At 62.1% G+C, this 41,147-nt stretch carries 32 protein-coding genes; 27 read left to right on the top strand and 5 right to left on the bottom strand.

Annotated elements, in window-relative coordinates:
• Positions 1 to 62: 62 nt before the first annotated feature.
• Genes rocD through HX839_RS00585 form a run of 3 tightly spaced genes read left to right on the top strand, consistent with a single transcriptional unit; the run spans position 63 to position 4,610 of the window.
• On the top strand, positions 63 to 1,256 hold the full coding sequence (gene rocD / locus HX839_RS00575) for an ornithine--oxo-acid transaminase (protein WP_087694138.1): 1,194 nt from the start codon (positions 63 to 65) through the stop codon (positions 1,254 to 1,256).
• Positions 1,253 to 3,904 carry an aconitate hydratase AcnA gene (gene acnA / locus HX839_RS00580; RefSeq protein ID WP_177035987.1) on the top strand — a complete coding sequence of 884 codons (2,652 nt, stop codon included), beginning with the start codon at positions 1,253 to 1,255 and terminating at the stop codon, positions 3,902 to 3,904. Before rocD ends, acnA begins: the two co-directional genes overlap by 4 nt.
• A complete protein-coding gene (locus HX839_RS00585) occupies positions 3,897 to 4,610 on the top strand; it encodes a transporter substrate-binding domain-containing protein (RefSeq protein WP_177066593.1) in 714 nt (237 codons plus the stop codon). Before acnA ends, HX839_RS00585 begins: the two co-directional genes overlap by 8 nt.
• Here HX839_RS00585 and HX839_RS00590 read toward each other — a convergent pair.
• Complete coding sequence (locus HX839_RS00590; protein ID WP_087694135.1) at positions 4,607 to 4,969, bottom strand: NUDIX hydrolase; 363 nt, start codon at positions 4,967 to 4,969, stop codon at positions 4,607 to 4,609. The two genes, HX839_RS00585 and HX839_RS00590, sit on opposite strands and share 4 nt — an antisense overlap.
• A 142-nt stretch (positions 4,970 to 5,111) precedes the next feature.
• Between HX839_RS00590 and HX839_RS00595 the strand changes: the two genes are divergently transcribed.
• Together HX839_RS00595 and HX839_RS00600 are read left to right on the top strand one after the other, a co-directional pair.
• Positions 5,112 to 6,092, top strand: a complete 981-nt coding sequence (locus HX839_RS00595; RefSeq protein WP_177066594.1) for a Gfo/Idh/MocA family protein — start codon at positions 5,112 to 5,114, stop codon at positions 6,090 to 6,092.
• A gap of 36 nt (positions 6,093 to 6,128) precedes the next feature.
• The gene (locus HX839_RS00600; protein WP_371315612.1) at positions 6,129 to 6,767 is read left to right on the top strand and encodes a ribonuclease; all 639 of its coding nucleotides are present in this window, start codon (positions 6,129 to 6,131) and stop codon (positions 6,765 to 6,767) included.
• A gap of 6 nt (positions 6,768 to 6,773) precedes the next feature.
• On the opposite strand, the gene HX839_RS00605 is transcribed toward HX839_RS00600, so the two are convergent.
• The 3 genes from HX839_RS00605 to HX839_RS00615 are packed head-to-tail and all read right to left on the bottom strand — an operon-like array spanning position 6,774 to position 10,063.
• Positions 6,774 to 7,616, bottom strand: coding sequence for a metal-dependent hydrolase (locus HX839_RS00605; protein WP_003214649.1), 843 nt, complete (start codon positions 7,614 to 7,616; stop codon positions 6,774 to 6,776).
• A 15-nt stretch (positions 7,617 to 7,631) separates the two neighbouring features.
• A complete protein-coding gene (locus HX839_RS00610) occupies positions 7,632 to 8,531 on the bottom strand; it encodes an SDR family oxidoreductase (protein ID WP_177066595.1) in 900 nt (299 codons plus the stop codon).
• Positions 8,528 to 10,063, bottom strand: coding sequence for an NAD(P)/FAD-dependent oxidoreductase (locus HX839_RS00615; protein WP_003214655.1), 1,536 nt, complete (start codon positions 10,061 to 10,063; stop codon positions 8,528 to 8,530). The genes HX839_RS00610 and HX839_RS00615 overlap by 4 nt, the downstream gene beginning before the upstream one ends.
• 303 nt (positions 10,064 to 10,366) lie before the next feature.
• Here HX839_RS00615 and HX839_RS00620 point away from each other — a divergent pair, with 303 nt between their 5' ends.
• The 10 genes from HX839_RS00620 to HX839_RS00665 all read left to right on the top strand — a co-directional run bounded on the left by HX839_RS00620 (position 10,367) and on the right by HX839_RS00665 (position 24,377).
• Positions 10,367 to 11,365, top strand: a complete 999-nt coding sequence (locus HX839_RS00620; protein WP_177008231.1) for an alpha/beta fold hydrolase — start codon at positions 10,367 to 10,369, stop codon at positions 11,363 to 11,365.
• Positions 11,366 to 11,683: 318 nt separating this feature from the next.
• Complete coding sequence (locus HX839_RS00625) at positions 11,684 to 12,964, top strand: alkane 1-monooxygenase (RefSeq protein ID WP_177066596.1); 1,281 nt, start codon at positions 11,684 to 11,686, stop codon at positions 12,962 to 12,964.
• 147 nt (positions 12,965 to 13,111) lie between these two features.
• On the top strand, positions 13,112 to 13,606 hold the full coding sequence (gene praA / locus HX839_RS00630) for an alkane oxidation protein activator PraA (RefSeq protein WP_177066597.1): 495 nt from the start codon (positions 13,112 to 13,114) through the stop codon (positions 13,604 to 13,606).
• A gap of 132 nt (positions 13,607 to 13,738) precedes the next feature.
• On the top strand, positions 13,739 to 14,224 hold the full coding sequence (praB, locus tag HX839_RS00635; protein WP_177022784.1) for an alkane oxidation protein activator PraB: 486 nt from the start codon (positions 13,739 to 13,741) through the stop codon (positions 14,222 to 14,224).
• A gap of 458 nt (positions 14,225 to 14,682) precedes the next feature.
• Positions 14,683 to 16,128, top strand: a complete 1,446-nt coding sequence (locus HX839_RS00640; RefSeq protein WP_177022785.1) for an outer membrane protein transport protein — start codon at positions 14,683 to 14,685, stop codon at positions 16,126 to 16,128.
• 284 nt (positions 16,129 to 16,412) lie between these two features.
• On the top strand, positions 16,413 to 18,950 hold the full coding sequence (locus HX839_RS00645) for an acyl-CoA dehydrogenase (RefSeq protein ID WP_177066598.1): 2,538 nt from the start codon (positions 16,413 to 16,415) through the stop codon (positions 18,948 to 18,950).
• 160 nt (positions 18,951 to 19,110) lie between these two features.
• Positions 19,111 to 20,454, top strand: a complete 1,344-nt coding sequence (locus HX839_RS00650; protein WP_177066599.1) for a 3-oxoacyl-ACP reductase — start codon at positions 19,111 to 19,113, stop codon at positions 20,452 to 20,454.
• Between the two features lie 2 nt (positions 20,455 to 20,456).
• A complete protein-coding gene (locus tag HX839_RS00655; protein ID WP_177022787.1) occupies positions 20,457 to 21,347 on the top strand; it encodes a MaoC/PaaZ C-terminal domain-containing protein in 891 nt (296 codons plus the stop codon).
• Entirely contained in the window at positions 21,344 to 22,642 is a 1,299-nt protein-coding gene (locus HX839_RS00660) for an acetyl-CoA C-acetyltransferase (protein WP_177066600.1), read from the top strand. Before HX839_RS00655 ends, HX839_RS00660 begins: the two co-directional genes overlap by 4 nt.
• A 31-nt stretch (positions 22,643 to 22,673) precedes the next feature.
• Positions 22,674 to 24,377, top strand: coding sequence for an AMP-binding protein (locus HX839_RS00665; protein WP_003214676.1), 1,704 nt, complete (start codon positions 22,674 to 22,676; stop codon positions 24,375 to 24,377).
• 255 nt (positions 24,378 to 24,632) lie between these two features.
• On the opposite strand, the gene HX839_RS00670 is transcribed toward HX839_RS00665, so the two are convergent.
• Positions 24,633 to 25,529: a MurR/RpiR family transcriptional regulator gene (locus HX839_RS00670; RefSeq protein ID WP_003214679.1), complete on the bottom strand. Its 897-nt coding sequence runs from the start codon at positions 25,527 to 25,529 to the stop codon at positions 24,633 to 24,635.
• A 303-nt stretch (positions 25,530 to 25,832) separates the two neighbouring features.
• On the opposite strand from HX839_RS00670, the gene iolC reads away from it, so the two are divergent.
• The 12 genes from iolC to HX839_RS00730 all read left to right on the top strand — a co-directional run bounded on the left by iolC (position 25,833) and on the right by HX839_RS00730 (position 41,134).
• Entirely contained in the window at positions 25,833 to 27,770 is a 1,938-nt protein-coding gene (gene iolC, locus HX839_RS00675) for a 5-dehydro-2-deoxygluconokinase (protein ID WP_134326828.1), read from the top strand.
• Positions 27,771 to 27,917: 147 nt separating this feature from the next.
• Positions 27,918 to 28,811, top strand: coding sequence for a myo-inosose-2 dehydratase (gene iolE / locus HX839_RS00680; protein ID WP_003214685.1), 894 nt, complete (start codon positions 27,918 to 27,920; stop codon positions 28,809 to 28,811).
• Positions 28,808 to 29,602, top strand: a complete 795-nt coding sequence (gene iolB, locus HX839_RS00685; protein ID WP_177008224.1) for a 5-deoxy-glucuronate isomerase — start codon at positions 28,808 to 28,810, stop codon at positions 29,600 to 29,602. Before iolE ends, iolB begins: the two co-directional genes overlap by 4 nt.
• Before the next feature lie 22 nt (positions 29,603 to 29,624).
• Positions 29,625 to 31,127, top strand: coding sequence for a CoA-acylating methylmalonate-semialdehyde dehydrogenase (locus HX839_RS00690; RefSeq protein ID WP_177066601.1), 1,503 nt, complete (start codon positions 29,625 to 29,627; stop codon positions 31,125 to 31,127).
• A gap of 29 nt (positions 31,128 to 31,156) precedes the next feature.
• Positions 31,157 to 31,972: a TIM barrel protein gene (locus HX839_RS00695; RefSeq protein ID WP_177050051.1), complete on the top strand. Its 816-nt coding sequence runs from the start codon at positions 31,157 to 31,159 to the stop codon at positions 31,970 to 31,972.
• Between the two features lie 10 nt (positions 31,973 to 31,982).
• Complete coding sequence (iolD, locus tag HX839_RS00700; protein ID WP_177066602.1) at positions 31,983 to 33,914, top strand: 3D-(3,5/4)-trihydroxycyclohexane-1,2-dione acylhydrolase (decyclizing); 1,932 nt, start codon at positions 31,983 to 31,985, stop codon at positions 33,912 to 33,914.
• A 19-nt stretch (positions 33,915 to 33,933) separates the two neighbouring features.
• Positions 33,934 to 34,944, top strand: a complete 1,011-nt coding sequence (locus tag HX839_RS00705) for a Gfo/Idh/MocA family protein (protein ID WP_008437157.1) — start codon at positions 33,934 to 33,936, stop codon at positions 34,942 to 34,944.
• A gap of 160 nt (positions 34,945 to 35,104) precedes the next feature.
• Positions 35,105 to 35,965, top strand: a complete 861-nt coding sequence (locus tag HX839_RS00710) for a sugar phosphate isomerase/epimerase family protein (RefSeq protein WP_003214697.1) — start codon at positions 35,105 to 35,107, stop codon at positions 35,963 to 35,965.
• Between the two features lie 113 nt (positions 35,966 to 36,078).
• Positions 36,079 to 37,119, top strand: a complete 1,041-nt coding sequence (locus HX839_RS00715; RefSeq protein WP_102369291.1) for a Gfo/Idh/MocA family oxidoreductase — start codon at positions 36,079 to 36,081, stop codon at positions 37,117 to 37,119.
• Positions 37,120 to 37,484: 365 nt separating this feature from the next.
• Positions 37,485 to 38,420 carry a sugar ABC transporter substrate-binding protein gene (locus HX839_RS00720; protein ID WP_003214701.1) on the top strand — a complete coding sequence of 312 codons (936 nt, stop codon included), beginning with the start codon at positions 37,485 to 37,487 and terminating at the stop codon, positions 38,418 to 38,420.
• 63 nt (positions 38,421 to 38,483) lie between these two features.
• Complete coding sequence (locus tag HX839_RS00725) at positions 38,484 to 40,037, top strand: sugar ABC transporter ATP-binding protein (protein ID WP_177066603.1); 1,554 nt, start codon at positions 38,484 to 38,486, stop codon at positions 40,035 to 40,037.
• 59 nt (positions 40,038 to 40,096) lie between these two features.
• Positions 40,097 to 41,134, top strand: a complete 1,038-nt coding sequence (locus HX839_RS00730; protein WP_003214704.1) for an ABC transporter permease — start codon at positions 40,097 to 40,099, stop codon at positions 41,132 to 41,134.
• Positions 41,135 to 41,147 lie beyond the last annotated feature (13 nt).

The following is a 41,147-nucleotide window of genomic DNA, read 5'->3' on the forward strand; positions in this document are numbered from 1 at the left end:
GCCCGCTCCCACATTGGGTCTTTGTTGTTCATTCATTATTTATTCGGCAGGACATCCCCACCATGCACCCCAACCCGGCAATCACCCTCGAAAACCAATTCTGCGCCCACAACTATTCCCCCTTGCCGGTGGTGATCGTCAAGGGCGAGGGCGTCTGGGCCATTGGCGATGATGACAAGCGCTACCTGGACATGATGTCGGCCTATTCCGCCGTCAGCCACGGCCATGTCCACCCGCGCATCCGCGCCGCCGCCGTGGCGCAGATCGACAAGATCAGCGTGGTGTCCCGGGCGTTCTACAGCGAACCCTTGGGCAACTTCCTCAAGACCTTGTGCCGCATCACGGGCTTCGACTCGGCCCTGCCGATGAACAGTGGCGCCGAAGCTGTGGAAACCGCGATCAAGGCGGCGCGACGCTGGGGCTACCGGATCAAGGGCATCCCGGCCAATCAGGCCAACATCGTGGTGGCCGACAACAATTTCCACGGCCGCACCTCGACCATCGTCGGCTTCTCGTCGGAGGCGGACTACAAGGCCGACTTCGGCCCATTCTGCAACGGTTTCACCGAGGCGCGCTTCGGTGACATCGAGAGTTTCCGCCAGGCCATTACCGCCGACACCTGCGCGGTGCTGATCGAGCCGATCCAGGGCGAGGCCGGCATTCGCGTGCCGCCCGCAGGTTTCCTGCGGGAACTGCGCCAGCTGTGCGACCAGACCAACACCTTGCTGATCCTCGATGAGATCCAGTCCGGCCTGGGCCGTACCGGCAAGTGGTTTGCCTTCCAGCACGAAGGCATTCGCCCCGATGCATTGATCCTCGGCAAAGCCCTGGGCGGCGGGATCATGCCGGTATCGGCGTTCGTCGCTGATCATTCGATCATGGACCTGTTCGACGCCGGCAGCCACGGCTCGACCTTCGGCGGCAACCCGTTGGCGGCGGCCATTGGCCTGGAAGCGTTGAAGGTGCTGGAAGAGGAGGGCTTGATCGATAACAGCGCGCAACTGGGCCACTACCTGGTGGAGCGCCTGAAGGCCATGCACTCGCCGGCCATCCGCGAGATTCGCGGGCGTGGCTTGTGGGTCGGCGTGGAACTGGACCGCGATGCGCGGCCCATCTGCGAAGCGCTGCTGGCCGAAGGGCTGCTGACCAAGGAAACCCACGAAAACGTACTGCGCATCGCACCGCCGTTGTCCATTACCCGCGAAGAACTGGACTGGGGCCTTGAGCGTATCGAGCGGGTATTCAAACAGCTATGAGTGAGTATCTCAGTCACCTCGACATCGACGGCCAGCGCTTTGCCTGGATCGACCTGCACCAGTTGCTGACCCCGGCGCAACTGCAGCGCCTGCCGTATTCCGTGCGCATCCTCCTGGAAAACATTGCCCGCTGCGCCCCGGCTTCGTTGCCACAGGTAGTGGCGCGGGCCATCGGCGAAGGGCCGGATTGCGAGGTGCCGTTCCAGCCCAACCGGCTGATGTTCCACGACACCACGTGCCTGCCGGCCCTGGCGGATTTCGCCGGCATGCGCGATGTGGTGGCCGAACTGGGCGGTGATCCCCGGGCGGTGAACCCCTCGATCCCGGCGGTGCTGACCATCGACCATTCGGTGATCGTCGAGCACTACGCCGAGGCGGGCGCGGTGGATGCCAACCTGGACATCGATTTTCGCCGCAACAGCGAGCGCTACCGTTTTATCAAGTGGGCCCAGGCCAGCCTGGATAACTTCAAGGTGATCCCGCCGGGCACCGGGATCATCCACCAGATGAACATGGAGTCCATCGCCCAGGTGGTGTGGGAAAGCGCGCCGCGCAACGGCCACGTGCTGTTGCACCCCGACTGCATGGTCGCCACCGACAGCCACACGCCGATGATCAATGCCATCGGCGTGCTGGGCTGGGGCGTTGGCGGGCTGGAAGGGCAGGCGGCGATGCTCGGCGAACCGGTGCCGATTCCTTATCCGCAGGTGGTGGGCATTCGCGTCACCAATGCGTTGCGCGACGGCGTGACGGCCACTGACCTGGCACTGACGGTGACTGAACTGCTGCGCCGGCGCAGCATGGTCGGCAAGTTTGTCGAGTTCACCGGACCGGGCCTGGCGTCCCTGAGTTGGGCGGCGCGGGGCACCGTGGCGAACATGGCGCCGGAATACGGTGCGACCGTGGTGTTTTTCCCGTTTGATGACGAGACGCTGGCGTACCTGACCCTGAGTGCGCGCCCGCAGGCCTTGATCAACAAGGTCTCGGCCTACATGTCGGCGCAATCTCTGTGGCGCCGGGACGACGATCCCGAGCCGGTGTTCGATGAGTTGATCGAGCTGGATCTGGCGCAGGTTGAACCGAGTGTCGCCGGCCCGCATCAGCCCCATCAGCGCCAGTCCCTGGCCCAGGCCGGGGCGTCGTTTCATCAGCATGTATGCGCGCAAAAGCAGGATTTCTTCGAGCCGTCATTCCAGGTGCCGATCACCCATGGCGCGGTGGTGATGTCGGCCATCACCAGTTGCACCAACACCGCCAACCCGGCGCAGATGATCCAGGCCGGGCTCTTCGCCCGTAACGCCCGCGCCCGTGGGCTGACGCGCAAACCGTGGGTCAAGACGTCGCTGTCGCCAGGCTCACGGGTGGTGGCCGATTACCTGGAAGCCGCCGGCTTGCTGGAGGATTTCGCCGCGCTGGGTTTCGACCTGGCGGGCTTTGGCTGCATGACCTGCATCGGTAATTCCGGCAGCCTCGAACGCCATGTCGAGACGTTCGCCGAGCAGGGCTTGAAAGGCGTGGTGGTGCTCTCGGGCAACCGCAATTTCGAAGGCCGGGTCAACCCGAAAGTCCCTGCCGGCTACCTTGCTTCGCCCGCGTTGTGCGTGGCCTATGCGATTGCCGGCAGCATCGACACCGACCTGTCGGCCCAGCCGCTGGCGATGGATGCCCACGGCCAGCCGGTGTTCCTGCATGAGTTGATGCCCAGCGAAGCCGAGGTGGCCGCGCAAGTGGCGGCGGTGGTGCGCCCGGCGCTGTTTCACCAGCGCCAGGCACTGCTGTGGCAAGGCACTCACCATTGGCAGGCGCTGGAAGCCGACGCCAGCGTGCAGTTTGCCTGGCACCCGGCCTCCACTTACCTGCGCCGCCCGCAGTACCTTGCCGGGGTAACGCCGGTGCCGGCCGCGTCCTTGGCCATCAGCAACGCCCGGGCTTTGGTGGTGCTGGGGGATAACGTCACCACCGACCATATCTCCCCGGCTGGCACGATTCCGGCCGACAGCCTGGCCGGGCACTGGCTGCGGGAGCGCGGTGAAGCGCTGGCGGACCTCAACCAGTATTCGACCCGGCGCAGCAACCACGAAGTGATGGTGCGCGGCGCGTTTACCAACCCGCGCCTGAACAATCTGCTGTCCTGCGACCAGCCCCCGCGCCAGGGTGTCTGGGCCTGGAATGCCGACCGCAGCGACTACCTGCCGCTGTACCTCGCCGCGCAGAGCTACGCCGGTACACCCACCGTGTTGTTCGCCGGGATCAACTACGGTGCCGGCTCCAGCCGCGACTGGGCAGCTAAAGTCCTGACCCTGCTGGGGATCAAGGTGGTGGTGGCCCGCAGTATCGAGCGAATCCATCGCAGTAACCTGATCGGCATGGGCGTGTTGCCGCTGGTGTTCGATGAAGGCGCATCGGTGCAGGACTTGAACCTCGACGGCAGTGAGTCCCTGAGCTTCCTCGGCCTGGACGCGTTGCAGGTCGGCGACAACCCGATCACCTTGCAGATTGACCGCGCCACCGGTGAGACCACGCGTACCCCCCTGACCTTGCGCCTCGACTCGTTGCAGGAGGTTGGTTACCTTGAACACGGCGGCGTCTTGCCCTTCGTCATTCGCAAGACCGTGCAAAGAACCGTTCAAGGAGCGCGTAATGATTGACCCGCAGGTACTGCAACAACTGGCCCCCGAGGGTGTGCTCAGGGCTGCCATCAACTTTGGCAACCCGGTGCTGGCCCAGCGCGGCGAGGACGGCCAGCCCCAGGGCGTGTCGGTGGCGCTGGCCAGGGCCCTGGCCGATGAGTTGGCGGTCGACCTTGAGTTGATCACTTTTGATGCGGCGGGCAAGGTCTTCGCCGCGCTGGGCGATGACCGCTGGCGCGTGGCATTCCTGGCCATCGAACCGGTGCGCGAGCAGGAAATCGCCTTCAGCGCGCCCTACGTGATCATCAAGGGTACGTACCTGGTGGCGGTGGATTCACCCCTGGGCAGCGTGTCCCAACTCGATGCTCCGGGCCAACGCATCGCTGTCGGCCAGGGTGCCGCGTATGACCTGTACCTGAGCCGCACAGTGCAGCATGCCGAACTGGTACGCGCGCCGACCTCGGCGGCTGCCGTGGACCTGTTTATCGAGCAAGGCCTGAACGCCGCGGCCGGGGTTCGGGATTACTTGCAAACCCGGCTGGATGAGCGCTGGCGCCTGCTGGAGGATGACTTCATGAGCATCAGCCAGGCGGTCGCAGTACCGGTAGCGCACGCAGCCGCTGCCGCGTTCGTCAAATCCTTTGTCGAACGGCAGAAAGCCAATGGTCTGGTAAGACAGGCGTTGTTGCGCAGCGGGCAAAGCCTGGAACTGGCGGCGCCTTAGAGACGGCGCAGGAAGGATTTGACGATTTGCTGGGTGGCCTGGGTGGTATCCAGGTCTTCCAGGCGTGTGTAGGGATGCCACTGGCATTCCTTGATTTCGCTCAGCGGCCGGGCTTCGTCGATATTCACCACCGACGCCTCGAACACATGGTGCAGGGTGTCGCTGGCCTTCAGCTCCTGCAATAACAGCAAACTGTCCACGTTCAGCCCGGTTTCCTCTTCCAGTTCTCGTGCGGCAGCACCTGCCGGGCGCTCATGGCGCTCGACCTTGCCGCCGGGCAATGCCCATTTCGATCGGGCTTTACGCACGAACAGGATGTGCCCGTCGTGCTCGCAAATCACCGTGGCCCTTATTTTCATCGTCTGTGCCCCCGCAGCTGGATGATTGTCATAAAAGTGTAATGCAATTGTCATGCTCAGTCTTTATCCGGCAGGGTGGAGAGGGGGCCGGAAAACACCGATACTGCCCCATCGAAAAAAAACTCACCTGAAGGAGATGCAGATGAACACCGTACGCTGGGGCATGATCGGCTGTGGCGATGTCACTGAACTCAAGAGTGGACCCGCCTTCTACAAAGCGCCAGGTTCTGCGCTGGTGGCCGTGATCGGGCGGCGCGAGGAGGCCGTGCGCGATTATGCGGCACGCCACGGCATTGCTCGTTTCTACACTGACGCCCAGGCGCTGATCGACGACCCGGAAGTAGACGCGGTCTACATCGCCACACCGCCCGACAGCCACCTCGAATACAGCCTGATGGTGGCCGCTGCCGGCAAGCATTGCTGCGTCGAGAAGCCCATGTCCCTGAATGCCGAGCAAAGCGCGCTGATGCAGCGCACCTTCGAACAGGCCGGGCTGCACCTGTTTGTCTCCTATTACCGGCGTTCCCTGCCACGCTTCCAGCAGGTGCGGGACTGGCTGCAGGACGGGCGCATCGGCGAATTGCGTCACCTGACCTGGACCCTGTGCAAGCCGCCTTCGGAAGACGATGCCAGCAGTGCCAACTGGCGCACCGACCCGGCGATTGCCGGCGGCGGGTATTTTGCCGACCTGGCCAGCCACGGTTTTGACCTGTTCCAGTACCTGGTCGGGGATATCGTCGAGGTGGCCGGGTTTACCGCGCGCCAGGCGGGGCGCTATGCCGCCGAAGATGCCGTCACCGCCTGCTGGACGTTCGCCTCGGGCGCGCTGGGCATGGGCTGCTGGAACTTTGTCGCCGACCGGCGCGAAGACCGGGTGGAGATGATCGGCAGCAAGGGCCGCATCACGTTTTCGGTGTTCGATGAGGCGCCGTTGCGGCTTGAGGGCGAGACCAGCGAGGTGCTGGAGGTGCCCAACCATGCACATATCCAGTGGCATCACGTGCTGGGGATGAATGCGCATATTCGCGGCGAGAGCAAACACCCGGCACTGGCGATCGAGGCGTTGAAGACCGACCGGGTCATGGACCGGGTGCTACAACGTAACCCCAACCTGGCGGTTTAGCGGTGCTTTAATTTTGTCTTTTTAAGGAATGAACGGATGAAAATGAAAGCAGCCTGGATTGTGCTTTGCCTGGCGTTGGCCGGGGCCGCGACGGCAGCGCCACGGGCCCAGGGGCAGGCCGGGGAGTTTGACTTTTATGTGTTGTCGCTGTCCTGGTCGCCGACCTTCTGCCTGACGCACCCGGACGACCAGCAGTGTTCGGGCAAGGGCTACGGGTTTGTCCTGCATGGGCTGTGGCCGCAGTACGCGAAGGGCGGCTGGCCGGCTTCGTGTGAGCCGCAGTCGCGCTTGTCGGATGCAGACTTCGCCCGGGGCAGGTCGCTGTTCCCGTCGCCCAAACTGCTCAGGCATGAATGGGCCAAGCACGGCACCTGCAGCGGCCTTGAGGCTTCGGCTTACCTGGACAAGACCGATGCAGCGCTCAGCGTGGTCAAGATCCCGCAGCAGCTTGAGCCCTTCAATGTCCGAAGCGGCCTGGGCGCGCGGGACATCGAAGCGCTGTTTCGCGAGAGCAACCCGGCCATGGGCAACCATGGCCTTGCGGTGATCTGCAAGGGTGCCGTGCTGACCGAGGTGCGGGTGTGCCTGACCAAGGACCTGGCGTTTGCCGGCTGCCCGCGCAGCGTCAAGAGCCAATGCCGGGATGGCGATATTCGGATCCCGACCCAGCGCTAAGCGGACTCAGGCGGGCCCATAACCTTTATGGGCCTGCTCGATCTCCTCCACCAGGCGGTCAATGCCCGCCAGGCGTGCCCGGTTGTCGTGGTCCCAGGGATGGAACCCGGGCTTGAAGTAATGCAACCAGGGCAGCGCCATGCGCGGGAACACGCCCTTGGGCCCGTACAGAAACTTGAGCATCCGCCAGAAGCCCTTCAAATGCCCGCCCGAACGCCGGTCGGCAAACAACAGGCGCAGGTGAAAGTCCAGGATCGTCAGCCAGAACAGCCCCGTGGTGATGAGCATGGTGGAAGTGCGCAGCAGATAACGCTTGGGCCCGGGCTTGATCACGCTGTTCCACACATCAAACGCCACCGCCTTGTGCTCGGTTTCTTCCAGGGCATGCCAGTACCACATCTGCTGGTAACCCTTGACCGAATCCCCGAACCGCGACGGGTCGCTGAGGAGGATTTCCGCGAGCATCGCGGTGTAGTGCTCCAAGGCAATGGTCACCGCCAGGTTGAAGGAGGCGGGCAGGTATTTCTTTTGCGCGTCGAGGATCATCTTCAGCCGACGGTCGAGGGTATTCGCCGGCAGCCCTGCGGCTTGCAGCAGGTCGTTGTAGGCCACGTGCTCGCGGCTGTGCATGGCTTCCTGGCCGATGAAGCCCTGGATTTCTTTCTTCAGCTCCGGGTCTTCGATGCGCTGGCGGTAGTGACGCACGCTGTCCATGAAGAACAGTTCGCCCTGGGGAAACAGCAACGACAGTGCGTTGAAAAAGTGGGTAATGAACGGGCCTTGTTCATGCCAGTCCTTGATGCGTTCGGCCGGCAGGGCAAAACGGAGGTCGCGGCGAATCGGCAGCATGGTCGGTACTCCAGTTCAGAGACGGTGCTCTTCGTTGGTTTCAAGGACGGGCGAGGGCGCATTGCGTTGCTTGGGCGCCATGCGTTTGCTGGCCAACACCACCAGTGCTTGATAGGCGGCAGGCAGGCAGCGCGCGAGCAGGTCCAGAAAATAGGCGTCGCGGCCAATCAGCACGCGGCGTTTGTTTTTGCGTACGCCATGCAGGATCACTTTGGCGGCCTGGTCGGCGTCGGTGATGAACAGCTTTTCGAAGTCGGCCCGGGCCTGCTGTTCGCTGTGAATCAGGAAGCCGGTCATGTTGGCGTCGATCCGGCTGCTGCGGCAGATGTCGGTGCGGATCCCGCCAGGGTGCACGCAGGTGGCCGAGACCCCGCTTTTCTGCAGGTCGAGTTCCTGGCGCAAGGACTCGGTAAAACCACGCACGGCGAACTTGGTGGCGTTGTAGCCGCTCATGCCCGGCTGGGCGAACAGGCCGAACACGCTGGAAGTGTTGACCACATGCCCATCGCCGCTGGCCTTGAGGTACGGCAAAAAGGCCTTGGTGCCGTACACCACGCCCCAGAAGTTGATCCCGACGATCCATTCCAGGTCGGTGTAGTCCACGCCTTCGACGGTGCTCGACAGCGCGACGCCGGCGTTGTTGAAGATCAGGTTGATCTGGCCATGTTCGGCGGCGCATCGGGCGGCCCAGTCTTCCACGGCCTGGCGCTCGGAAACGTCCAGCACCTGCGAGGTGACCAGCACCGGTGCAAGCACCTGGGCCTTGATCAGTGCGACGGTCTGCTCCAGGCCCTGGCTGTTTTTATCCGCCAGCGCCAGGTGGCAGCCTTCACGCGCCAACGCCAGGGCCAACGCGCGGCCCATGCCGGAAGCGGCGCCGGTAATGGCCGCCACGCGGCCGTTGAATGACTTCATGACAGGCTCCCTTCTGCGGTGGTGTGGGGCGTCGCGGCCGGGCGCGCGGTGGACGGTATCGGCACCAGGCTGGCGACGTAGTCCTTGAGGGCGAAATGCCGGGTGACCTGCTTGAAACGCCAGGTGGAGCCGGGCCACAGCGTGGTGTTCTTGCCGGTGCGTGGGTCCAGGTACCAGCTCTTGCAGCCGCCGGTGGACCAGATGGTGCCGTTGAGTTTTTCCTGCAGCCTGGCGTTGTAGGCCAGTTCCACCGCCGGCTTGACGTCCACCGTGGCGATGCGATGACGCTGCATTTGCTGCAGGGCATCGAGGATGTAGGTGACCTGGGCCTCGATCATCAGAATCATCGAGTTATGCCCCAGCCCGGTGTTGGGGCCGACGATCAGGAACAGGTTCGGATAACCCGGCACCGTGGTGCCCAGGTAGGCGTGGGCGCCGTCTTGCCAGGTGTCCATCAGGTCGATGCCGTGGCGCCCGATGATGCAGTTGCGGGGCAGCGGATCGGTGGCCTGGAAGCCGGTGCCGAAGATGAGGCAGTCAGCCGGGTGCTTGATGCCGTCGGCGGTGATCACTCCGTCGGCCTCGATGCGCAGCACGTTGTCGGTTACCACCTGCACATTGCTGCGGGACAGGGCCGGGTAGTAGTCGTTGGAGATCAGCACGCGCTTGCAGCCGATGGTGTAGTCCGGCGTCAGGGTCTTGCGCAGGGAAGGGCGGGCCACTTGTTTGTGCAGGTGGCGCACGGCGATTTTCTGCACCATTTTCATCAGGCGCGGGTGCAGGGCAAAGCCCACCACGCGACCTTCCAGTGCCCAATAGAACGCGCCGCGTACCAGGCGCTGGGTGAACGGCAGGTGCTTGAAGGCCCAGCGCTCGAAGCGTGAAATCGGCCGGTCGGGCTTGGGCATGATCCACGGCGGGGTGCGCTGGAACAGGTCCAGGTGGGCCACTTGCGGCGCAATCTGCGGCACGAACTGAATGGCACTGGCGCCGGTGCCGATCACCGCCACGCGCTTGCCCTTCAATGAATACTCGTGGTCCCACTGCTGGGAGTGGAAGCGCTTGCCCTTGAAGCTGTCCAGGCCCGGAATATCCGGCAGTGCCGGGCGCGACAGGCCGCCCATTCCCGACACCAGCACCCGCGCACTGACCTGGCGGCCATTGCTGAAGCTCAGGCTCCAGCGCTGTTGCGCCTCATCAAATACCGCCTTCTCCAGGCCCATGCCAAAGCGCAGGAACGGCGCCAGTTCGAAGCGCCGGGCGCACTGCTCCAGGTAGGCGCGAATCTCCGCCTGTGGCGCAAATTGCCGGGTCCAGTCCGGGTTGGGCGCAAAGGAAAACGAATAGACATGGGATTGCACGTCGCAGGCGCAACCGGGGTAGTGGTTGTCCCGCCAGGTGCCGCCGAGAGCATCGGCCTGTTCGGCAATAAAGAAGTCGTGGAACCCGGCTTCCTTGAGTTTGATCGCCATGCACAGCCCGGCAAATCCGGAACCGATGATGGCGATGTCGATGGTGTCATGGGCATTCATAGGCTGTCCCTCGTGGGCCGGTGGCGCCTTACGGGTGTCGACATCGGATGTGCTCCTTGTTTTTGTTTTGGCTTTTTAGATAGAACACCATTGCAAAGGAAAATTGAATTATTTATTTTAAAAAAGATTTTAAATAATCTACCTGAAAATATCGTCTAGGCTACGACCCAGTTCCTCATGTGCGACTTATCCGACGGACGAGAGCTTGTACGCACACAGTTAAGGTCCAGGGTGGACGATGGCTGAGGCCTTGACCAATACCGGTCGGGCCGCCAGCAACGCAGGGATGCAGAGGACCGAGCTATGGCTGTCGAGTGGGTTGTCGCTGCGGGTGTGTGTGTAGGGTTAAGCGTAGTGTTGTGGGCCTTCAGTGCCCGGATGACACGGCGTATAGAGGCTGCTGTTCCGATCAACGGGCGCTTTCTGGAGATCAACGGCGAGCGCTTTCATTATGTAGACGAGGGCAAGGGCCCACCGCTGGTGATGATCCACGGGCTGATGGGCAGCAGTCGCAACTTGACGTACGCCTTGTCTGCCCAATTGCGTGAGCACTTTCGAGTGATCACCTTGGATCGTCCGGGGTCGGGTTATTCCACCCGGCATGCCGGCACGGCCGCGGACCTGCCTGGCCAGGCCCGGCAAGTCGCCAGCTTTATCCAGACGCTGGACCTGGATAAGCCGCTGGTGCTGGGGCATTCCCTCGGCGGGGCGATCTCCCTGGCACTGGCACTGGACCATCCCCACGCGGTGTCCGGATTGATCCTGGTGGCGCCCCTGACCCATCCCCAGCGCCTGCTGCCGCTGGTGTTTATGTCGTTGGCGATACGCCCGGGATGGCTGCGACGCTTTATGTCGCACACCCTGACCATGCCGATCGGATTGCTGACCAAAGGCTCGGTGGTCAAGGGCGTGTTTGCCCCCGACCCGGCCCCGGAAGACTTCGCCACCCGTGGCGGCGGCTTGTTGGGCATGCGGCCCGAGAACTTCTATGCCGCCTCCACCGAGATCAACCTGGTCAATGATTTCCTGCCGGACATGGTCAAGCGCTACCCGCAGCTGACGTTGCCGATCGGGCTGATCTATGGCGCGCAGGACAAGGTGCTGGATTTCCGCAAACACGGGCAGGCCCTGGCCAGCCTGGTGCCGGGCCTGAAGCTGCAGCTGGTGGAAGGGCGCGGGCATATGTTGCCGATCACGGCCACCGAGCGTGTCGCGGCGGTGGTCGAGCAGATAGCCAAGCGCGTCCGGCCGCCGGAAAGCGCCACGGTGTTGCATCCGCCGTTTGCGTTGGCGAGTAAATAATTGTGCGACTGAACTCGCGGTTCGAACTCGTCAATGCTTGCCCTAGACACCTGACCAAACGGCTGAAAAAGAGACTGCCCGGTCACGTTCAAAAGGGTTCAAGAAACTAGTTGACGACCTAACGATTCCGCGCTATTTATTTAAAAAAATTATTTCAATGTCTAATTTGAAACAATTTTTGAAATGCCTAAGAGCGAATAAAATAATGAAAAAAACGCCTTTTATCGCATGGTTGAATTCTCGGGGCAGTCACCGCTCCGTGTACCTGTCCAGTGTTGATTTTTGCTCCCTGCCTACCTGCGTCGTGCGGAGGCTGCCATGAATCAGACCCTGGCTGCCCCGAACGTCTGGACCGACGGCAAGCGCCACCTGTGGTGGCTCGGCATCATGCCCCTGGCAACCCCAATTCTCTCTGGCGCCCTGGCCATCACTACCGGCGTGCAACAACTGTGGTGGGTCGGTGTGCTGGTGATCTTCGGCCTGATCCCGCTGATCGACGGCCTGCTGGGTGAAGACGTCAGCAACCCGCCCGAGTCCGCCGTCAGCAACCTCGAATCCCAAAGCTACTACCGCTGGATCGTCTACACCGGCGTGCTGTTTGTCATCTCATCCCTGGTGGTCACCGGGTGGCTGGCCGCAGGCGGTATCGACTGGATTATCAATGGCGGCCTGTTGCATGCCACCGCCACCCTGGCCCCGTCGAGCTGGCTGGCGAAAACCGCCGCGTTCATCACCGCGCGCACCGAGCTGCATGGCCAGGTGAGCTGGTTCACCTACCTGGGCATGGCAATGTCCACTGGCGCTGCCACCGGCATCGCCATCAACACCGCCCATGAGCTGGGGCACAAGCCGCGCCTGCTGGAAGTCGTGCTGGCCAAGATCACCCTGGCGCCGACCTTCTACGGGCACTTCTACACCGAACACAACCGTGGCCACCACGTGCGCGTCGCCACCCCGGAAGACCCGGCCAGTTCGCGGTTGGGGGAGAGCTTCTGGGCCTTCCTGCCGCGCTCGGTATGGTTCAGCGCACGCTCGGCGTGGAACCTGGAACGTGAACGCCTGCGCAAACTCGGCCTGCCGGCCTGGCACTGGAAAAACGCCGTACTCAGCGCCTGGATGTACAGCGTGGTGTTGTGGGGCGCGATGATTGCCTGGCTGGGCGCGGCAGTGATTCCATTCCTGATCATCCAGGGCATCTACGGTTTCTCGCTGCTGGAAGTGGTGAACTATGTCGAGCACTACGGCCTGAAACGCCAGAAGTTGCCCAACGGTCGTTATGAGCGTTGCTCGCCACGCCATTCCTGGAACAGTAATCGGATTGTCACCAATATCTTTCTGTTCCAACTGCAGCGGCACTCCGACCATCACGCCAACCCAACCAGAAGTTATCAGTCACTGCGTCATTTTGATGAATCGCCGCAACTCCCATACGGTTATGCCAGCATGATTGTCTGGGCGTATGTACCGTACTTGTGGCGACGACGCATGGATCACCGGGTACTTAATCATTACGCCGGGGATATTACCCTGACCAATCTTCAACCTTCACAGCGTTTGAAGTACCTGGAGAAGTACAGCAACACCACCAGACCCTTCTAACGAAAGCAGTCAGTTGTAGGGCGTACTCGGGATCTGTGTATCGCGCAGGTTTTCATCGCCCAGGCTTTACCGGTTTCGAGTACGGCTTAGTTGCTAGACAGTTGTTTGACCCGAACAAAAAATAAAATGAAGGGAAGGACGTACACCATGCAAAACCCTGCCAAGTTCACCACGCACATTGTATTGGCCGCGCTGGGCCTGATCGTTTACCACCAGGCCCAGGCCGCCCGTATCGAACCTGCCGGCAGCGCGTTTACTGCCCAGGGCCCCATCAGCTTTTCCAAAGGCGCGCTGATCAGCGCGGATTGCACCATCAAGGTCGCCGGCAAAGTGGCGGCGGATGGGTCGTCAGTAAATGTCGACAAAGTTGAGTTCGACGGCGGCCTCAAGTGCAGCCGGGTCGAAGCCATCAACTTGCCTTGGGTATTGGTGGCTAAAGATACCAGGAGCGGCTCCATGTCGAAGATCGCCGTGGATGTGCATGCCTTTGGCCTGGGCGGTAAATGCGGACCCTCTACCGCCGATGGCACTTGGGATAACGCCACGGGCAAGTTAGAAGCTGCCAATGTGCCTATTGGCGAGGACTGCACGATTAAAACGGTGTCGATCAAGATGCCCCCTACTTTCAAAGTTGTTGAATAACACCCCCGAATTTGTAGCGGTAATTGAATTGAAATTTGGCTGGAAAGGGAAGTTCTGCAGATTCACCGTGACCTCTCGATCATGGCCATTACCCCTGGCGAAATGACTCGCCATAACATGTGAGGAAAAACAATGAAAAGCTTGAAAACCCTCGTTTGTGCAACTTCTTTCGCAGTGTGCTTCGGCGCAGCTTCCATGGCCAGCGCGGCTTCCATCTCCCCGGATGGTCCGTTCTCGACCAACGCTGGCACCATCGTCGTGAAGTCGCCTTCGTCCTTCGGTGCAGCCGTGACCTGCGGCATCACCTTTACCGGCAACGTTAGCGGTGGCGTGGCCTCGATCAATGGCGCATCCCTGACCGGTGGCGGTCTGTGTGGCCTGCCAACGCTGACCAACCTGCCTTGGGTACTGACGGCTGCAACGGGTACCACCGGTAGCGTAACCAACGTCGGCTACAAGATCACCTCGATCCCGGCCACCAACTGCGGGCCAACCACCATCGCTGTTACCTGGACTCCAGGCACCAAAACGCTTTCGGCAGCCAATCAGGCGCTGACCGGCAACTGCACCGTGGTTTCGCTGAGTGTTGTTGCCCCAACGCTGACCGTTAACCCGTAAGCGCGACTCCGTAAAGGGCTGATCACCCCGTTGAAAGACCGGTGCCTCGTGTGAGGCACCGGTTGGATACGGTATTTATTGTCTGGGGAACATGACAATGCAAAGCCTTGTGAAAACAGCACGCCTGGGTTCGATGTCAGCGGCTCTGGGCGTTGCCTCATTCATTGCAGTTGCGGCGGGTTTCAGCCCGCCGGGTCCGTTCAGCGTAACCAAAGGCAGTGTTGTGTTGAAGCTGCCGTCGACGTTTCTACCCACGTGTTGAGCGCAACCAATCAAGCCATGAGTGGCTACTGCACTTTGGTGTCGTTGAACGCCACGCTGACCGGCTCGCTCACCACCCATTCCTGAATACCGATACACCGTTACACCGTTCCAGGACAGGCGTTCTTTGAAAGACGTTCTGTGGTTACACGACCCACCGGCAGGGGCCGGGTGTAAATAATAATAAGGAGTACCGCATGAACAATAAGAAACAACACGCTCACACGTTACTGGGACTGGCCCTGCTGGGGGGGCTGATGACCACGGGGCAAGTGCAGGCGGGTGGGTTCTCCACACCGACCTTCGGCGCGCCAGGATGGGGTCGTGCGTTTGGTGGTGGTTCACTGTTCAAAAATGACCCCAGTGCCGCGTACAACAACCCGGCAGCCATGGCCTTTATCGATTCAACCATCGCGCAGCAGACCGTTGACTATGCTCGGATCAAGATCAAATACACCGGCCAGGCCTATGACTACGCGGGCAACCCGGTGACCAATACGCCCGTACTGGATGACCTGGGCAATACGGGCGACCCGGTCCTCAACACTAACAATGGTGGGCAAGGCGGTTTCACCGCTTGGCTGCCGACGGGCTTTCTGGTGATTCCCATGGGCGACCGTTTCGCCTTTGGTCTGAGCCAAGTCGTGCCACAGGGTATGAAAACCACTTGGAACGAAGACTCCAAACTGCGGGATTTCGCGGTTGATACCAAAATCGAGACCATCGGTCTGACCGGTTCCCTGTCGTTCAAGGTCAATGATCAGTTCTCGGTCGGTGGTGGTGCCATCGTCCAGCGCAGTCAAGGGTTCGTCAGCCAGAACGTTGATTTGCTGGCCGCTGCGGATGTGTCTCCAGGACTTGGCGGCGCGGGTCTCCCCACGGGGCTGGGGCATTCCTTGATGCGCGTGAAAGTCGATAACATCTCTGTGGGCTGGTTTGGTGGCGTGGTTTGGAAGCCGACGCTGCAAGACACACTTGGCTTGAACTATCACGCCAAGATCAAAAACAAGATGACCGGCAAATACAACATCTATACAGATGCCGTCGGCCGTAACGCGATGACCAATCCGATCGGTCCGAACGGCGAAACTCTGGTTGAAATCGCCTACCCAGGTCTCAAGCTGTTCCCGGACGGTGCCCACGCCAGTACCCAACTGGATATCCCGGCTACCGCTTCGGTTGACTGGGTTCACCAGTTCAACGACCGCTGGACGTTGGGGGTGAGTGCTACCTGGACTGAATGGTCTTCCTTCCAGGACCTGACGCTCAAATCCCAGGGCACCACCATTGTTGCCATTCCCTACAACTACAAAAACGCCTGGATGACCTCGATTGGCGGCGACTACAAAGCCACCGACGAACTCACCCTGCGCGCCGGTGTGGCTTACGACCAGACACCTACCCGCAACTCTACCCGGGACCCGAGAATCCCGGACGGTGACCGTTACTTCCTGGCATTTGGTGCCGGTTATGACATCAAGGCTATTCCTGGCCTGTCGGTGGATGCCGCGTACTCGCACCAGTTCGTGCAGAAGGTCAACCTGAAGACCAAGAACGTTGATCGTCTCGGTGCGGCGCAGTTGGACGGCGAGGCTGAATCCTCGGGGGATGTGGTCAGCTTGTCGGCAACCTATAAGTTCTAAGGTTGTCGAGGGCAGTCGTGGAGAAGGGCAGCCAGCGCATCTTGCTGCCCGGCTCCACGCTGTCGTCTATTGATGGGTAGCCCTGGCGCCCGATGTCGAATCCTTGCGCTTAACCTGCAAGGCTGACCCCGTTCAGCCGCTATTTTTTTCGCCCAAGCATTAAATAAAAATTTCAAAACAAAATTTGAATTTATCTTTTCAAGTTTGTAGTGTGGCTTTACGTCACAGGTCATTCCGATCTGCCCGGGCGTTTGCCGTACCCTGAATTGAGTAGAGGTATCCCCATGGTTATCTGGTTATTGGCGGGACTCGCAGCAGCGATCGCCCTGGCGTATCGACAAGCCGCTGCCACCCTCTGGCTGGGTGCCGGCCTGGTCTGGCTGGCGGTCGGTTACCTGTTCAACGCAGTCGCCGGTTTCGGCGCCGGCGTGGTGGCGGTGCTGGTGCTGTTGCCCGCGCTGCTGCTGACGATCAAACCCTTGCGCCGCGCGCTGTTGACCAGCAAGGCCCTGGGCCTTTTTCGCGGCATCATGCCGGCAATGTCCGACACCGAGCGTGCTGCCATCGAGTCCGGCACCGTGTGGTGGGACGCCGAGCTGTTCAGCGGCAAACCGCGCTGGGAACGCCTGCTGCAAGCCGCACCCGCCAGCCTCAGCGCTGAAGAACAGGCCTTCCTCGACAACGAAGTGGAGACCCTGTGTGACATGTCCAACGACTGGGAAACCACCCAGGTCTGGCAAGACATGTCCCCCGAAGGCTGGCAGTACACCAAGGATGCCGGCTTCCTCGGCATGATCATTCCCAAGCAGTACGGCGGCAAAGGCTTCTCTCACTATGCGCATTCGCAAGTGGTGATGAAGCTCTCGACCCGCTGCTCGGCGGCGGCGATTTCGGTGATGGTACCCAACTCCCTGGGCCCGGCCGAACTGCTGCTGCATTACGGCACCGACGCCCAGCGCAACTACTACCTGCCACGCCTGGCACGGGGCGAAGACATCCCGTGCTTCGCCCTGACCAGCCCGTATGCCGGCTCCGACGCCGGCGCGATTCCAGACCTGGGCATCGTCTGCAAGGGCATGCACGAAGGCGAGGAAGTACTGGGTTTCCGTGTGACCTGGAACAAGCGCTACATCACCCTCGGCCCAATCGCCACCGTGCTCGGCCTGGCCTTCCGCGCCGAAGACCCGGACGGTCTGCTCGGCCAGCCGGGTTCCCTGGGCATCACCTGCGCGTTGATCCCCACCACCCATCCGGGGGTGAACAGCGGCCGGCGTCACTGGCCACTCAACGCGGTATTCCAGAACGGCCCGACCACCGGCAAGGATGTGTTTATCCCGCTGGAATGGGTGATCGGCGGCCGCGAGCAAGTCGGCAACGGCTGGCGCATGCTGATGGAATGCCTGGCGGCTGGCCGGGCGATTTCCCTGCCGTCGGCCAACGTCGGCCTGGGCAAGGTGGCTGTGCGCGGCACCACCGCTTATGCGGCGATGCGCAAGCAATTCGGCCTGCCCATCGGCAAGTTCGAAGGCGTGCAGGCGCCCCTGGCGCGCATGGCCGGGCATCTGTATGCCTGCGACGCGGTGCGCAAGGTCTCGGTAGCGTCATTGGATGCCGGTGAAAAACCCTCGGTGATCTCGGCCATCGCCAAGTATCACGTTACCGAGCGGGCACGCATCATCGTCAACGACGGCATGGACATCGTGGCCGGCAAGGGCATCTGCATGGGGCCCAACAACTTCCTCGCCCGGGCCTACCAGCAAAGCCCCATCGCCATCACGGTGGAAGGCGCGAACATCATGACTCGCTGCCTGATCATCTACGGCCAGGGCTTGATCCGCTGCCATCCGTATGTGTTCCGCGAGATGGAAGCGGCGCGCAATACGGACCGGCGCAAGGCCCTGGTGGATTTTGACAGCGCAATGTTCGGTCACCTGAGCTTCGTGCTGGCCAATACCGTGCGTGCCGCAGTGTATTCGCTGACGGGCGGACGGCTGATTTCCGTGCCGGGCAAGACCGATCCGGCGCTGGCGTCCTACTACCGCCAGGCCAATCGGCTGTCGGTGGTGTTGGCGTTGATCTCGGACATTTCCATGGGCGTGCTGGGCGGTGCCCTCAAGCGCAAGGAAAGCATCACCGGGCGGCTGGGAGACATTCTGTCCCAGCTGTACATCCTGTCCTGCGTGCTCAAGCGTTTTGAGGATGATGGCCGGCCACAGGCAGATTTGCCGCTGGTGCATTGGGCGGCCCAGGACGCGTTGCTGCGCGCCCATGAGGCCCTGGCCGAAGTGCTCGACAACTACCCGTCGAAAGCCGCGGCGGCGGTGGTGCGTGGCTTGACGTTCCCGTTCGGTATTCCACAGCGCAAACCGTCGGATCGCCTGTTGGCGCAAGTGGCGGAGCTGGTGCAGGTGCCGGGGGAAACCCGCGACCGCTTGCTGGGCAATTCCTACATTCCTCGGCCGGAAATCGACAAGCTGGCTTACGGCGAGCTGGCCTTGCGCCTGTTGCCGCAAGTGGAGCTGATCGAGGCGCGGCTCAAGGGGGCGATCAAGCAAGGCCTGATCGAGCCAATGCCGATTTCCAGTGCGGCGTTTACTCCGTGGCGAGTCAAGGCGCGGGCGCTGGACCTGATCAGCGAGGAAGACGACAGCTTGCTCGCGCGCTATGTGGAATATGGCGATCACGCGATCCAGGTGGACGACTTCCCGCAGGACTTCGGTTTGCTGGAAGCCTTGCAACAGCGCCAGCAGGCGCTGGAACAGGCCGCCAAACCGAGCGCAAGACGCCGCGCCAACCAAGGCGAAAACGCGCCGGTCAACTGACTGGAACTGGAGGAACACGACCCCTGTAGGAGCTGGCTTGCCTGCGATAGCGTTGGTTCAGTGCCAGATGTGTTGGCTGACACACCGAAATCGCAGGCAAGCCAGCTCCTACAAGGATCGGGTTTCCATGGCAACACCGTGTTTGTGAGTGAATTTATCCATGAGTGACAGCTACCTCTCTTTCGTCAATTCCCCCTGGGGAGCCTGGTTGGCCCGCACTGCCGGGCTGCCCCAACCCCTGGCATTGCAACGTCACCGCAGCGGCCAGCAAGGCCTGGCCAACCCGGTAATCGTCGCGGGGGTAGGGCGCCTGGGGGCGCAAATCCAGCGCATCTTCACCGCCACCGATACAGTGACCGCCACCGCTGCGACCCTCAAGGCACCCTCCACGGTCAAGGTCCAGGGCGCGGTGTTCGACGCCAGCGACATTGCCGACCTCAAGCAGTTGGACGAGCTCTACGAATTCTTCCACGCCAACGCCAGGCGCCTTGGGCAGCACGCCCGGGTGGTGGTGCTCGGCACCGCGCCGGAGTTGTGCAAGGACCTGCCCCAGGCCATTGGCCAGCGTGCCCTTGAGGGCCTGGTGCGTTCGTTGGCCAAGGAGTTGCGCCGGGCGACCACCGTGCAGTTGATCTACGTCGCACCGGGTGCCGAGGACGGGCTGGAAAGCAGCCTGCGGTTCTTCCTGTCGCGGCGCTCGGCCTATGTCTCGGGGCAGGTAGTGCGCCTCGAAAAAACCGTCGATAGCCCAACCGAAATCAACTGGGACAAACCCCTCGGCGGCCGCCGTGCCCTGGTCACCGGCGCCTCCCGTGGCATCGGCCTGGCAATCGCCCAGGTGCTGGCCCGCGATGGAGCCCATGTGGTCTGCGTGGATGTGCCCCAGGCCCAGGATTCGCTGCAACAGGCGGCCGGCAGTGTCGCAGGCACCGCACTGGCGCTGGACATCACCGCCACCGATGCCGCGCAGCAGTTGCACGCCCATGTCAGCCAACACGGTGCATTCGACGTGGTGGTGCACAACGCCGGGATTACCCGCGACAAGACCATCGCCAAGATGACTGAGACCGCGTGGCGCAGCGTACTGGCGGTCAACCTGGAAGCACCGTTGCACCTGAGCACGGCGCTGCTGGAAAGCCAGGGCCTGAATCCGGGCGGGCGGATCGTGTGTGTCTCATCGATTTCCGGTATCGCCGGCAACCTCGGGCAAAGCAACTACGCCACCTCCAAGGCCGGGGTGATCGGCCTGGTACAAGGCCTGGCCCCGCAGGCGGCGGCGCAGCAAGTGACGGTGAATGCCGTGGCACCGGGCTTTATCGAAACCCAGATGACCGCGAAGATCCCGCTGATGATTCGCGAAGCGGGGCGGCGGATGAACTCGATGTCCCAGGGCGGGCAACCCATCGACGTGGCAGAAACCATCGCCTGGCTGGCGCATCCGGCATCCGGCGGGGTCAATGGCCAGGTGGTGCGGGTCTGCGGCCAAAGCCTGTTGGGAGCCTGAGCATGGACTATGTGACGCAGATTATTGACCCGCCGCCCTCGCGCTCGCGGCTGTTGCTGGACGGGGTATTGGGGCTGCGCAAACCGAAGCTGGAAGGCGAGCCGACGTTGCCGAAAGAACGCCTGGTGCGTTCGGCCGTCGAGCTGTCTGCCCAAGGGATCGCGGCTTACGGTCGGGCCTGTGGTTTCCGCCATGAGCAAGGCGTGCCGCTGTCCTATCCCCATGTGCTGGCGTTCCCCTTGCACCTGATGCTGCTGACCCGGCCGAGTTTCCCGTACCCGGCAAGCGGCATGGTGCATTTGGCCAATCGCATCCGCCAGCATCGACGGCTGGAGGCGGGCCAGGCCTTGCGCCTGGAGGTGTATTGCGAACGCTGGGTCGCCCATCCGAAAGGCCAGGCGCTGAGCATCGCCACCCGTGGCTACAGCGCGGGCGCCCTGATATGGGAGAGCGACAGCCTGTACCTGCGCCGTGACGTAAACGCGCCGGTTGGCGAGCCGTGGGACGACGCGTTGCCCTTGCAGGAAGAAGGTTTGCTGCGCACTCAACGCTGGGTGCTGCCGGCGGATCTGGGGCGGCGTTTCGCCAGGGTCTCGGGGGATTTCAACCCCATTCATACCTCGGTGATCGGCGCCCGATTGTTCGGTTTTCGCCGGGCCATCGCCCACGGCATGTGGACCCTTGGCCGCGCCCTGGCCGCCCAGCAACCCCCCGGCGGACTGGACCAGGCCGAGGCCCATTGCGACTTCAAGCTGCCGATCTTCCTGCCCGGCCAGGTCGCCTTGTGGAACGTTCCGCCAACCGGCCCGCGCCGTGAGTTTGAAGTGCGTAATTTCGCCGGTGACAAACCCCATATGCGTGGGCTGTTTATCTGGAATGAGACCGATCGATGAGTGACTACAGTTTCAACCCGGCCCCGACGAGCCGCGTGGCGATTATCGGCGGCAACCGTATCCCGTTCGCCCGCTCCAATACGGTGTACGCCCATGACAGCAACCAGGATCTGCTGGTCGCCGCCCTGCAAGGCCTGGTGGACCGCTACAACCTTCACGGCCTGCGCCTGGGCGAGTTTGCCGCGGGTGCGGTGATCAAGCACTCCCGGGATTTCAACCTGGCCCGGGAAAGCCTGCTGTCTACCACACTGTCTCCCGAAACCCCGGCCTACGACCTGCAACAAGCCTGCGGCACCGGCCTGGAAGCGGCGTTGCTGGTGGCGAACAAGATCGCCCTTGGGCAGATCGAAGTGGGCGTTGCCGGTGGTTCCGACACCACCTCCGACGCGCCCATCGGCATCAACGAGTCCCTGCGTCGCACCTTGCTTTCAGCCAACCGCGCCAAGGGCACCGGCGCCAGGTTGAAGGCCTTGGTGGGGGTGCGCCCGTCGATGTTTTTCAAGCCGCTGCTGCCGCGCAATGGCGAGCCGCGCACCGGCTTGTCCATGGGTGAACACTGCGAGGAAATGGCCAAGCGCTGGCAGATCAAGCGCCTGGCCCAGGACGAGTTGACCCTCACCAGCCACCAGCGGCTGGATGCGGCGTACAAGCAGGGTTTCTTCGATGATTTGATCAGCCCGTATCGCGGCCTGGCCCGGGACAACAACCTGCGGGCCGACGCCAGCCTGGAGAAACTTGCCGGCTTGTCCCCGGCCTACGACCGCCAGAACGGCACGCTCACCGCCGGCAACTCCACGCCCCTGACTGACGGCGCGTCGGTGGTGCTGCTGGCCAGCGAGGAATGGGCCGCCGAACGCGGCTTGCCCGTATTGGCGTACCTGCGAACCGGTGAAACCGCTGCGGTGAATTTCGTCGACGGCACCGAAGGCCTGCTGATGGCGCCGGCCTACGCCGTGCCACGCATGCTCAAGCGCGAGGGCCTGACGTTCGCCGACTTCGATCTGTTCGAGATCCACGAAGCCTTCGCCGCCCAGGTGCTGTGCACCCTCAAGGCCTGGGAAGATCCGGATTACTGCCGCGACCGCCTGGGTCTCGACGCGCCGCTGGGCAGCATCGACCGCAGCAAAATGAACGTCAACGGCGGCTCCCTCGGCTGCGGCCACCCCTTCGCCGCCACCGGTGGCCGGCAACTCGCGGCACTGGCCAAGGCGATCCACCAGCGTGGCGGCGGCCGCGGCCTGATTTCGATCTGCGCGGCGGGTGGGTTGGGCATTACCGCTATCGTCGAAAAGTAGTTCCCACCATAAAAACAACAAGGAGACTGCCATGAACGCTGTAAGCCTGGAACAGACCGAACGCCTCTGGTTGAACGCTTACCTGCCCGGCGTACCGGCAGACATCGACGCCGGCATCGAGGATTACCCGTCGTTGCGCGAGGTGTTCCTGGAGCACCTGCACAAATTCCGCGACCGCGTGGCCTACGTCAGCATCGGCACCGAAATGACCTACGCCGACTGGGAGGTGCAGGGCATCGCCTTTGCTGCGTGGCTGCAAGCCCAGGGTGTGAAGAAGGGCGACCGGGTGGCGCTGATGATGCCCAACTGCTTGCAGTACCCGATCTGCCTGCTGGGCACGATCCTCGCGGGTGCGGTGGTGGTCAACGTCAACCCGCTGTACACCGCCCGGGAGCTGCAGCATTTGCTCAAGGACAGTGGCGCAGAGACCCTGGTGATCTTCGAAAACTTCGCCCACACCCTGGAGAAGGTGGTGGCCGCCAGTACCGTCAAACGTGTGGTGATCGCGGCCATCGGTGACCTGCTCGGCACCTTCAAGGGCGCGGCGATGAACTTCATCCTGCGCAGCGTGCAGAAGCAGGTGCCGCGTTTCAACCTGCCAGGAGCCGTGCGCTTCAACCAGGTGCTGAAGCAGGGACGCGGCCAGACCCATCTCGCCGTGCCGATGAACCGCGAAGACCTGGCCTTCCTGCAATACACCGGCGGCACTACCGGCGATGCCAAGGGCGTCATGCTCAGCCACCGCAACATCATCGCCAACCTGTTGCAGGCCAAGGCGTGGGTCGGTGATCAGCTCGATCAGAACCAGCAGGAAACCAACGTCACCCTGCTGCCGCTGTACCACATCTTTTCCCTGACGGTGAACTGCCTGATGTTCATGTGCCTGGGCGGGCGCAACATCCTGATCGCCAACCCACGGGATGTGAAGCGGGTGCAGATGATCCTGCGCAAGGAGCGTTTCAACGGGATTGCCGGGGTGAATACGCTGTTCAACGGCCTGCTGGAAAACAAGGAATTCTGCGCCCGGGATTTTTCCGATTTGCGCATGGTGATCGCCGGCGGCATGGCCACCCATACCGCTGTGGCCAAGCGCTGGAAGGAAGTCACCGGCTTGCCGATCATCGAAGGCTACGGCCTCACTGAATGTTCGCCGGTGGTGAGCATCAGCCCCATCGACATCTCACGCATGCGCGAGATGGAATTCACCGGCAGTATCGGCGTGCCGTTGCCGTCGACCTGGGTGCGGTTCATTCGTGAGGACGGTGAGTTGGCGGAACTGGGCGAGCAGGGCGAACTGCAAGTACGCGGCCCGCAGGTGATGCAGGGTTACTGGAAACGCCCGGCGGAAACCGCCGAGGTGCTGGATGCCGAAGGGTGGCTGTCTACCGGGGACATCGGGGTGATGAATGAGCAGGGCTTCATCCGCCTGGTGGACCGCAAGAAAGACATGATCCTGGTGTCCGGGTTCAACGTGTACCCCAACGAGATCGAAGACGTGGTGGCGTTGCATCCGGGCGTGGCGGAAGTGGCGGCGATCGGGGTTGAGGATGGGGTGACCGGCGAGAGGGTCAAAATCATCGTGGTGCGCAAGGACCCAAGTTTGACCCAGGAGCAGATTCTGGCGCATTGCCGGGAATATTTGACGGGGTACAAGGTGCCGCGGTTTGTCGAGTTTCGTACTGAAGAGTTGCCCAAGACGACGGTGGGCAAGGTGTTGCGCCGGGCGCTGCGCTAAGCCTGAGTGAACGCGGTCAAAAATGTGGGAGCGGGCTTGCCTGCGATGGCGGTGGATCAGTACCAGATGAGCTGGCTGACACACCGCCATCGCAGGCAAGCCAGCTCCCACATTGGATATCTGATGGCTGAAAATTATTAGTCAGTACGATCGTTCCCACGCTCTGCGTGGGAACGCCTCTTGTGACGCTCTGCGTCACGCTTTGGACGCGGAGCGTCCGGGGCTGCATTCCCACGCGGAGCGTGGGAACGATCGTCAGTCGTCGAATCCCACCTGCTCATGAATCTCATCGACCTTCAACTCCAGCCGATACGCCACGGCAATGAACAACGCCTGGCACAGGCACAGCGTCGCACTCAGTGACCTGAACGCAAACGACGAGCCTTCATTCACCAGCAACACCGTGCTCGCCCGCTTGGCCAGGGGCGACAGGTTGCTGTCGGTAATGATCAGGGTCTTGGCCTGATGGTGCTGGGCAATCCGCAGGCAGTGCTGGGTTTCCTTGCCGTACGGCGTAAAGCTGATGGCAATCACCAGGTCGTTGGCCCGCACACTGCGCATCTGCTCGCGATAGCTGCCGCCCAACCCCGAGACCAGATGGATGCGCTTGTTGGTGTGCTGCAGGTTGTACACCAGGTAGTCCGCCACGGCGAACGAGCGGCGCACGCCCACCACGTAGATATTGTCGGCATTCACCACCAGGTCCACGGCCTTGTCGAAGGCTGCGTCATCCAGTTCCAGCCCCAGGCGCTCGATCCCGGAGAGGGTGGCATTCACGCACTCACGCGCCAGGTCGCCGCCGCTGGCTTTCTGCGACTTGTTGGCGATCATGCTGCGGATGCGTTGCTGGTAGTTCTGCACCGGCGTGGTCTTGTGGGTGTAGGCCTCGCGGAACAGCGCCTGCATTTCACTGAAACCACTGAACCCGAAACGCTGGGAAAACCGCACGATGGCCGACGGGTGCACTTCGCATTCACGGGCGATGTCGCTGATGCGGTCGACCATGATCCGGTCGCTCTGCTGGCTCATGTAGCTGGCGATGCGCTTGAGCTGGCGCGGCAGGCTCTCGTATTCATCGGTGATCAGCTGCAACAACCGCTCGGCGTTCAGCGGCGGGCTGGCGAGTGCGTCTTCCGGGGCGCTCTGGGACATAGGGAATCCTTCTGGCTTGTTCTTATAGGGCGCGTCGAGGCGCCCCTGACAATAAGTCGATGTGCGCAAGTCTACAGGGTAGGCGCAAAAAAATACCTCGGCATCCCGCCCCACGGTGCAGCTGAAACGATGCACTGCGGCTGGAACATACCGATGATGGCGTATTGGAAAATATATTCCACAAAAAATATTTATAGAATAAATATTGATTGGCGTCACCAGACGTTCTAGTCTGCTTGCACCAAGAGCGTATGCCGCCACCGCGACGGCACACGCAGGCTGATAAAAATAACAGGAGCCAGCATGGGCCAGACTCGTTTTGCCAGTGGGCGTCAATTGGATCTGATTTGCCTGGGACGCCTGGGCGTCGACCTTTACGCACAACAAGTGGGTGCACGGCTGGAGGATGTCTCGAGCTTCGCCAAGTACCTCGGCGGTTCCTCCGCCAACATCGCGTTCGGCACCGCGCGGCTGGGGCTCAAGTCGGCGATGTTGAGCCGGGTAGGGGACGACCACATGGGGCGTTTCCTGCTGGAGTCCCTGGCCCGCGAAGGCTGTGACGTCAGCGGCATCAAGGTCGACCCGGAACGCCTCACAGCCCTGGTGCTGCTGGGCCTCAAGGACCGCGAAACCTTCCCGCTGGTGTTCTACCGCGAGAACTGCGCCGACATGGCCCTGCGCGCCGAAGACATCAGTGAAGCGTTCATTGCTTCCAGCAAGGCGCTGCTGATCACCGGTACCCACTTCTCCACCGACGGCGTGTACAAGGCCAGCATCCAGGCCCTGGACTACGCCGAGAAGCACAACGTCAAACGCGTGCTCGACATCGACTACCGCCCGGTGCTCTGGGGCCTGGCCGGCAAGGCCGATGGCGAAACCCGGTTTGTGGCCGACCAGAATGTCAGCCAGCACGTGCAGAAAATCCTCCCGCGTTTTGACCTGATCGTCGGCACCGAAGAAGAATTCCTGATTGCCGGTGGCAGTGAAGATTTGCTCACGGCATTGCGCACGGTGCGTGGCCTGACCTCGGCCACCCTGGTGGTCAAGCTTGGCCCCCAGGGCTGCACGGTGATCCACGGCGATATCCCGGCCCGCCTTGAAGACGGCGCGATCTACCCCGGGGTACGGGTGGAAGTACTCAACGTGCTGGGCGCCGGCGATGCCTTCATGTCCGGCTTCCTCAGCGGCTGGCTTGAAGACGCCAGCGACGAGCGCTGCAGCCAGTTGGCGAATGCCTGCGGCGGCCTGGTGGTGTCGCGCCATGCCTGCGCGCCGGCCATGCCGACCCGCGCCGAACTCGATTACCTGTTCAACAGCCCGGTGCCGATTACCCGCCCGGACCAGGACGCGGTGCTGCAACGCCTGCACCAGGTCAGCGTGCCGCGTAAGGTCTGGAAGCAGCTGTTTGTATTTGCCTTCGACCACCGCTGGCAGTTGGTGGAACTGGCACAAAAGGGCGGCCAGGACCTGGCGCGCATCAGCGCCCTGAAGCAACTGTTCATCCAGGCCGTGGAACGGGTTGAAAGCAAACTGGCGGAGCAGGGCGTCGAGGCTGACGTCGGGATTCTGGCCGACCAACGCTTCGGCCAGGACGCGCTGAACGCCGCCAGCGGTCGCGGCTGGTGGATCGCCCGCCCGGTGGAAGTCCAGAACTCACGGCCGCTGGCCTTTGAACACGGGCGCTCGGTGGGCAGCAACCTGATTGCCTGGCCCCGGGAGCAGATCATCAAGTGCCTGGTGCAATTTCACCCCGATGACGAGCCATTGCTGCGCCTGGAACAGGAAGCGCAACTCAAGGCCCTGTATCAGGCGTCCCTGGTCAGCGGCCATGAGCTGCTGCTGGAAGTCGTGCCCCCCAAGGATCACCCGTCCACTTATCCCGACGTGCTCTATCGCAGCCTCAAGCGCCTTTACAACCTGGGCATCTACCCGGCGTGGTGGAAGATCGAGGCGCAGTCGGCCGCAGACTGGAAAAAGCTCGACGAGCTGATCCAGGAGCGCGATCCCTACTGCCGGGGCGTGGTGCTGCTGGGCCTGAACGCTTCCGCCGAGTGCCTGGCCGATGGCTTCCAGCAAGCCAGCCAAAGCCAGACCTGCCGCGGGTTCGCCGTGGGTCGCACGATCTTCCAGGAACCGAGCCGAGCCTGGCTGGCGGGGGAGATTGACGATCAAGCCTTGATTGAGCAGGTGCAGTGCATCTTTGAGCAATTGATTAAGGCTTGGCGCAGTTCTCGAAGCTAAACACGCAATCAAATGTGGGAGCTGGCTTGCCTGCGATGGCATCACCTCGGTACACCTGTTAGACCGAGTCGCGCGCATCCCAGGCAAGCCCGCTCCCACATAAAGCAGATCTCAGGCAACTCTGAAAAAACAATAATAGGTGCAGCCATGCCCGCTATCCGAATTGGCATCAACCCGATCTCCTGGAGCAACGACGACCTGCCGGCCCTGGGCGGTGAAACGCCGTTGAGCACGGCCCTCAGCGAAGGCAAGGACATCGGCTACGAAGGCTTTGAACTCAACGGCAAATTCCCCAAGGACGCCAAAGGCGTCGGCGATGTATTGCGCCCCTACGACCTGGCGCTGGTCTCCGGCTGGTACTCCAGTCGCCTGGCCCGGCGCTCGGTGGCGGAAGAAATCGAAGCCATCGCCAGCCACGTCGAACTGCTGCGTGAAAACGGCGCCAACGTGTTGGTGTATGGAGAAGTCGCCGATTCGATCCAGGGTTCGCCGGTGCGCCTGATCGAACGCCCGCGCTTCCACAGCGAACAGGCCTGGCAGGAATACGCCGACAAACTCACCGAACTGGCGCGCTTCACCCTGTCCCAGGGCGTGCGCCTGGCGTACCACCACCATATGGGCGCCTACGTCGAATCCCCGGAAGACATCGACCAACTGATGCGCCGCACCGGCCCGGAAGTCGGCCTGCTGTTTGATTCGGGCCACTGCTACATGGGTGGCGGCGAGCCTATCGAGGTGCTGCGCAAACACATCGCCCGCATCTGCCACGTGCACTTCAAGGATGTGCGCAAGCCGGTGGTGCAACTGGCACGCAACCAGATGTGGAGCTTCCCGGATTGCATCGTCAACGGCACCTTCACCGTGCCCGGCGACGGCGATATCGACTTCGCCGCGCTGCTGGACGTGCTGCTGGCTGCCAATTACCAGGGTTGGCTGGTAGTGGAGGCCGAGCAGGATCCTGCCGTGGCGCCGAGCTACATCTATGCGAAGAAGGGTTACGACACCCTGCGCGCACTGTTGAGCGAGAGGACTGGACAATGAGCCTGTTGGTCAAAAGCAGCAAACGCGGGCAAACCCTGGTGGCGCTGGAAGAAGGGCGCCTGGAATACGTGGGCTTCGCCGCCTACCGCCTGAGCCTGGGTGAAACCTTGCCAGTCACCGCCGGCGACAAGGAACTGTGCCTGGTGCTGCTCAGCGGCCGGGTGACTATCCAGGGCGAAGGCTTCAACTGGGAAAACCTCGGTGATCGCCACTCGGTGTTCGAAGACAAGTCGCCATTCGCCGCTTATTTGCCGCCAGGCACCGACGCCCAGGTCACCGCGCTGAGCGACGTGCAAATTGCCGTCTGCGCCGCTCCCGGCTCGACTGACGCAGGTCTGGCACCCCGTCTGATTCGCCCCGAGCAATGCAAGCGCAGCGTACGCGGCAAGGGCGCCAACACCCGCTACGTGTGCGACATCCTGCCCGACAGCGAGCCTGCCCATTCGCTGCTGGTGGTGGAAGTGCGCACGCCGTCCGGTCACTCGTCGAGCTACCCGCCCCACAAGCACGACACCGACGATCTGCCGCACCAGAGCTTTCTCGAAGAAACCTACTACCACCAGATCAACCCGCCCCAGGGCTTTGTGTTCCAGCGGGTCTACACCGACGACCGCAGCATCGACCAGGCCATGGCCGTGGAAAACAGCGACCTGGTGGTGGTGCCCAAGGGGTATCACCCGGTCAGCGTGCCGTATGGCTACGAGTCTTACTACCTGAACGTGATGGCCGGCCCCAAGCGCGCCTGGCATTTCCATAACGACCCGCAGCACAGCTGGCTGCTGGATCTTTAAGCACTTTCGACGGAGAACAATAATGAGCAACGCCCCGGTAATCGGCCATTACATCAACGGCCAAGTGCACGACAGCGCCAGTGAGCGTTTCAGCAATGTGTTCAACCCGGCCACCGGCGAAGTCCAGGCCCGCGTCGGGCTGGCCAGCCAGAAGACCGTCGATGAGGCCGTGGCGTCGGCGCTGAAAGCCTTCCCGGCGTGGTCCGAGCAATCGTCCCTGCGCCGTTCGCGGGTGCTGTTCAAGTTCAAGGAATTGCTCGACCAGCACCACGATGAGCTGGCTGAAATCATCAGCCGCGAACACGGCAAAGTGTTCTCCGACGCCAAGGGCGAAGTCACCCGTGGTATCGAGATCGTCGAGTTCGCCTGCGGTGCGCCAAACCTGTTGAAAACCGATTTCAGCGACAACATCGGCGGCGGCATCGACAACTGGAACCTGCGTCAGCCACTGGGCGTGTGCGCCGGCATCACCCCGTTCAACTTCCCGGTGATGGTGCCGCTGTGGATGATCCCGCTGGCGCTGGCCACCGGTAACTGCTTCATCCTCAAGCCGTCGGAGCGCGACCCGTCCGCCAGTTTGCTGATGGCCCGCCTGCTGACCGAAGCCGGTCTGCCCGACGGTGTGTTCAACGTGGTGCAGGGTGACAAGAGCGCGGTAGACGGCCTGTTGCAGCACCCGGATATCGAGGCGATTTCGTTCGTCGGTTCCACCCCGATTGCCGAGTACATCCACCAGCAGGCCACCCAGCGCGGCAAGCGTGTGCAGGCATTGGGCGGGGCGAAGAACCATATGATCGTGATGCCCGACGCCGACCTGGATCAGGCGGCTGACGCCTTGATCGGCGCGGCTTACGGCTCGGCCGGCGAGCGCTGCATGGCGATCTCGATTGCCGTGGTGGTGGGCGATGTCGGCGACAGGCTGATCGAAAAACTGCTGCCGCGTATCGACCGGTTGAAGGTCGGCAACGGTATGCAAAAAGACAGCGAGATGGGCCCGCTGGTTACCGCCGAACACAAGGCCAAGGTCGAAGGGTTTATCGACCAGGGCGTGGCCCAGGGCGCGAAGCTGATCGTCGACGGTCGTGGCTTCAAGGTGCCGGGCGCGGAGGGTGGTTTCTTCGTCGGTGCGACCTTGTTCGATAACGTCACCACCGAAATGAGCATCTACCAGCAAGAGATTTTCGGGCCGGTGCTGGGCATCGTGCGGGTGGCGGATTTTGCCAGCGCCGTGGCCTTGATCAACGCCCATGAGTTCGGCAACGGCGTGTCGTGCTTTACCAGCGACGGCGGCATTGCCCGTGCCTTTGCCCGCACCATCAAGGTCGGGATGGTCGGCATCAACGTGCCGATTCCGGTGCCGATGGCCTGGCATTCGTTCGGTGGCTGGAAGCGCTCGCTGTTCGGCGACCACCACGCCTATGGCGAAGAAGGCATTCGTTTCTACAGCCGCTACAAGAGCGTCATGCAACGCTGGCCCGACAGCATCGCCAAGGGCCCTGAATTCAGCATGCCAACTGCCAAGTAAAATTTTTTCGAGTGTGGAGCACAACAATAATGAAGTCGCCTCTACGTTTTGCCCTGAACCGCATGGTCGCCCCCAGCCTTTCCCTGCCCGATTTTATCCAGCTGGCGGTGACCCTGAAATGCGACGCCATCGAGATCCGCAACGACCTCAAGGGCATCGAGATTGAAGACGGCACCCCTGCCAGCCGCGTGCGCGAATTGTGCGCGGTGCATGGCATCACGGTGCTGTCGATCAACGCGCTGTACCCCTTCGATGTGTGGAATGACGAACGCCGTGCCCAGGCCATCAAGCTGGCTGCCTATGCCCGCGAATGCGGCGCGCAGGCGTTGGTGATGTGCCCGTTGAACGACCGCGCCGACTCGCGCAACGAAGCCCAGCGCGCGGCCGGTTTGCGCACCGCCTTGAGTGAACTGGCGCCGATCCTGCGGGAATACGGGATTCTCGGTTTTGTCGAACCCCTGGGGTTTGAAGAATGCTCCCTGCGCCGCAAGCGCGTGGCAGTGGATGCGATCAAGGCCATCGGCGGTCTGGATGTGTTTCGCGTGGTGCACGACACCTTCCACCACCACCTGGCCAGTGAACATGAGTTCTTCCCCGAACTGACTGGGCTGGTGCATATCTCCGGTGTGGAAGATGCCGACGCACCGCTGAACTCGATCCGCGACGGCCACCGTGTGCTGGTGGGCGAGGGCGATATCCTGGGCAATGCCGCGCAGATCGACACGCTGCTCAGCACCGGCTACAGCGGCCACCTGTCGTTCGAACCGTTCGCCGAAAGCGTGCACGGCCTGGCCGATATCAAGCAGGCATTGGGGGCGAGCATCGCCCACCTGCAGAAACGATAAGGAGCACCCCATGACCACAACCCGATTGACCATGGCCCAGGCCCTGGTGAAGTTTCTGGATAACCAGTACATCGAAGTCGACGGTGTGCAGAGCAAGTTTGTCGCCGGCATCTTCACGATTTTTGGCCACGGCAATGTGCTGGGCCTGGGCCAGGCCCTGGAGCAGGACAGCGGCGACCTGGTGGTGCATCAGGGCCGCAACGAACAGGGCATGGCCCACGCGGCGATTGGTTTTGCCAAGCAGCACTTGCGCCGCAAGATCTACGCGTGCTCCTCCTCGGTGGGGCCGGGTGCGGCGAATATGTTGACCGCCGCGGCGACCGCGACCGCCAACCGGATTCCGTTGCTGCTGTTGCCCGGTGATGTCTACGCCAGTCGCCAGCCCGATCCGGTACTGCAACAAATCGAACAGTTCCACGACTTGAGCATCAGCACCAACGACGCGTTTCGTGCGGTCAGCAAATACTGGGACCGCATCAACCGCCCGGAACAGCTGATGACGGCGGCGATCCACGCCATGCGCGTGCTCACCGACCCGGCGGAAACCGGCGCCGTGACCCTGGCCCTGCCGCAGGATGTACAGGGCGAAGCCTGGGATTACCCGGATTACTTCCTGCAAAAACGCGTGCACCGTATCGACCGTCGCCCGGCGACCGAAGCGATGCTGGGGGATGCCGTGGCGGCGTTCAAGGGCAAGCGCAAACCGCTGATCGTGTGTGGCGGCGGGGTCAAATACTCCGGGGCGAATGCCGCGCTGCAAGCCTTTGCCGAACGCTTCGACATTCCTTTCGCGGAAACCCAGGCGGGCAAGAGTGCGGTGGTTTCAAGCCATCCACTGAACCTCGGCGGTCTTGGTGAAACCGGCTGCCTGGCGGCGAACCTGCTGGCACCCGAGGCGGATCTGATCATTGGTATCGGCACGCGCTATACCGATTTCACCACGTCGTCGAAGTCACTGTTCAAGCATCCTGAGGTGCAGTTTCTCAACCTGAATATCAGCCCGTGCGACGCACTGAAACTCGATGGCGTGCAGTTGCTGGCGGATGCCAAGGTTGGCCTGGAAGCACTGGCTGAAGCCTTGGGCGACTACCGTTCCAGCTGGGGGGATCAGCCACGGGATGCCAAGGCGCAATTGGACGTCGAAGTCGACCGGATCTACCAGGCGGAATACCAGACTGAAAACTTCGTCCCTGAAATCAACGACCACATGGACCCGGCGGTGCTGCGTGAGTTTATCGAGCTGACCGGTTCCTGCCTGACCCAAAGCCGCGTACTCGGTGTGCTCAACGACACCCTGGCCGACGACGCAATCATCGTCGCCGCCGCCGGCAGCCTGCCCGGTGACTTGCAGCGCAGCTGGCGCAGCAAGGGCGTCAACACTTACCACGTCGAATACGGTTATTCGTGCATGGGCTACGAGGTCAACGCCGCATTGGGCGTGAAGCTGGCCGAGCCCGAGCGCGAGGTGTACGCACTGGTGGGCGACGGCTCGTACATGATGCTGCACTCGGAGCTGGCCACCTCGATCCAGGAGCGGCGCAAGATCAACGTGGTGCTGCTGGACAACATGACCTTCGGCTGCATCAACAATTTGCAGATGGAACACGGCATGGACAGCTTCGGCACCGAGTTCCGCTTCCGCAATCCCGAGACCGGCAAGCTCGACGGCGGTTTTGTGCCGGTGGACTTCGCCATGAGTGCGGCGGCCTATGGTTGCAAGACCTACAAGGTCAACACCGTGGAGCAGTTGCAGGCGGCGCTGGCCGATGCGCGCACGCAAACCGTGTCGACGCTGATTGATATCAAGGTCCTGCCGAAAACCATGATCCACAAATACCTGTCGTGGTGGCGCGTCGGTGTGGCGCAGGTGTCCACCAGCGCGCGCACCGATGCGGTGGCCAAACAACTCAATGAACGCCTGGCCAAGGCCCGGCAGTACTAATAACAAGAGGAGTGTTTTCATGTCTTTGAAGTTGGGTGTTATCGGTACTGGCGCCATTGGCCAGGATCACATTCGTCGCTGCAGCCAGACCTTGCTCAACAGCCAGGTGGTGGCCGTGACCGACATCAACCTTGAGCAGGCGGCCAAGGTCGTCGCTGACCTGAAACTCACCGCCGAGGTGTACCCGGACGGCCACGCGCTGATCAATTCGCCGCAGGTCGAGGCGATCCTGGTGACCTCATGGGGCCCGAGCCACGAAGAATTTGTGTTGGCGGCGATTGCGGCCGGCAAACCCGTGTTCTGCGAGAAGCCGCTGGCGGTGACTGCCGAAGGCTGCCGCAAGATCGTCGAGGCCGAAGTGGCCCACGGCAAGCGCCTGGTGCAGGTGGGTTTCATGCGTCCGTATGACCAAGGCTATCGCGCCTTGAAAGCCGTGATCGACAGCGGCCAGATCGGCGAGCCGCTGATGCTGCACTGTGCCCACCGCAACCCGAGGGTGGGTGAGAACTACAAGACCGACATGGCGATCACCGACACCCTGATCCACGAGCTGGATGTGTTGCGCTGGTTGCTGGCCGATGACTACGTGTCGGTGCAGGTGGTGTTCCCGCGTAAATCGAGCAAGGCGCTGGCGCACTTGCGTGACCCGCAGATCGTGCTGCTGGAAACCGCCAAGGGCACGCGCATCGATGTGGAAGTGTTTGTGAACTGCCAGTACGGCTACGACATCCAGTGCGAAGTGGTGGGGGAGACTGGCATTGCGAAATTGCCGGAGCCGTCCCAGGTGCAGATGCGCAGCGGGGCCAAGCTGTCGAACGCGATCCTTATGGATTGGAAAGACCGGTTCATCGCGGCGTATGACGTTGAGCTGCAGGCGTTTATCGACGGTGTAAGGGCAGGGCAAGTGGGGGGGCCGTCGGCGTGGGATGGTTTTGCCGCGGCGGTGGCGGCGGATGCGTGCATTGAGGCGCAGAACAGTGGGCAGATTGTGAAAGTGGGCCTGCCACCGCGTCCGCATTTCTACGGCTAACCACAATCCTCACTGATGTAACGCAGTCAGTGTGGGAGCGGGCTTGCTCGCGAATGCGGCCTTTCAGTCAACATTTGCATCGACTGACCCACCGCATTCGCGAGCAAGCCCGCTCCCACATTTGACCGAGTTCCTACCTCAAATTCGGGAGATCTCAAGCATGCGCATCGCATTAGACCCCTACATGTACCGCCACCTGCCCCTCGGCCAAATGGTCGACAAGGCCGCCGAGCTCGGCTACCAGCACATCGAACTCTCGCCCCGGGAAGACTTCCTGCCGTTCTACAAGGCCCCCCGGGTCGACCGCGCGCGCATCAAGGAATTTCGCAAGGCCCTGAGCGACGCCGGCGTGCAACTCTCATCCCTGCTGCCCATGTACCACTGGGCCGCCGCCGACGAAGGCCTGCGGGTTGCCGCCGTGCGCAACTGGAAGCGTGCGATCCAGATCGCCGTGGAAATGGACTGCGAGCTGGTCAACACCGAATTCACCGGCCAGTCCGACAACCCGTTGGTGTGCGAAAACCAGTTCATGCGCTCCATGGACGAGCTGATGCCGGAGTTCGAGCGCGAAGGCATCAAGCTGGATATCCAGGCGCATCCGTACGACTTCTGCGAGCGCAACAACGAGTCGGTGGACATCATTCGCGGCCTCGACCGCGACTGGATCAACTACCTCTACGCCGCGCCGCACACCTTCTTCTATGACGACGGCAAGGGCGATATCGCCTCGATGCTCAAGTACGCAGGCTCCAAGCTCAGCCACTTGATCATTGCCGACACTTACAACCACCGCGCTTCGTCCAACCTGCGCTACATCGTCAACCCGCCGGGCGTCACCGCCACCGTGCACCAGCACCTGGACATCGGCCAGGGCGAGGTCAACTGGGAGGCGTTTTTCGGCACTCTGCGGGAAATCAAGTTCGACGGCATTGCCACGGTGTCGGTGTTTGCCTGGGAAGACCGGCCGGATGAGTCCAACCGGATGATGCTGGAGCGGGTGACCCGCGAGTTGTGCTGTTAGACCGTTGTGGCTTGCCCTGTGGCGAGGGAGCTTGCTGCCCCGAAAAGCTTGCGACTGCTACGCAGTCGAGCGGGAGCAAGCTCCCTCGCCACAATTAACCAAGGAGTATTTGTATGCGAATCGGACTGGTTGGATACGGCAAAGGCGGCCGTGTATTTCATGCACCCCTGATAGCCAGCCTGCCGGGGGCGACCTTTGTCGGCGTGGTGACGCGGTCACCCGAACGTCGCCAGCAACTGGCGACGGATCACCCCGGAGTGAAGGCCTTCGACAGTATCGGGCAGATCACCGAGGCCGGTGTCGACGTGCTGGTGATCTCCACCACCCTCAAGGGCCGTCCGGCCCTGGTGCTGGAGGCCATTGAGCACGGTGTGGCGGTGGTCAGCGACAAACCCTTTGCCAGCAATGCCGAACAGGCCCAGGCCTTGATCACCGCCGCCGAGCGCCAGGGCGTGCTGCTCAGCGTCTACCAGAACCGGCGCTGGGATTCGGACTTCCTGACCCTGCGCAAGCTGATCGACGCCGGAGCCCTGGGCTCCGTCACCCGCTTTGAATCCCGGGTGGAGCGCTACAACCCGGGCTCGGTGGGCAATGCCAGCGGCGGCGGCTTCCTGCGGGACTTGGGCAGCCACTTGGTGGACCAGGCCATGCAACTGTTCGGCCCGGTGGACCGGGTGTTCGCGCAGTTGCACTACACCGCCGATGAGCGGAGCGTGGACCACGGCTTCTTTGTATCGCTGACCCACGCCAACGGGGTGATTTCACACCTGTGGGGCAGCGCCCTGCAAAACAGCCAGGCCCCGCGGTTTCGGGTGAATGGCACGGCCGGTTGCTACACCATCGAAGGGCTGGACGGCCAGGAAGAGGCGCTGCTGGCCGGCAAGACCCCGAAAACCGAAGGCGAGCACTGGGGCGCTGAAGAACATCGACGCTGGGGCTGGTTCGAGCAGGGGCCGGATCGTGAGCGGGTGCCGTCGGAAAAGGGCCGTTGGAATCAGTTCTACAGTCAGCTGCAAAGCGCGGTGGAAGGCCACGGCGAGTTGCCGGTGAACGTCCTGGATGCGCTGGCAACCACCCGCGTACTGGACGCCGCGCGCCTGAGTTCAGAGCGCCAGCAGGTAGTGGAAATGGCGGCTATGGAGCCTCATGGATGAAAAATAGAATAAAATTCTAAAACAGGTTGATATGGAAATTATTTTCCAATAAAGTCATTCCAGGTTGCATAAAGTACGTTCGGACTCGATTCGGGCGACTCGACAAAAACAAGATCAAAACAACCAGGTACCGTCAGATGAAAATCTTCAACGCTGTACTGCGAGTTTTACGTCCTGCCCTCCAGCCACGCGGTCTGCCCCGCGCCCGGCCGTTTTACTTTTCCCTCCTGAATGTCCTGTGCGTCGAAAGCAAGGGTTCCCTGGTGTGCTGCATTCCGGGGGCGCCGATCGTTCGACTGCCGACCGCTTCGCTCTGAAAAACGCAACGTCCACAAAACCAACAAGAAATTGGAGACAGACCGTTCATGAAGACCCCGATCCGTTTTACCGCGCTGGCCCTGTCCATGATGCTCGCCAGTGGTTTCGCCACGGCGGCCGATATCAAGGTGGGCGTGAGCATGTCGGCGTTCGATGACACCTTCCTGACTTACCTGCGCGAGGACATGGACAAGCAAGCCAAGTCCTACCCCAAGGGTGACGGCGTGCAGCTGCAGTTCGAAGACGCCCGCGCCGATGTGGTCAAGCAACTGAGCCAGGTCGAGAACTTTATCAGCCAGAAAGTCGACGCCATCATCGTCAACCCGGTCGACACGGCGTCTACCGCCAATATCAGTAAAGCGGCCCTCGCAGCGGGCATTCCGCTGGTGTACGTCAACCGTCGTCCCGACCAGACGGATCTGCCCAAAGGCATCGTGGCCGTGACCTCCAATGACGTCGAGGCGGGTCGCCTGCAAATGCAGTACATCGCCGAAAAGCTCGGCGGCAAGGGCAAGATCGTGATCCTGCTGGGTGACCTGGCGAACAACTCCACCACCAACCGCACCAAGGGGGTGAAGGAAGTCCTGGCCAAATACCCAGGCATCACCATCGAGCAGGAACAGACCGGCATCTGGCTGCGTGACAAGGGCATGACCCTGGTCAACGACTGGCTGACCCAAGGCCGTGAATTCAACGCGGTGCTGGCCAACAACGACGAGATGGCCATCGGTGCGTCCATGGCGTTGAAGTCGGCGGGCACCAAGCCGGGCACCGTGTTGATCGCCGGGGTGGATGGCACACCGGACGGTTTGAACGCGATTACCAAGGGCGACATGGCCGCGTCGGCGTTCCAGGATGCCAATGGCCAGGCCGTGGGTTCGGTGGAAGCGGCGCGCAAGATGGCCAGGCACGAGCCGGTCGAGCAGAACGTGGTGATCCCGTTCAAGCTGATCACGCCGGACAACGTCAAAGACTTCAAGTAGCCCTTAATAACAACAATAAACCGGCAGGGCAGCCACGGCGGCCCTGCTGACGGAGTACCCGATATGTTTGCTCAAGCGACTGCTTCCCAGCCTCCCGGTATCCAGCCCTTGGTACTGGAAGAACCCTATCTGCTGGAGATCTCCAACATCAGCAAAGGCTTTCCCGGCGTCGTGGCCCTGGCCGATGTGCAGCTGCGGGTGCGCCCCGGCTCGGTGCTGGCGCTGATGGGCGAGAACGGTGCGGGCAAGTCGACACTGATGAAGATCATCGCCGGCATCTATCAGCCCGACGCCGGTGAAATCCGCTTGCGTGGCAAGCCGATCAAATTCGAAACACCGCTGGCGGCGCAGAAGGCCGGGATCGCGATGATCCACCAGGAACTCAACCTGATGCCGCACATGAGCATCGCCGAGAACATCTGGATCGGCCGCGAACAGCTCAACGGCCTGCACATGGTCAACCATCGGGAAATGCACCGCTGCACCGCCGAACTGCTGGCGCGGCTGCGGATCAATCTCGACCCGGAGGAACACGTCGGTAACCTGAGCATTGCCGAGCGGCAGATGGTCGAGATTGCCAAGGCGGTGTCCTATGACTCCGTCATCCTGATCATGGATGAACCGACCTCCGCCATTACCGACAAGGAAGTGGCCCACCTGTTTTCGATCATTGCCGACCTCAAGTCCCAGGGCAAAGGCATCATCTACATCACCCATAAAATGAACGAAGTATTCGCCATCGCCGATGAAGTGGCGGTGTTCCGCGATGGCGCCTATATCGGCCTGCAGCGGGCCGACAGCATGGACAGCGACAGCCTGATCTCGATGATGGTGGGGCGTGAGCTGAGCCAGCTGTTCCCGGTGCGCGACAAGCCCATCGGCAATCTGCTGCTGTCGGTGCGCGACCTGCGCCTGGATGGGGTATTCCAGGGCGTGTCGTTCGACCTGCACGCCGGCGAAATTCTCGGTATCGCCGGGCTGATGGGCTCCGGGCGGACCAATGTGGCCGAAACCATTTTCGGCATCACCCCAAGCTCCGGCGGCGAGATCCAGTTGGACGGCAAGACCGTGCGCATCACCGACCCGCATATGGCCATCGAGAAGGGCTTCGCGCTGCTGACCGAAGACCGCAAGCTCAGCGGCCTGTTCCCCTGCCTATCGGTACTGGAAAACATGGAGATGGCTGTGCTGCCGCATTACTCCGGCAATGGCTTTATCCAGCAAAAAGCCCTGCGTGCCCTGTGCGAAGACATGTGCACCAAGCTGCGGGTGAAAACCCCGTCGCTGGAGCAATGCATCGACACCTTGTCCGGTGGCAACCAGCAAAAAGCCCTGTTGGCCCGCTGGCTGATGACCAACCCACGGCTGCTGATCCTCGACGAACCCACTCGCGGTATCGACGTGGGCGCCAAGGCCGAGATCTACCGGCTGATTTCCTACCTGGCCAGCGAAGGCATGGCGGTGATCATGATTTCCTCGGAGCTGCCCGAGGTGCTGGGCATGAGCGACCGGGTGATGGTGATGCACGAAGGCGACCTGATGGGCACCCTGGACCGCGCGGATGCGACCCAGGAAAAAGTCATGCAACTGGCTTCCGGTATGACGGCGGTCCACTAACGAACAGACGGCGCCGGCCCGTTGTGGCCGGCGCAACGCGATAAAAAAGGTGAGTGGTTATGAACGCGATACTGGAAAGCAAACCCGAGGAAAAGAAGCCCGCTGCGGCGCCGGTCAAGCACCGTCGACGCATGCCCACCGAGCTGAGCATCCTGCTGGTGCTGATTGGCATCGGCCTGGTGTTTGAGTTGTTCGGCTGGATCGTGCGCGACCAGAGCTTCCTGATGAACTCCCAGCGCCTTGTATTGATGATCCTGCAAGTGTCGATCATCGGCCTGCTGGCGATTGGCGTGACCCAGGTGATCATCACCACCGGTATCGATTTGTCCTCGGGCTCGGTGCTGGCGTTGTCGGCGATGATCGCCGCCAGCCTGGCGCAGACTTCCGACTTTTCCCGTGCGGTGTTTCCGTCATTGACTGACCTGCCGGTGTGGATACCGGTGGCGATGGGCCTGGGCGTGGGGCTGCTGGCGGGGGCGATCAACGGCAGTATCATTGCGGTCACCGGGATTCCACCGTTTATTGCGACCCTCGGCATGATGGTCTCGGCCCGTGGCCTGGCGCGTTACTACACCGAAGGCCAGCCGGTGAGCATGCTCTCGGACTCCTACACGGCCATCGGCCACGGCGCGATGCCGGTGGTGATCTTCCTGGTGGTGGCGGTGATCTTCCATATCGCCCTGCGCTACACCAAGTACGGCAAGTACACCTACGCCATCGGCGGCAACATGCAGGCGGCGCGCACCTCGGGCATCAACGTCAAGCGCCACCTGATCATCGTCTACAGCATCGCCGGCCTGCTGGCAGGCCTGGCCGGTGTAGTGGCGTCGGCACGGGCGGCCACCGGGCAGGCGGGCATGGGCATGTCCTATGAGCTGGACGCGATTGCCGCTGCGGTGATCGGCGGTACCAGCCTGGCGGGCGGGGTAGGGCGCATCACCGGCACCGTCATCGGCGCGTTGATTCTCGGCGTGATGGCCAGCGGGTTTACCTTCGTCGGCGTGGATGCCTACATCCAGGACATCATCAAGGGCCTGATCATCGTGGTGGCGGTGGTGATCGACCAGTATCGCAACAAGCGCAAACTCAAGCGCTGACACGGTCCTCAAG

Source organism: Pseudomonas sp. I8001 (genome assembly GCF_013385345.1).
Classification (GTDB): domain Bacteria; phylum Pseudomonadota; class Gammaproteobacteria; order Pseudomonadales; family Pseudomonadaceae; genus Aquipseudomonas.

Excerpts from the sequence above, each read along its gene's own strand:
- rocD (WP_087694138.1), top strand. The coding sequence starts at position 63 with ATGCACCCCAACCCGGCAATCACCCTCGAAAACCAATTCTGCGCCCAC.
- acnA (WP_177035987.1), top strand. The coding sequence starts at position 1,253 with ATGAGTGAGTATCTCAGTCACCTCGACATCGACGGCCAGCGCTTTGCC.
- HX839_RS00585 (WP_177066593.1), top strand. The coding sequence starts at position 3,897 with ATGATTGACCCGCAGGTACTGCAACAACTGGCCCCCGAGGGTGTGCTC.
- HX839_RS00590 (WP_087694135.1), bottom strand. The coding sequence starts at position 4,969 with ATGAAAATAAGGGCCACGGTGATTTGCGAGCACGACGGGCACATCCTG.
- HX839_RS00595 (WP_177066594.1), top strand. The coding sequence starts at position 5,112 with ATGAACACCGTACGCTGGGGCATGATCGGCTGTGGCGATGTCACTGAA.
- HX839_RS00600 (WP_371315612.1), top strand. The coding sequence starts at position 6,129 with ATGAAAATGAAAGCAGCCTGGATTGTGCTTTGCCTGGCGTTGGCCGGG.
- HX839_RS00605 (WP_003214649.1), bottom strand. The coding sequence starts at position 7,616 with ATGCTGCCGATTCGCCGCGACCTCCGTTTTGCCCTGCCGGCCGAACGC.
- HX839_RS00610 (WP_177066595.1), bottom strand. The coding sequence starts at position 8,531 with ATGAAGTCATTCAACGGCCGCGTGGCGGCCATTACCGGCGCCGCTTCC.
- HX839_RS00615 (WP_003214655.1), bottom strand. The coding sequence starts at position 10,063 with ATGAATGCCCATGACACCATCGACATCGCCATCATCGGTTCCGGATTT.
- HX839_RS00620 (WP_177008231.1), top strand. The coding sequence starts at position 10,367 with ATGGCTGTCGAGTGGGTTGTCGCTGCGGGTGTGTGTGTAGGGTTAAGC.
- HX839_RS00625 (WP_177066596.1), top strand. The coding sequence starts at position 11,684 with ATGAATCAGACCCTGGCTGCCCCGAACGTCTGGACCGACGGCAAGCGC.
- praA (WP_177066597.1), top strand. The coding sequence starts at position 13,112 with ATGCAAAACCCTGCCAAGTTCACCACGCACATTGTATTGGCCGCGCTG.
- praB (WP_177022784.1), top strand. The coding sequence starts at position 13,739 with ATGAAAAGCTTGAAAACCCTCGTTTGTGCAACTTCTTTCGCAGTGTGC.
- HX839_RS00640 (WP_177022785.1), top strand. The coding sequence starts at position 14,683 with ATGAACAATAAGAAACAACACGCTCACACGTTACTGGGACTGGCCCTG.
- HX839_RS00645 (WP_177066598.1), top strand. The coding sequence starts at position 16,413 with ATGGTTATCTGGTTATTGGCGGGACTCGCAGCAGCGATCGCCCTGGCG.
- HX839_RS00650 (WP_177066599.1), top strand. The coding sequence starts at position 19,111 with ATGAGTGACAGCTACCTCTCTTTCGTCAATTCCCCCTGGGGAGCCTGG.
- HX839_RS00655 (WP_177022787.1), top strand. The coding sequence starts at position 20,457 with ATGGACTATGTGACGCAGATTATTGACCCGCCGCCCTCGCGCTCGCGG.
- HX839_RS00660 (WP_177066600.1), top strand. The coding sequence starts at position 21,344 with ATGAGTGACTACAGTTTCAACCCGGCCCCGACGAGCCGCGTGGCGATT.
- HX839_RS00665 (WP_003214676.1), top strand. The coding sequence starts at position 22,674 with ATGAACGCTGTAAGCCTGGAACAGACCGAACGCCTCTGGTTGAACGCT.
- HX839_RS00670 (WP_003214679.1), bottom strand. The coding sequence starts at position 25,529 with ATGTCCCAGAGCGCCCCGGAAGACGCACTCGCCAGCCCGCCGCTGAAC.
- iolC (WP_134326828.1), top strand. The coding sequence starts at position 25,833 with ATGGGCCAGACTCGTTTTGCCAGTGGGCGTCAATTGGATCTGATTTGC.
- iolE (WP_003214685.1), top strand. The coding sequence starts at position 27,918 with ATGCCCGCTATCCGAATTGGCATCAACCCGATCTCCTGGAGCAACGAC.
- iolB (WP_177008224.1), top strand. The coding sequence starts at position 28,808 with ATGAGCCTGTTGGTCAAAAGCAGCAAACGCGGGCAAACCCTGGTGGCG.
- HX839_RS00690 (WP_177066601.1), top strand. The coding sequence starts at position 29,625 with ATGAGCAACGCCCCGGTAATCGGCCATTACATCAACGGCCAAGTGCAC.
- HX839_RS00695 (WP_177050051.1), top strand. The coding sequence starts at position 31,157 with ATGAAGTCGCCTCTACGTTTTGCCCTGAACCGCATGGTCGCCCCCAGC.
- iolD (WP_177066602.1), top strand. The coding sequence starts at position 31,983 with ATGACCACAACCCGATTGACCATGGCCCAGGCCCTGGTGAAGTTTCTG.
- HX839_RS00705 (WP_008437157.1), top strand. The coding sequence starts at position 33,934 with ATGTCTTTGAAGTTGGGTGTTATCGGTACTGGCGCCATTGGCCAGGAT.
- HX839_RS00710 (WP_003214697.1), top strand. The coding sequence starts at position 35,105 with ATGCGCATCGCATTAGACCCCTACATGTACCGCCACCTGCCCCTCGGC.
- HX839_RS00715 (WP_102369291.1), top strand. The coding sequence starts at position 36,079 with ATGCGAATCGGACTGGTTGGATACGGCAAAGGCGGCCGTGTATTTCAT.
- HX839_RS00720 (WP_003214701.1), top strand. The coding sequence starts at position 37,485 with ATGAAGACCCCGATCCGTTTTACCGCGCTGGCCCTGTCCATGATGCTC.
- HX839_RS00725 (WP_177066603.1), top strand. The coding sequence starts at position 38,484 with ATGTTTGCTCAAGCGACTGCTTCCCAGCCTCCCGGTATCCAGCCCTTG.
- HX839_RS00730 (WP_003214704.1), top strand. The coding sequence starts at position 40,097 with ATGAACGCGATACTGGAAAGCAAACCCGAGGAAAAGAAGCCCGCTGCG.